50 protein-coding genes (1 of these 50 running past the window's edge) are annotated in these 57,671 nt (G+C 46.0%); 21 read left to right on the plus strand and 29 right to left on the minus strand.

Annotation, left to right across the window (positions count from 1 at the left end; translation table 11 throughout):
• Positions 1-45: 45 nt before the first annotated feature.
• A complete protein-coding gene (locus ACFQZE_RS15500; protein ID WP_379358535.1) occupies positions 46-1,080 on the plus strand; it encodes a hypothetical protein in 1,035 nt (344 codons plus the stop codon).
• A 68-nt stretch (positions 1,081-1,148) separates the two neighbouring features.
• Here the strand turns inward: ACFQZE_RS15500 and ACFQZE_RS15505 are convergent, their stop codons facing one another.
• From ACFQZE_RS15505 to rlmH, 9 genes are all read right to left on the minus strand, one after another.
• A complete protein-coding gene (locus ACFQZE_RS15505; RefSeq protein ID WP_379358537.1) occupies positions 1,149-1,787 on the minus strand; it encodes an HAD family hydrolase in 639 nt (212 codons plus the stop codon).
• A 120-nt stretch (positions 1,788-1,907) separates the two neighbouring features.
• Positions 1,908-2,525 (minus strand): NUDIX hydrolase, encoded by a 618-nt coding sequence (locus ACFQZE_RS15510; RefSeq protein ID WP_379358539.1) that lies wholly within the window; start codon positions 2,523-2,525, stop codon positions 1,908-1,910.
• Positions 2,515-3,177 (minus strand): HAD family hydrolase, encoded by a 663-nt coding sequence (locus ACFQZE_RS15515; protein ID WP_379358541.1) that lies wholly within the window; start codon positions 3,175-3,177, stop codon positions 2,515-2,517. Before ACFQZE_RS15515 ends, ACFQZE_RS15510 begins: the two co-directional genes overlap by 11 nt.
• Positions 3,178-3,873: 696 nt before the next feature.
• Positions 3,874-4,929 carry an HNH endonuclease gene (locus ACFQZE_RS15520; RefSeq protein ID WP_379358543.1) on the minus strand — a complete coding sequence of 352 codons (1,056 nt, stop codon included), beginning with the start codon at positions 4,927-4,929 and terminating at the stop codon, positions 3,874-3,876.
• The gene (locus ACFQZE_RS15525) at positions 4,929-6,662 is read right to left on the minus strand and encodes a restriction system-associated AAA family ATPase (RefSeq protein WP_379358545.1); all 1,734 of its coding nucleotides are present in this window, start codon (positions 6,660-6,662) and stop codon (positions 4,929-4,931) included. The genes ACFQZE_RS15520 and ACFQZE_RS15525 overlap by 1 nt, the downstream gene beginning before the upstream one ends.
• Positions 6,659-8,209, minus strand: a complete 1,551-nt coding sequence (locus ACFQZE_RS15530; RefSeq protein ID WP_379358547.1) for a restriction endonuclease subunit S — start codon at positions 8,207-8,209, stop codon at positions 6,659-6,661. Before ACFQZE_RS15530 ends, ACFQZE_RS15525 begins: the two co-directional genes overlap by 4 nt.
• Positions 8,206-9,777 (minus strand): type I restriction-modification system subunit M, encoded by a 1,572-nt coding sequence (locus ACFQZE_RS15535; RefSeq protein ID WP_379358549.1) that lies wholly within the window; start codon positions 9,775-9,777, stop codon positions 8,206-8,208. Before ACFQZE_RS15535 ends, ACFQZE_RS15530 begins: the two co-directional genes overlap by 4 nt.
• 1 nt (position 9,778) lies before the next feature.
• Positions 9,779-12,577 carry a type I restriction endonuclease subunit R gene (locus tag ACFQZE_RS15540; protein WP_379358551.1) on the minus strand — a complete coding sequence of 933 codons (2,799 nt, stop codon included), beginning with the start codon at positions 12,575-12,577 and terminating at the stop codon, positions 9,779-9,781.
• A gap of 225 nt (positions 12,578-12,802) precedes the next feature.
• Entirely contained in the window at positions 12,803-13,282 is a 480-nt protein-coding gene (gene rlmH / locus ACFQZE_RS15545; protein ID WP_379358553.1) for a 23S rRNA (pseudouridine(1915)-N(3))-methyltransferase RlmH, read from the minus strand.
• A 377-nt stretch (positions 13,283-13,659) separates the two neighbouring features.
• On the opposite strand from rlmH, the gene ACFQZE_RS15550 reads away from it, so the two are divergent.
• On the plus strand, positions 13,660-15,177 hold the full coding sequence (locus tag ACFQZE_RS15550; protein ID WP_379358555.1) for an alpha/beta hydrolase family protein: 1,518 nt from the start codon (positions 13,660-13,662) through the stop codon (positions 15,175-15,177).
• A 104-nt stretch (positions 15,178-15,281) separates the two neighbouring features.
• Here the strand turns inward: ACFQZE_RS15550 and ACFQZE_RS15555 are convergent, their stop codons facing one another.
• Entirely contained in the window at positions 15,282-16,106 is an 825-nt protein-coding gene (locus ACFQZE_RS15555; RefSeq protein ID WP_379358557.1) for a hypothetical protein, read from the minus strand.
• 211 nt (positions 16,107-16,317) lie between these two features.
• Here ACFQZE_RS15555 and ACFQZE_RS15560 point away from each other — a divergent pair, with 211 nt between their 5' ends.
• Positions 16,318-16,890 carry a hypothetical protein gene (locus ACFQZE_RS15560; RefSeq protein WP_379358559.1) on the plus strand — a complete coding sequence of 191 codons (573 nt, stop codon included), beginning with the start codon at positions 16,318-16,320 and terminating at the stop codon, positions 16,888-16,890.
• 52 nt (positions 16,891-16,942) lie between these two features.
• Positions 16,943-17,752: an SDR family oxidoreductase gene (locus tag ACFQZE_RS15565; RefSeq protein WP_379358561.1), complete on the plus strand. Its 810-nt coding sequence runs from the start codon at positions 16,943-16,945 to the stop codon at positions 17,750-17,752.
• A gap of 158 nt (positions 17,753-17,910) precedes the next feature.
• On the opposite strand, the gene ACFQZE_RS15570 is transcribed toward ACFQZE_RS15565, so the two are convergent.
• Positions 17,911-19,158: an MFS transporter gene (locus ACFQZE_RS15570; protein WP_379358563.1), complete on the minus strand. Its 1,248-nt coding sequence runs from the start codon at positions 19,156-19,158 to the stop codon at positions 17,911-17,913.
• A gap of 512 nt (positions 19,159-19,670) precedes the next feature.
• Between ACFQZE_RS15570 and ACFQZE_RS15575 the strand changes: the two genes are divergently transcribed.
• The gene (locus ACFQZE_RS15575) at positions 19,671-20,204 is read left to right on the plus strand and encodes a GNAT family N-acetyltransferase (protein WP_379358565.1); all 534 of its coding nucleotides are present in this window, start codon (positions 19,671-19,673) and stop codon (positions 20,202-20,204) included.
• Positions 20,205-20,304: 100 nt separating this feature from the next.
• On the opposite strand, the gene ACFQZE_RS15580 is transcribed toward ACFQZE_RS15575, so the two are convergent.
• The 6 genes from ACFQZE_RS15580 to ACFQZE_RS15605 all read right to left on the minus strand — a co-directional run bounded on the left by ACFQZE_RS15580 (position 20,305) and on the right by ACFQZE_RS15605 (position 26,961).
• Positions 20,305-21,216 (minus strand): SDR family oxidoreductase, encoded by a 912-nt coding sequence (locus ACFQZE_RS15580; protein WP_379358567.1) that lies wholly within the window; start codon positions 21,214-21,216, stop codon positions 20,305-20,307.
• A gap of 180 nt (positions 21,217-21,396) precedes the next feature.
• Positions 21,397-23,130 (minus strand): S-layer homology domain-containing protein, encoded by a 1,734-nt coding sequence (locus ACFQZE_RS15585; RefSeq protein WP_379358569.1) that lies wholly within the window; start codon positions 23,128-23,130, stop codon positions 21,397-21,399.
• A gap of 242 nt (positions 23,131-23,372) precedes the next feature.
• Positions 23,373-24,344, minus strand: coding sequence for a right-handed parallel beta-helix repeat-containing protein (locus ACFQZE_RS15590; protein WP_379358571.1), 972 nt, complete (start codon positions 24,342-24,344; stop codon positions 23,373-23,375).
• Between the two features lie 153 nt (positions 24,345-24,497).
• Positions 24,498-25,019 (minus strand): GyrI-like domain-containing protein, encoded by a 522-nt coding sequence (locus tag ACFQZE_RS15595; RefSeq protein ID WP_379358573.1) that lies wholly within the window; start codon positions 25,017-25,019, stop codon positions 24,498-24,500.
• 64 nt (positions 25,020-25,083) lie between these two features.
• Positions 25,084-26,037: a helix-turn-helix transcriptional regulator gene (locus ACFQZE_RS15600; protein WP_379358575.1), complete on the minus strand. Its 954-nt coding sequence runs from the start codon at positions 26,035-26,037 to the stop codon at positions 25,084-25,086.
• Between the two features lie 66 nt (positions 26,038-26,103).
• The gene (locus ACFQZE_RS15605; protein ID WP_379358577.1) at positions 26,104-26,961 is read right to left on the minus strand and encodes an alpha/beta hydrolase family protein; all 858 of its coding nucleotides are present in this window, start codon (positions 26,959-26,961) and stop codon (positions 26,104-26,106) included.
• Between the two features lie 198 nt (positions 26,962-27,159).
• On the opposite strand from ACFQZE_RS15605, the gene ACFQZE_RS15610 reads away from it, so the two are divergent.
• Entirely contained in the window at positions 27,160-27,933 is a 774-nt protein-coding gene (locus ACFQZE_RS15610) for a DUF817 domain-containing protein (protein ID WP_379358579.1), read from the plus strand.
• Between the two features lie 237 nt (positions 27,934-28,170).
• Here ACFQZE_RS15610 and ACFQZE_RS15615 read toward each other — a convergent pair whose 3' ends face one another.
• Positions 28,171-30,129: an ABC1 kinase family protein gene (locus ACFQZE_RS15615; RefSeq protein WP_446786389.1), complete on the minus strand. Its 1,959-nt coding sequence runs from the start codon at positions 30,127-30,129 to the stop codon at positions 28,171-28,173.
• Between the two features lie 144 nt (positions 30,130-30,273).
• Between ACFQZE_RS15615 and ACFQZE_RS15625 the strand changes: the two genes are divergently transcribed.
• Complete coding sequence (locus ACFQZE_RS15625) at positions 30,274-30,804, plus strand: cupin domain-containing protein (RefSeq protein ID WP_379358583.1); 531 nt, start codon at positions 30,274-30,276, stop codon at positions 30,802-30,804.
• 52 nt (positions 30,805-30,856) lie between these two features.
• On the opposite strand, the gene ACFQZE_RS15630 is transcribed toward ACFQZE_RS15625, so the two are convergent.
• The 4 genes from ACFQZE_RS15630 to ACFQZE_RS15645 form a co-directional block, all read right to left on the minus strand.
• Positions 30,857-32,482, minus strand: a complete 1,626-nt coding sequence (locus ACFQZE_RS15630) for an ABC transporter substrate-binding protein (protein ID WP_379358585.1) — start codon at positions 32,480-32,482, stop codon at positions 30,857-30,859.
• A 177-nt stretch (positions 32,483-32,659) separates the two neighbouring features.
• Positions 32,660-33,610 (minus strand): ABC transporter substrate-binding protein, encoded by a 951-nt coding sequence (locus tag ACFQZE_RS15635; RefSeq protein ID WP_379358587.1) that lies wholly within the window; start codon positions 33,608-33,610, stop codon positions 32,660-32,662.
• 202 nt (positions 33,611-33,812) lie between these two features.
• Entirely contained in the window at positions 33,813-34,868 is a 1,056-nt protein-coding gene (locus ACFQZE_RS15640; protein WP_379358589.1) for a FecCD family ABC transporter permease, read from the minus strand.
• On the minus strand, positions 34,869-35,960 hold the full coding sequence (locus ACFQZE_RS15645) for a FecCD family ABC transporter permease (RefSeq protein ID WP_379358591.1): 1,092 nt from the start codon (positions 35,958-35,960) through the stop codon (positions 34,869-34,871). It abuts the gene before it with no gap.
• A gap of 716 nt (positions 35,961-36,676) precedes the next feature.
• Here ACFQZE_RS15645 and ACFQZE_RS15650 point away from each other — a divergent pair.
• Together ACFQZE_RS15650 and ACFQZE_RS15655 are read left to right on the plus strand one after the other, a co-directional pair.
• Entirely contained in the window at positions 36,677-37,027 is a 351-nt protein-coding gene (locus tag ACFQZE_RS15650) for a PadR family transcriptional regulator (RefSeq protein ID WP_379358593.1), read from the plus strand.
• Complete coding sequence (locus tag ACFQZE_RS15655) at positions 37,020-37,568, plus strand: DUF2812 domain-containing protein (RefSeq protein WP_379358595.1); 549 nt, start codon at positions 37,020-37,022, stop codon at positions 37,566-37,568. Before ACFQZE_RS15650 ends, ACFQZE_RS15655 begins: the two co-directional genes overlap by 8 nt.
• 106 nt (positions 37,569-37,674) lie before the next feature.
• Here the strand turns inward: ACFQZE_RS15655 and ACFQZE_RS15660 are convergent, their stop codons facing one another.
• Positions 37,675-38,565 carry a LysR family transcriptional regulator gene (locus ACFQZE_RS15660; protein ID WP_379358597.1) on the minus strand — a complete coding sequence of 297 codons (891 nt, stop codon included), beginning with the start codon at positions 38,563-38,565 and terminating at the stop codon, positions 37,675-37,677.
• Positions 38,566-38,693: 128 nt separating this feature from the next.
• On the opposite strand from ACFQZE_RS15660, the gene ACFQZE_RS15665 reads away from it, so the two are divergent.
• The 8 genes from ACFQZE_RS15665 (at position 38,694) to ACFQZE_RS15700 (ending at position 47,157) form a co-directional block, all read left to right on the plus strand.
• Entirely contained in the window at positions 38,694-40,064 is a 1,371-nt protein-coding gene (locus ACFQZE_RS15665; protein WP_379358599.1) for an MATE family efflux transporter, read from the plus strand.
• A 120-nt stretch (positions 40,065-40,184) separates the two neighbouring features.
• On the plus strand, positions 40,185-41,276 hold the full coding sequence (locus ACFQZE_RS15670; protein ID WP_379358601.1) for an iron-siderophore ABC transporter substrate-binding protein: 1,092 nt from the start codon (positions 40,185-40,187) through the stop codon (positions 41,274-41,276).
• Positions 41,269-42,309, plus strand: a complete 1,041-nt coding sequence (locus ACFQZE_RS15675) for a FecCD family ABC transporter permease (RefSeq protein ID WP_379358603.1) — start codon at positions 41,269-41,271, stop codon at positions 42,307-42,309. The genes ACFQZE_RS15670 and ACFQZE_RS15675 overlap by 8 nt, the downstream gene beginning before the upstream one ends.
• A complete protein-coding gene (locus ACFQZE_RS15680) occupies positions 42,306-43,337 on the plus strand; it encodes a FecCD family ABC transporter permease (RefSeq protein ID WP_379358605.1) in 1,032 nt (343 codons plus the stop codon). Before ACFQZE_RS15675 ends, ACFQZE_RS15680 begins: the two co-directional genes overlap by 4 nt.
• A complete protein-coding gene (locus ACFQZE_RS15685) occupies positions 43,337-44,146 on the plus strand; it encodes an ABC transporter ATP-binding protein (protein ID WP_379359277.1) in 810 nt (269 codons plus the stop codon). Before ACFQZE_RS15680 ends, ACFQZE_RS15685 begins: the two co-directional genes overlap by 1 nt.
• Before the next feature lie 284 nt (positions 44,147-44,430).
• Entirely contained in the window at positions 44,431-45,240 is an 810-nt protein-coding gene (locus tag ACFQZE_RS15690) for an ABC transporter ATP-binding protein (protein ID WP_379358607.1), read from the plus strand.
• Positions 45,200-46,033 carry an ABC transporter permease gene (locus ACFQZE_RS15695; RefSeq protein WP_379358609.1) on the plus strand — a complete coding sequence of 278 codons (834 nt, stop codon included), beginning with the start codon at positions 45,200-45,202 and terminating at the stop codon, positions 46,031-46,033. The genes ACFQZE_RS15690 and ACFQZE_RS15695 overlap by 41 nt, the downstream gene beginning before the upstream one ends.
• Before the next feature lie 20 nt (positions 46,034-46,053).
• Positions 46,054-47,157, plus strand: a complete 1,104-nt coding sequence (locus ACFQZE_RS15700) for an ABC transporter substrate-binding protein (protein ID WP_379358611.1) — start codon at positions 46,054-46,056, stop codon at positions 47,155-47,157.
• Positions 47,158-47,275: 118 nt separating this feature from the next.
• On the opposite strand, the gene ACFQZE_RS15705 is transcribed toward ACFQZE_RS15700, so the two are convergent.
• The 6 genes from ACFQZE_RS15705 to ACFQZE_RS15730 form a co-directional block, all read right to left on the minus strand.
• A complete protein-coding gene (locus tag ACFQZE_RS15705; RefSeq protein WP_379358613.1) occupies positions 47,276-48,088 on the minus strand; it encodes a cupin domain-containing protein in 813 nt (270 codons plus the stop codon).
• A gap of 39 nt (positions 48,089-48,127) precedes the next feature.
• Positions 48,128-49,546, minus strand: coding sequence for a dihydroorotase (locus ACFQZE_RS15710; RefSeq protein WP_379358615.1), 1,419 nt, complete (start codon positions 49,544-49,546; stop codon positions 48,128-48,130).
• Positions 49,543-50,652: an acyl-CoA dehydrogenase family protein gene (locus tag ACFQZE_RS15715; RefSeq protein ID WP_379358617.1), complete on the minus strand. Its 1,110-nt coding sequence runs from the start codon at positions 50,650-50,652 to the stop codon at positions 49,543-49,545. The genes ACFQZE_RS15710 and ACFQZE_RS15715 overlap by 4 nt, the downstream gene beginning before the upstream one ends.
• A complete protein-coding gene (locus ACFQZE_RS15720) occupies positions 50,622-51,665 on the minus strand; it encodes a PrpF domain-containing protein (protein ID WP_379358619.1) in 1,044 nt (347 codons plus the stop codon). The genes ACFQZE_RS15715 and ACFQZE_RS15720 overlap by 31 nt, the downstream gene beginning before the upstream one ends.
• Before the next feature lie 5 nt (positions 51,666-51,670).
• A complete protein-coding gene (gene asnB, locus ACFQZE_RS15725; protein WP_379358621.1) occupies positions 51,671-53,485 on the minus strand; it encodes an asparagine synthase (glutamine-hydrolyzing) in 1,815 nt (604 codons plus the stop codon).
• Between the two features lie 236 nt (positions 53,486-53,721).
• Entirely contained in the window at positions 53,722-54,252 is a 531-nt protein-coding gene (locus ACFQZE_RS15730) for a cupin domain-containing protein (protein WP_379358623.1), read from the minus strand.
• A gap of 229 nt (positions 54,253-54,481) precedes the next feature.
• Here ACFQZE_RS15730 and ACFQZE_RS15735 point away from each other — a divergent pair, with 229 nt between their 5' ends.
• The 4 genes in view from ACFQZE_RS15735 to ACFQZE_RS15750 are tightly spaced (at most 39 nt apart) and all read left to right on the plus strand, a layout consistent with a single transcriptional unit that may run on beyond the window.
• Positions 54,482-55,024 carry an NADPH-dependent FMN reductase gene (locus ACFQZE_RS15735; protein WP_379358625.1) on the plus strand — a complete coding sequence of 181 codons (543 nt, stop codon included), beginning with the start codon at positions 54,482-54,484 and terminating at the stop codon, positions 55,022-55,024.
• A gap of 39 nt (positions 55,025-55,063) precedes the next feature.
• The gene (locus tag ACFQZE_RS15740; RefSeq protein ID WP_379358627.1) at positions 55,064-56,422 is read left to right on the plus strand and encodes a purine/pyrimidine permease; all 1,359 of its coding nucleotides are present in this window, start codon (positions 55,064-55,066) and stop codon (positions 56,420-56,422) included.
• On the plus strand, positions 56,394-57,044 hold the full coding sequence (locus tag ACFQZE_RS15745) for a DsbA family oxidoreductase (RefSeq protein WP_379358629.1): 651 nt from the start codon (positions 56,394-56,396) through the stop codon (positions 57,042-57,044). The genes ACFQZE_RS15740 and ACFQZE_RS15745 overlap by 29 nt, the downstream gene beginning before the upstream one ends.
• A 22-nt stretch (positions 57,045-57,066) precedes the next feature.
• A protein-coding gene (locus ACFQZE_RS15750; RefSeq protein WP_379358631.1) for a DsbA family oxidoreductase crosses the window boundary here: on the plus strand, positions 57,067-57,671 show its 5' portion. 13 nt of this gene lie beyond the right edge of the window; the window shows 605 of its 618 coding nt (coding positions 1-605); it begins with the start codon at positions 57,067-57,069; its stop codon lies off the right edge, out of view.

Here is a 57,671-nt window from a genome sequence, read left to right on the forward strand (position 1 = left end):
CTTTTCGATTTATCATGTTCGCAAGAAAAGAAGGTGATAAAGGTTATGTATCAATTTATTAAAGAATTAGAAGAGATGAAATGTCCTCCGCTTATCGTCAAAGAAAAGGAGCTTTCCGAGGATAGTTCGATAAGAAAGAAATTTGTTTTGGATGAGAGCGATATCCGTCCTGAATTCAGCAAAGAGGTGTTGGAACAGGGATATGTAGTATTTCCTGTTTATCGAGATACTCGGATATTGCCCTTACAATACGGAGCAAAGTATTGCGACTACCGGGTAGTGAATTACGGGGGAGCCTGTGAAATTATTCAGGAGTACGGAAAGATGGAGATTAATCCTCAAGACACTCGATATATGAAGCCATCTAGTGAGAATCCAAAACCGCGTTCCTTTCATTTCTACTATGACAGAAAGGAAGGGCGTTATAAACAGGAACCGAACGAAGAACGATGGCAGTTAAAAATCAACGAACTCAAGAAAATTAAATCGAGCGAACACATAAATGAGTTAGTTTGGATGTTTTACGATTTTTATCAGGGTATTTGGATCGACAGCGTTCAATGTCAAAGTCGGTTTAATCTGAACCAAAAGCCGACTCACTTGGATTATTTGGACTATCTTTACTTCATCGATTGCCAAATAGAAAATGTAAAAGCGTACACGCTGCTACTTCATATATTCGGGGAACTGAGCGAAGAGGAGTATCAAATGACAGTAAAAATGATTGAGTCACTGGAACTTCACATTGAACGCGCGCGAAAATACCTTCACAGCAAAAAACTTGAAGATAGATTCGACCCCAAAGACGATGCGGTTCATGGTAAAACAATTGAAAAGCTCCAAACTCACATAAAAGTCCTCTTAAAGCCAGGCTACTTCGTAGACCCACTTAGAGAATTAATGTTTCCAAATATCGGTGAACTTTATGATCGTTTACAACTTAGCCGAGTTTACAATAATTTTGAGACACTTCGAGAAAAGAAAGAAAATATTATAATAAAAGCTAAAAAGGCTCTTCAACTCAAAGGGAAAACAACCATAAATGTAATAACGGATTTTTTGGTATATTTCGTAAATTGAATTCATTTGCAAAGGGCTGTGACAGCCCTTTTGATTTCAACTATCGTTATCCGTTAGCGGAATGAACCCTAACGGATGTCACGTGTCGTTTCGAGTAAATTAATAATATCTTGTGGTCGTTCAAATTTGTATTTAGAATTTATTTTCTCAGGATTTTTACAGCCCCAGAGAGCTAATCCAAAATCAATACCTGCATCTCTTGCACATTCATAATCGTAAATTGTATCCCCAATGTAGATTGACCGCTCTGGTTTTGCATCAGATATTTCTAAGAACTTCAATAAAGGTTCAGGATTAGGTTTATGCTTTTTTGTATCATCTGCACATACAATATGGCTTAAGTAATTAATTAGTCCGAATGGTTCAAAATCATCCCTTAATTCTACATTTGTCTTTGAAGTTACAATACCTTGACTAATATTCCGATTCTGTAAGTCACTGACAACGTCAAAAATACCATCGAATACTTCAATTGAACTAAAGAAATCCTTCATAAAAAAATTCCAACGATCATTAGCTTCATTTATATCATCAATTCCTAATTGAGGTAATGATTTTACCCCAGGAATTCCAAGAACAAATGACAAATCTACTAGTTCGGCATGTCTGCCATAATCTATTTTTAGCATTTTTTGAAGTGAACCTAATACAGCTTTTTCTGTATCAATTAAAGTTCCATCTACATCAAAAATAATAGTATCGTACATACTTGAATATCCTCTCTAATGGATCTGTTTCTTATGTCTTTTTTAATTACTGATGTGGATTTTCATATGTTAGCAAGCTGACACAGTATTTACCTTTAAGTCGTTTTATTATTTTGTTTTTCAATCGAGAATGACTTTCTTTTCTGGATCACGTAAAAACTCAAACATTATTTTAATTTGTTTCAATGTGTTTCTTTCCAATGAAAGCTGGGGCAAAGTATGTTCGTCAAAAAAATCCACTGCACTTGTTTCTAAGCCAGTCTTAGCTTCGCCACCAACAATTTTACATTCTATAAAAAACTTGTATACATGGTAAGGTTCAGGCGGATGATCATGATTTTTTTTATCTAAAACTGCTAGAAGCCGAACAGGAGTAACCGCAAATCCCGATTCCTCCTTAATCTCCTTTACAGCAACTTCACTAGGTGAATGTCCAATATCCGCCCACCCCCCTGGTAGTGCCCAGGCTCCATCAAGTTTTTCTCTTACCAAAAGAATTTTGTTGTTTTTAAAAACAACACCACGTATATCAACCTTTGGTGTAGCATATCCCGTCTCGTTTGCAAAAGAAAGTTTAAGTTGTTGCTTTTCAATTAATGTATAGTTTGAAAGTATATCTATGCTTATTTGTCTAAGGTCCTCATATCGTTCGCTATCATAAGGATCTTTTGTATACGTCAACCCAATCTGGGCTATCGCCTGTATTTGTTTCGCCCATTCCAACCACTTAATCTCCAAAATGTATTTCCTCCGTCTCAAGAAGTTGAATAAATTCAATTGTACTTCTAAAAGTCCTGTCAGGATCGACCTCAAATACTGATGACTGGAAAGTAGATAACCACTGCACAGCAAACGTTCGAACGCCCGCTGCCTTTCCAGCCATGATATCAGCATTGCTATCGCCAAGAAATACAGCGTTATCAGCTTGTATTCCAAAAAAGTCTAATGCTTTTAATATACCTTCTGGATGCGGTTTCGGATTCACTACATCATTCCCAGTTACAACGAGATCGAAATACTTTGTTAAGCTCAGTGCTTCTGATGAAATTTTATATGATTGCTTACTTTTTCCTGTTATAACACCGATTTTTTTACCTTGCTCTTTCAGGAACTCCAATAAAGCAATAATAGAGCTAATTTCAATTGTCTCGGAGTGTCCTTGACCATATAAATCGTAGTATTCTTGAATTGCATGTTGCACAAATTCTTTATTGCGAAAATTTTTTAAAATAATATCATCTTCAGTCGGACCAAACATAGATACTAGTTCGGCATTTGTAACATCTTGTCCATCGTACTTTTTAAAAACTGTTTTAAAAGCAGAAAAAGAAGAGGGTAAAGTATCTGCTAATGTTCCATCAAAATCAAAAAGCACAAGTTCAATAGGCATATTTTTGCTCCTAACTTTTGGATTATACTTAGCATAATAAAGAAGAAGGCATCTTTACTTGCAGTAGGCAGTCTTCTCCTCATGTATATTGAGATACTGCACTTTAGCTTAAACAAGTAGCAGTTCTATCGCGGAAGCTGCGATTTGTTTTAATTAGATATCCTTTTCCTTCCATGTTACCACATTAAGTATCAAGATTGGGGGATTTTTCTTATCCAGCTGAAAAGTCGATGCTATTTCATTAATCTGCCCGTTAGCTCAACTTTTCGCTTTATAATCATGGTGGAATTTGGTGGACAACCAAAAGTTGAGGGTGATTTCCTAAAGTGAAAACAAGTGAAAAATCGCAATGAAAACTACTAAAACCCCATCAATAAAGGTTTTATAGTGCTTCCGAAGTGAACAAAAGTGGAGACGTAAACAACCATCCCTGCTTTGGGGGGGGGGGCGATCACAAAATGACCGAATAAGAATAAACTTGTTCGGTCATTTTTAGTTAAATAATCAACCAATGTCGCTCATTATTAAGTTTTATGCCGTAATATTCCAATCTTTCAGATTAACTACAAGTTCTACTCTCCGCTTTACCACTATTTGTGATACGGTTCTCCGTATCACTCTAAAGGCGAAATAAAGGATACCTACTGTAGGCATCCCTTTAACCAAAAGATGTGATAAATTACCCTCAATTTCTTCTTATGTGAACATATCTAGTGCTGCGCATGCCTCCAAAAATGGTTTACGCAAAAAATTTGTATCTGAATAAGGCGATTTTTGGGCACTTTCTAATCTGATAGATAGAAATTCCATTGGAGATTTATCTCCACATTCATCGATTATTTGATTAAACCAATATATTGCATCAGCACTGCAACACTTTGCTTTATAACGTGCTTCAATACCAAAGAGTTCGTTCCACGTTTTGAGCTCTTCCTCAATGTTTACAGGGCCAAATTTAATAGTTACATCTTGCGGAGTCAATTTTTCAATATCTGCTGAATTAAGTCTTAAATCAATCTCCATAGTATGGAGATTGGGATTAAAAGGATAAAAGGCTTTACGCCGATTTCCATTAATATCGTAAAGTGGATCTTTTGATCCCTTATTACCACTATTGCATTTATTACAAATAGGTGCTAGGTTTTTAAAACTAATTGATGAGAAAGGATATTCACTTTTAGGCAGGTAATGATCATAGGCTTCCCTGGTATGAACATACTCACTATCAATATCATATAATCCACAGAAAGGACATTTGCCTGCACGATTAATCTTTACAAACTCAGTATAATGATCATCAATCAAACCAATTTTATCTGCTAATGCTTTTAGGGAGAGTAAATCTTGCGAGTATAATCGAACAAAAAATACTTTTAGAGCGGATCCAAGATCTTTGTTCATTCGATTTATATCAGAGTATTTTGAAGGCGTAATCGCCAGATTATTCTTACATAAGTTTTCAATGTTGTTGTTTGATTGATACCACAATTTCAATTGGGAGATATCCGCTGGGCTAAGCGTTTTAAATATTGCGAATATCTCCTCCACCTTTGCATTAAAAAAATCACCACCTTGTGTGCTTGAATAGTGAAAAGCTGTCACTACTTCTTTCAACTCCGGTTTATTATCGTACAATTCTAACGAATAGTCTGTAATTGTTGGAGCTTCGCACCAAACCTCATAAAATATATAATCAATAAATTCCTGCATTTTCTCCATACTATGATTGATGTATTGATATGTAAATAGCATTATTCCCTCTCCATACTATCAAGTACTCTTTTTATAAATAATACTTTCTCAACCGAATCTCCAAGCAAGTTATTTACTTCATCAATTAATTCTTGTTTCGCTGCTCCAGCTTCGAATCGCTCTTTAATTTCATTAAGTTGCTTTTCTGCATACCCACCAATGGTTTCAGTTTTACCCAAGGACTTCATAGTAATTTTATTGATTGACGCACCAAGAGTGTTATAATCCGGCCGTGTAACTTCTATCATTTGACTCGCTAATTTGTTAAACACAAGAACATATTCCTTTTTACTATCTGATATTAAAAAGGGAGTATGGGTCGTGATCAACATTTCTCGCATTGAAGAATTCCAATCTTCGCCTTTGAAGCAATTACGAATTCCAGTGATAAACTTTGCTCTCCAGTTGGGATTGAAATGAGTTTCCGGTTCATCGAGAAGAAATAGACACTTTTTATCCTTATATAACAAACATAGCCCTAAAGAGTGGAGATATTGGTGTTCCCCATCTGACAGTGATTTGCTCAGTATATTTGTAGCAACTCCACTCTTTTGTAACCATAAATCCTTAAAACGCATTATACGTTCATCGGAGGGGAGTGTTGGAACGGTTTCATTCACGTATAAGCTTGCAGATTGGTACAGCTCCTTTTTCAACTTCTCGCTTACAGTATAAAGATTGAGAGTAAGAAGAGTCTGAAACGCCTGAAAGAGTTCGATGGCTGATTCAAAATTATGCGCAAAGGCTTCCTTGGTTTCATCATTAACCCAATAATCAAGAAATAGCTCGTCTGCTACAGAATCGTAATAACTGCAGGTAGAGCAATTTTTTAGCCTCCTGATGATTGAATTCAGGTTTTGTGTAATATCAATACGATACTGAATTTCACCATATTCGTCTTCGATAGTCTCCACGATAGTCTTTTGAAAATTAATAGTATCCTCTTGATCTTCGGTAACCTGCATTTTATCCAATTTAATATACTTTCTGATAATGATCCGAAAACTCTTTATATCCTCAACGCCTACTTCATCTTTATACGGCTTTAATAATTCAGTCTTTTGAAGAAGGAGATTGCTTAATACTATAGCCTGATTATATTCACTATTTAGAAATGTAAGCCGACCAGCAGACTTGCTGGAATAAGAACTCTGATGATTAAGATAATCTTTGTACTCATCAAAATGGATAAAGCGCATTTTGAAGAAAGACAAACTCAATATTTCATTTTCACCAGAAGAATAACCTAGCACAAAGTCTGGTAATACTTCTTTGGCTTCATTACTGGTAAGAATCTGCGGAGTTCCAACATCAAACAAATCTCTATTAATCCAATAAATATGAGGTGAATTGCCTCTTTCTTTAACGATCTTAATGTGTGCGTACTCTTTATTCCCTGCGATGTTTAATGTGGGAGGAGCGATAATGAAATATTCAATCTCGAATCCGTTAGGGGATGCAATATCGCTTCGAAAGCCTTGCGGATTTTCTATTTCATCATATTCAAATGATACTGGCCTGTAATTGAGATACATGCATTCGATATGATAAAAAATCGCGGCCAATACTTCCAACACATTAGATTTACCGCTGCCATTTGGGCCTGCCAGTATATAAGGATTAAATTCATCAACCTCAGCATAATTCCATTCGCGCAGAAAATGAACCTCAAAACCAGCTTGCAGACTTCTAAAGCCCATGGGATCTGTTATTTTTAAACGTATCAGTCTCATATATTAACCCTTAACATTATTTTATTTTCGACTTTTCCTGATTCATTTTTAACTTCGACTAAAGTTTGCGACAATAGCGGGCTTGTCCCTCCCAGCATTTCATAAATTTGATCTTTTAAATCTCCATAGTTGGGCATCACCTCAAACGAAGCTTTTTCAAGTTTTGCCATGAGAGAGTCAAAGCTAAACGCTTGACCTTTCATAGATAGAATAGTTTTCATTAACTCGGCTTCCGAGTATATTTTTGAATCAATAATTTCACTATCCAGAGGTGGTATTTTCATTCTCTCCTCTTGAAGTTCTTCGTTTTCTGTTTCCACCAGAACCTTGCTCAAATCCAATTCACCTTTAAATGCTTGTCTACTAAGCGAACCGTAGAGGTTTTCCAGTTCAATTAGACTTAGAGTATATCTTGCTTTAAGATTCTCAATCTTTTTAACAATGGAGGCGAATCTGTTTTGAAGAGTGAGGTCTGGTAAATTAAGTTGCAACTTTTTAAAATCACCCAAGGAAAATCTTTTTCGTGTACCTTTTACTGTGATTTTTTTTATTATTTTTTTCCCTAAGTCTGAATTAATGAAATTACATAAATATACTGGATTTACTATTCTATAATTTAATCTTAACCGAATTACATCTTGAGTGATTATTGCTGTTTTCATTTTTTCATCACACACTGCAGCAATTCCGGGAGGATCCCCTACTTTCGCAATTAATAAATCTCCCGGAATAATGTGACAGTTAGGCAGTGAGGATGCTTTTTGTGGAGTAACAAATACATTACTTTTCCACTCAAGATATCCATTTTTAATATCTCTAATGTAAATAACCGGAATACCATTTTCAGAGTTTAATTCTGAAGTAAGTAAATCGCTCCCAAATGGTCCATTTGAAAAGGTACCTTTTCCATCAGCTTTTAAGTCATCAAAAATATATGGCTTTCCGTGGCGGGAAATAACATCCCTAAACATTTCCACAAAGGTACTCTTCAAGAATTTATCCAACGCCTTGATGCTCTCTTTGCGTTTGGCAATAAGCCTTTCCACCCGAGTGAGAACAGTTGCAATGCGGATTTGATCTTCATATGCTGGTAAATCAAACTGGATTTTATCTAAATTACTTCTAGAGATTCTCTTTCGTGTAGTACCAGTGGTGTAGGTATTTATTCTATTTCGAAAATCAGAGTTATTAATAAGGTCTTTTAAATACTCATTGAAAATGATTTTTGAATTAGGTCTTAGTATACAAACATCGACGACTGTAACACATTGCCTTTCATCTCCGGGGAAAATACATGCTCTACCTAGAGGGTCTGGCATTCGAGCAATTAACAGATCCCCTTTTTGCAAGAAAGTACATTTAAGCTTGAGAGCCATTTTCTTTGTTAAAAATCTATTTGATTTATTTAAAAAGATGCCGTCCCCAATATCCGCCAGTTGAATAAGACGTACTTCTCCGTGTGGGTCTTGGTCTTTGCTTTCAATCCAATCACCATCAATAAATACGCCATTTTCAGCAATAATATCACTTAATGTTACACTTTTCATTTTACTCCTAACATCTCCTCAAGCTCAATCAACTCCGAATCAATTTCGCTCTCTATTGTCTTGAGCTTGGCAAGAATCAATGAAGGATTTTCATAAACGACCTCTTCAATCACATCATCTCTGTATCTACTAATAGAGAGATCATATTTCTCTTTCACGATGTCAGACTTGGGTACAAAGAAAAACTTTTCTTTGCGGTCGCTTGCCCTTTCCTGATTACGCAACTTATATTGCGTTACAATATCTTGTAGATCTCCATATCCATCAAGTTTTGTCCGCCTGTCGTCCAGGCTATAGCCATCGCTGTGCATATCGTAAAACCAGGCATTCTTGGTCTCACCGCCTTTTGTGAAAATCAAAATAGCAGTACTTACTCCTGCATATGGTTTGAATACCCCACTCGGCATGTTGATAACTGCTTTAAGTTCACATTTCTCAACAAGTATTTTCCTTGCTTCAACAAAGGCCTTACCACTACTAAACAGAACTCCCTGCGGTACAATCACCCCTGCTGTTCCACCCATTTTGAGCAGATTATAAATATTCTCCACAAATAAGAGCTCCGTCTTGGTAGTTCCCAATTTAAGGGATTCGTTGATATCTCCCTTATCAATACTACCGGTAAATGGCGGATTGGCCATAATAAACTCATACTGATTAGACTCGGTATAGCCCTTACTCAATGTATCTTTATAATCAATGTGAGGGGTGTCCACACCATGCATCATCAAGTTCATCAACCCCAACCGCACCATGGTGATATCTATATCGTAGCCATATAAGCTGTCATTCAGAATATCTCTAACTTCTTTTGTTAAGACTCCGCTCACGGAATTACGAATAAATCCATCTTCGTCTGGCTGAAGATTCTTCTTATTCTTATCAAGCTGGGTTACGATATACTGATACGCCCCAAGCAGAAAACCACCAGTTCCGCAAGCAGGGTCGGCAATGCGGTTCCCCAGTTGAGGTTCAACCAATTCGGCAACGAGCTTAATAATATGTCGTGGTGTTCTGAACTGTCCGTTTTTACCGGCTGAGGCAATTTCCGAAAGGAGCATTTCATAGACATCCCCTTGAATGTCCTGAAAAGCCTGGCCACCTTCGTCGGCATCTTTCTCAATCTCTGCAAATATTTCTTCAATGGTGGAAATTGCTTCTACTAGCAAAGCTGGCTTAGGGATAAGAAAGACCGCATTCTTCATGTGATGGGTGAATGCTGATTCATCGCCATTCAACATTTTCAAAAAAGGGAATACCTTTAACTGCACATGATTAAGCATTTCTTCGGCCGGCATTCTTCTGAAATTGCTCCAACGAAGAGTCTGCTTATCCACCTTCTGATCGGTGCCAGGGAGTGTAAATTCTCCAGCAAATTTGGAGATATACTCTTCCTCCGTAAATTCGGCATCAGATATTCGCTTCAGGTCAAGATCATCCAGTCGCTTCATAAAAAGTAGATAGGTAATTTGTTCAATGGCAGTAAGAGGATTGGATATACCGCCGCTCCAAAATTTATTCCACAGCTGATCAATTTTACTTTTTAGTACTGAGTTGTTTTGTAACAAATTATGCTGCCACCTTTTTTGTAAGTTCTATAATCTCGTTGATTTCTGCCGTGGTAAACAAGCCACGGATTCCTTGTGGGTGCAATACTGTAAAGGGAGATTCGATCAGATCACGCCTTTGCACGGTCTCTTTCTCCAATATAAATTCCTTTAGCAGATTTAGGAAATCTAGTTGACGGGAACTTAGATTCGTATGACTATGGATGAATTGATCGAAGGCCTTGGATACTGTGTCAGGGAAACTTTCCAGTATCTCTAGCCCCAAGATATGCCTAATGAACTGAATAAAGTTCGCTTTACGATTTTTGTACACGTTCTTAAGTAAATCTTCGGTAATATGTGGATGCTCATGATGCAATACTGTGGCAAGCTCCTGTGCCTCTTCCTCTGTAATCTCTATTCCTTCTTTAATCTTTCGTAGAATGTGGTTACTTTCAGTAAGCTCCATAATGAGCTCTTCCACCATTTCGCGATACTTAGTGACACTGACTGCTGAATGTTCGGGACCGAATTCCACCATTTCTTTTGTCTTGAGCGCATCGATAAAGTCATACTGAGCAAGTCTGAGAGGTTTAATATTATTATCACGATATTTCATAAGAGTAGATAACCTTATAGCAAGTTCATCAAATGTTTCGTCTGTTGCCGTTGCCCAGTAATGATTTGTTTGAGCAAGCTTAATGATAGCCTCTTCACTGGCAACAATATTAATCGATAGTGGAAGTTCGCCAATCAATTCGATGATGTTATCCTTTAATGTTTTAAATTTCTCTTGTTCGTTAGCCAAGATCGCCAGTGATGCTTCAAGTAGATCTTTCTGGAATCGCATAGCCTTAAAATCCGTTTGCGAAACCGTTCTAAATAGTGGTTTTATGGTAGTACGCAAGAATTGAATTTTGTCATGAGTTAATTTTGTCCAGAAATTATCATCCTCTATTATGTGCAAATCCGTGGCTGATTCCTGAATAACCACTGAGCTTTTTGGGAGATCCTTTATTTGTAATCGAAGCTTTTTGATCTCTTTCTCAGCAATGCCATCGTTATGCAAATCGAGTGACGTTTCAATCTTATCAAGCCTAATACCTACAAAAAGTACAGGGAGCGGAATTTGAACAGTAGGTTCTTTACCTTCTGGATTTATCTTGAAATATTCAAAATTGTCCCAGCAATCCAGAATGAGGAACCTGTCCTTTTCTGTGCACCAAGGCTTTATTTTATTTGATTCTAATAATCGAGTCCCACGGCCAATCATCTGCCAGAACTTGGTATAAGAATACACCGGTTTAGCGAATACTAGATTAACCAATTCTCTAATATCAATTCCTGTATCCAACATATCAACACTGAGGGCGATGCGAGGCATATCGTTATTGGAGAACTGGTCAAAGAGTCCGCCCTTCCCATAAACACGGGGGTCATCAGAAACAAGCACCTTAGCCAATTCACCTGCATATTCCGGGTAAAGTGAGTCAAATATTTCCTCGATCCGCCGAGCATGAGACTTAGAAGAACAGAAAAATATAGTTTTTCCAGGCAATACACCGTTAGTATCCTTGATTGATTCTTCCATGAACTCTTTCACAATGAGCGAATTGGTCCCTTTATTGATAACCGTCTTCTCCAACTCAGTGCCTTCGAAATTGATCTCTTCAACCTCTTTACCTTCAAGAATTAATCGCTTTTGATCTTCCAAGGAGATCGTCCGTTTGCTAATACCTTCATACTGAAACTTGGTTTGTATCTTCATTACTTGAAAATTACACAAATAAGGCGGAATGTTATTAACTGCCTCCTCATACGTGTAAGCGAAGGTTGGCAGACCATCGTCACAGTTGAATAGCTTGAAAGTGTTGTGGTCAATGATATCTGTTGGAGTTGCAGTTAATCCAAGGCTTATGGCCTTGAAATAATCAAGCACTTCTCCGTAAGTGTTATAAATAGAGCGATGACTTTCATCAATTACTATCAAATCGAAGAAATGAGGTGAGAGGTTATTGCCCTCTTCCCTAATAATATTGAGCATTGTAGGATAGGTTGAAATATAGATACGGCGATCTTTCGCAATTAGCTTCTCACCGACCTTTGGCCAACGAGGTTCATTAGGTAAGTGTTCCTTGAAAGCAGCTAGTCCCTGCTCTCGTAAAGCTATTCTATCCACCAGAAATAACACTCGTTCAGCATGCCCTGCACGCATTAGAGCATCCACAAGGGCAACACAGGTTCTTGTTTTCCCGGTTCCGGTGGCCATCACCAGAAGAAAACTCCGTTGTTTTTTCTCTATTCCTTCCATCACTGCACGAATCGCACGAATCTGATAATCTCTTCCGGCGATTTCAGTGTTTATTAGCTCATCAGCAAGTGGTTTTCTGTGTTCCCGGATATATTGAAATCGCTCTAAATCATCTCGACTTGGAAAGCCAACTACTTTTCTGGGTGGGTAATTCTCCAAGTCCCAGAAATGAATCTCAAGACCGTTTGTATAAAAACAGAACGGGAGTTTGCCACCATATTGTTTCTGAATGTTGTAACAATACTGTTTAGCCTGTTCCCTACCGTTCGAAGCGTCTTTGGAAGTCTTTTTAGCTTCAACAACGGCCAGCGGTCTCCCATCTCTCCCCAGCAGTACATAATCACTATAATGATGAACTTCATAAGGCATTTTCGCTTCTGCTACACCCTCATCTAGTGGCACAGAAATATCAAACTCCTGTTTAACCTGAGCAAGATTGTTTACATCCCAGCCTGCAGTGTAGAGTTTTGCATCAATTAGTTCTTTTCGAGTTTCTGCCTCAGTTTTCACGGTTTTTCTGTACCCCCATCTTGGGATTTAACTTGCCTGAAAACCTAATGAATATAGATGGTTAGCTATGATTACTTCCGATATTTGCACGTTTGAAATGATGATTAGAACAACCACACAATAAAGATACTTCACAACTTTAGTTTATCAAAACAATACACAATTCTCTACATGATTACATTTTTTTCAATTGTATCCGGCATAAGATTTCTAGGATTTTTCGCCCTACTTATGATAAGGCTCCCCCCGATTAATCTTCACCGCCCGATAAATCTGCTCCACCAACACAAGTCTCATCAGTTGGTGCGGCAATGTCATTCTTCCAAAAGAAAGCTTAGACTGTGCCCTACGCATAACAGCGGGCGACAGCCCCACCGAACCGCCAATAATAAACACAATATGGCTCGTCCCATAAGTGCCGAGCTTATCCATATGCTCCGCCAATTCCTCGCTCGACCACAACTGCCCGTTAATCGCCAGCGCCACCACATGAGCCTCCGGTTTCACATGTGCTAAAATACGCTCGCCCTCCCGCTCCTGCACCTGCAGAAGCTCAGCGTCGCTCATATTTTCTGGCGCCTTCTCGTCGGGCACCTCAATGGCCTGAAACTTCACATAAGGAGCCAGACGTTTGCTGTACTCCGCAATCCCTAGCACCAAATACTTCTCTTTCAACTTTCCTACAGTAATTAATTGAATAAGCATATTTCCCGAATCCCCATTCTGATCGTATCTATTTAAAGACAACTGCCTGCAAATCCACTATAACTCCAAATTGTCTTGCCATCACCAGCTAGTGTACCCGAACCTTCCCGACTAGTCTATGTACTCCCCCTGCCTCAGGTAGAAATTACAAAAACGTCATCCCAATGTAAGGTGAATCGATAGTTCATTTCAAGCCGACAGAGTACGATCAAAAGGAACGTTCAAGTCAGCAGAATGCACAACAGAAAACTAACACAAGTCTTCATTAAAAATATTTACAAGTACGTAACCATCAACACGCTCTCAGAAATTCGTTTCAACGCAAGCCAAACACCCACCACACACCTTATTTACAAAGGTGACAAAGGAGATCCCCAATGAGACTATTCGAATTCCTGCTTCTTCTCTCAAACGCATCCTGGCTAGCCTCCTCCATTCTGCTTCGCAACCGAGCGAAAAGGATCGCTTTAACGGCCACTAGCGTGATGAGTCTCGTGCTGCTCGTCGCCCATCTATCCGTCGAAGGCTACAGAATCCAGCTCTTTTTAGCCTACACCATCACTATCCTTACTCTAAGCGCAACCAACTACTCCTATTTCAAAAAGCCCGCTGCCCGCCAAACACCGCGATTTATAAAAGGCTTCGCCTACACCGTCACGTTTATCATGCTGGCAGCTACAGCTGGATTCATGTACGCTTTTCCTTTCTTCAAGCTGCCAGAGCCAACAGGCCCGCATCTCGTAGGCACGCAAATCTTCCACCTGACCGATTCCAGTCGGGAAGAAACATTCGATGCCGCAAAAAAAGGCAATCGCGAGCTCATGGTCCAAATTTGGTACCCTGCCCAACAAACAAAAGGTGCCCCCGCCCCTATGATCGGACAAACAGCTCTGCTTAAGGAAGAGCCGCTATCCAAAACAGTCGGCTTTCCTTCTTTTATAATGAACTACTTGAAGGACATCCCCAGCCATTCTTACGAAGGAGCCGAGGTCTCAACATCAAGCCCTACTTACCCAATTATCCTTTTAAATCACGGATACAAATCTTCGCGCATCTATCACACCTCGCAAGCTGAGCATTTAGCGAGCAATGGCTACATTGTCGTATCTATTGACCATACGTACAGCGCTTTTGCCACTGTATTTCCCGACGGTAGAATTGCCCCCATGAAAACGGATGAAAATAAAATTCGCGATACGGAATATCGGAATATGGTGGGTAAAGTGTGGACAGACGATATCTTTTTTGTACTCGATCAGTTGGAACTGTGGAATAACGGAAACGTCCCGTCTCCATTAAAAGGAACGTTCAATTTAAAAGGAAGACTCGACCTCGCAAATGTCGGCGTAATGGGCCATTCCTATGGCGGCGCTGCCTCATATGACGCTGCTTACAACGATCGAATCAAAGCGGGTATTAACTTAGACGGCGCACTCTACCGCTACCATAACCGTCAAGGAATCACCAAGCCGTTTCTATTCCTGCTCTCGGAGGGCACGTATAAGCAATTTGATGAAAGAAGCCAACATCCCGTTTACACAGATGCAGAACTTATCAACATGGGGATAAGCAGAGCAGAAGCTGAAGAAGAAGCAGTAACTGCGGAGCTTCAAGTGGAGCATTTTGCTAATGCAGCCCGCTACGGCGGCCAAGCCCTATATATAGACGGGATGGAGCATTACAATTTTGCCGATGTTCAATACATCACTCCGCTCCTTCGTTACATCGGAATGGCCGGCAGCATTAAACCGCAACGAGCCTCTTCCATCGTGAACGAATATTCGTTGGCGTTTTTTAACAAGCACCTAAAGGGAGAAGCAGACGATTCATTCACTATGCTAAATAACAATTTTCCAGAAGTGAAATTAGCTAGATTTAAAACTCACTCCCGTTGACTTGTTCTATCACAGCGAGAGCCTTCACCTTCTGCACAAAAAGTACCGTTTTATAGATAGATACCTAAACGGCATCCATCTGCTAAAACGGTACATCGTTTCATTCAGTCCAAAGTAAAGTTGTACGAAGAAAACTCCTTTTTATAAAGTTCTGACCTTTGTTTTACTACGGTTAAGGATTTAATAATCAAATTATTTTGCAGTCTAAGGTAGTCCGTATAAAGAACAAATTTGCCCCCTTCAATGTCTTCAGCAACACCCGTGTTTGCTAATATTACTTTGTATTTAATACCTTCCAAATAGGTCATTTTAGAAGCTACACATATATTGTGCAACCTCATATTTTCGAAGTATTCGGGCATGTCCTTGTCTTGAAAAGGTAAAGATTCCATTGTCATTATTTCTTCATTCATAGTTGTGCTCAACTCTTTTAAATCCGCTATAGCTTTTTCAATAGTGTCTTCGTTCATCATTTTTAAATCCTGATTAAACGAAGAAAACGGGTCTTTGATTTTCACAAGTCGTGCTTGAAGCATCTGATCGAAGTGATTCACCATCATGCTGTATTCTTTTAATTCAGCTTTTAGCTCATTAATTAATTTTTCCGAGTAGCTCGTAAGCTCAGGAACCTGTTTGTTAATATTCTCAAGTTCCTTCAACCTATCGGCAGCCGATTGAATCGAGGATATTTTTTCAATTTTAAATACGTCATCCTGTTTAATTCTAGTTAATAAAGCTTCTGCCATTGCTTGGTCTGCATTTTGTAACACGGAGTACTGCTTATTAAACTGGTCATAATGTTTGGTTTGAAATGCGTTATTCGCCAAGCTCGAAACTTTTTCAACGTTTACTTTTTTGAAGCACGAAATAGCCATTATCGCAAGAAGCACCATTAGAACACCGATCATTATGACTTTAGACTTATGCAAAAAATCCACCTCTCAAATTATGTATTTATTACCATTATTAAATAAGGATTCTATCATAAAAGGAATCATCACACAATATTCCAAACAAATGGTTCCTCTCTCTCAAAATCAACTTAATATTTACATTTCTTTAAGGCAGCTGATATGCTGCATAAACAAACGTTTCCTCGTATACATAATTGCAAAGCTAATCTTATCCCTGAGGTGAACAATGAAGAAGATCATGACACTCATAATCATTTTGTTTGCCATGGGCAGCCAACTAGGCTGCCAAAGCAACGGCCCTACCTACCGTTCAGAACGGTCTGACATTTTGGAAGCAATCGGATCCAAGAACTTTAGTCAGAAGCCGCCTACCGACTTTACCGTGACAGCAACGATTGAGCTTTCCAAAGAAGAGAATGCAGATATGATCGTATACGAGGTAACTGTTGATCAACCTAAGAAAACAATGAACAATGTCATTCTCTCCTTCTCCCTTGACCCTAAGATGCTGCCAAAGTTAAATACAAGTCATGTTTTTCAAAGCACGATCCTTAATGAAGAACCTGTTCTCTTAGCGCCAAATAGCGAATTAGAAGGGTCCGTTTTCACTAGATCATTTGCCTTAGATCCTAAATTAATTGACCAACACATGATAAACATATACAAAACCGTGTATATCAAAGTTTCCTACACCGAGAATGGGGAAAGAATATCCGAGTTTATAAAGCTAGATGCTGTACCTACTATTGAAATTGAAAACTATTTAATCTTGAGCTTGAATGAAAGAGCAACATCGTAATCATCCCCTTGTGATATAACTATCCATGAAATCTAATCAAGGGGATGAGGACATGAATCATGAGGTTAAAAATTATGATACGATAAGCCACGATGATTCGGGCAAATTGAAAGGAAAAGTCGCACTGGTAACTGGAGCTAGCCGTGGAATTGGCCGAAGCATCGCGCTGCGGCTCGCGCAAGAAGGAGCTTTAGTTGCCGTACACTATGGTAGCAGGCAAAATGAAGCCGAAGCAGTCGTTAATGAAATTGTCCAACTTGGAGGCGAAGCGTTTGCAATCGGAGCCGACCTCAGCAAAGTTAATGGCATCAATCATTTATACGAAGCATTAGATGAGGCTCTACTGAAACAAACGGGCAGCAATCGTTTTGACATTCTAGTCAATAACGCCGGAATCGGCCAAATCGTAACTCTAGAAGAGACGACGGAAGCCTCGTTTGACGAGGTCGTGAACATAAATGTAAAAGCTCCGCTTTTTGTCACTAAGCAAGCATTGCCGCGCCTCCACGACGGAGGTCGCATTATCAATCTTTCTTCTTTCGTTACACGAGTCGCTTCCCCTAGTGTATTTACCTACAGCATGTCGAAGGGAGCGGTCGACACCTTGACCCGTCTTTTGGCCAAGCAGCTTGGCAGCCGTCAAATAACAGTCAACGCCATCCAGCCTGGCATCATTAACACAGAGATGAACGCCGGGACTTTGCAAGATCCTGAGGGGCCAACCTATGCCGCAGGACTGTCCATTTTCAAAAGGTGGGGTGAACCAGGCGACATCGCGGATATTGCCGCCTTTCTCGCCTCCTCGGACAGCCGCTGGATAACCGGCCAATTGATCGATGCCAGCGGCGGTTCCAGCCTGTAAGCCTCGGCATTAAAATCAACAAAAAACACCCACAACGCCTAAAGCCATTACTCAGGCTCCCCCGTTGCGGGTGTTCTCTTTTTCAAACTATCCCCGTGTGCAAAAAAAAAGGCCGACCACTTACTCGCCAGCCTTTCCTTATCTATTAACCCCCGTACTTACTCTTGTACGGCTTCCGCAACTGTCGGCTTCCCGGCCTCAATCAATCGTTTGTTGGTCACAAAGAACGTGGCTAAAACGATGATTAACACCCCTGTGCCCATTAGTATCCATTCAATTTTAATGACATCTGCCAGCGGGCCAAAGATGAGCATTCCCATTGGCATCATCGAAGTCGAGATCATCCCGAATACGCCGAAAATCCGGCCCATGTAATTCGGGTCTACCTTCTCCTGAAGCAAGGTTGTTGTTGGCGTGTTCCCGATTGGCATCGCTACGCCGAATAGTCCCATAAACACTAAGTACGCCCAAAAGATTGGAGTGACGCCAAGCAACAATGTACAAACGCCCATAATAAAGTTAGACACGGCCATCGTATACACTTTATTGCGGAAGCCGCCCCATGAGGCAATAATAGCCCCGCCAGCCATCATCCCGACCGAAAACACAATTTCGATAGCTGTTAATCGCCAATATTCATCTCCGAAAGTCCGAGCCACTTGCAGCGGTGTCAGAAACGCAGCCGGAGCCAGCAATACAAAGAAAAAGGCGAAGAAGATAAAGAAGGGCTTCAAAAAGCTATGAGATTTGATGTAGGACAATCCTTGCTTAAAATCATCCAAATAGCTTGTTGTTTGTTGATCAGCCGCCTTTTGATGCAGCGGTATTTTAAGGAAGAAAAACAAAGTAAAGATCGCCAGCGCTGCGGTCACAACATCAATAAAGAAAATAATTTCAATCGTTGCCACAGAAAGCAGTGTCGCGCTGACAATCGGTGCAACAAACATCATCAGCGCCTGAAGCGTTCCGTTAATTCCGTTAACCTTGATCAGCTTATCCTCAGGTACAATTTGCGGTAAAATCGCTCCCACTGCAGGCGTTTGAATACCTGCCCCGAGCGCGCGGACAGCGGCGATGACAAACAGCAGCCAAGGCTCGTTATATCCTAGCAAAAAGGTAATCGCCAAAATCAATGTCACAATAGCGATCATGGCGTCTGCGATCATAATCAAGTTTTTTCGGTTAAAACGATCCGCCCATACGCCCGCAAATGGAGAAAGCAAAAACGTAGGGATAAACCCGCAAATAATAAACAGCGTCATCATAAGTCCCGATTTTGTCGTCAAAGTGACGTACCACATAATGGCGTATTGTACTAGCGCGGAACCAAACAATGAAATCGTCTGACCTGTCATAAAGAGAATAATATCTCTTTTCCAATTCTTTTTTCCTTTAATCCCTGTCATTTCTTGCACCTTTTACACCTTTCTTAAGCTAAATTTGAATAGTCGGGGCCTGTACTCCTAGAAGTGAATTACTATCAATCATTCCCAAATTCCCCCTAACTAATTCTATCATTTAAATACCATTATGGCAGAAAGAAGATCCGCCGATTTCTTATAAATTGCTGTAAAAGATGGTTGTTGTTAAATCGCTGCTGTTACCTTTAATATGTCGCTGCACGATCTGTATTCAGATTTTAAAATCGCCATTAGATATAAGGACCCAAAAGTCAGCCGCCTTTTAAGTTTACAAGTCGCAAATCTTCCAACTCTTACAATATCACTCCAATAGAATTATTGTATAGTGCAGCATCATTAACCAATAATCCAGCGATTCATTATAGCGCTTGCATCCAAAATATGAACTGAATTATGATATATGAACTGTAGAGGCATTTGTATTATCAAAGTTCCTGCATGAGAGGGAATGTTTTTTAGAATAATAATCGTAATTTTTGAGAACAGGAGGCTGAAAATTGACCATTCAAATAAGAATAGAACGAACGGACGACTATGCCGTGACGGAGACCGTTATCCAAAGCGCATTTTTGAACGAAGAATTTAGCGATCAAAAGGAACATCTGCTTGTTAGCCGACTCCGTAAATCGGATGCATTTATCCCAGAGCTGTCGCTCGTCGCGGTAGACACGAATGATGAAATTGTTGGCCATATCCTTTTATCCAAAATAAAAATTGTAGACGGTTCAAACGCTGCCGAATCTTTGGCGCTCGCACCCGTTTCCGTTTCCCCTGAACATCAGAGTCAAGGAATCGGGAGTCAATTAATTCGAGCTGCGTTACAAAAGGCAGCCGAGCTTGGGCATCGTTCGGTTATTGTTTTGGGCCACTCCGATTATTATCCTAAATTCGGCTTTAAGCCGGCCAGCCAGTGGAATATAAAAGCTCCATTCGAAGTGCCGAACGAAGCCTTTATGGCTTTAGAGCTAACGGACGGCTCACTCGAACATGTAACGGGTGTTGTTCAATATTCGCAAGCATTTTTGGATTAAATGCCGAAGTTCCCTTTAACTTAATACCGCTTAATGAGATATCGTCCACTCAAAAAAGGAGGCCATCATCCAGATGAATAGCCTCTTTTTGTTAATCTGATTAACGATACCCCGAAGCGTCCGCAGGCTTACCGGCGCCTTGCACCTCTACCATATACCGCCAAGCATCCGGCTTCGAGCCGTCAAGATCGTAAAAGCCATAAATTTTCGCAAGCTCGCCGCTCGAAAGCGATTTCCCGTTCCAGCGTGCGACCTCCGGGTCGCCTGCAAGCGCAGCAACTGCCCGCCCTACATATCGAGTCGTTTCCGAAATGATGAAATGCGGCTCCTTTTCTAAAGCATCCTGCCAGTTTTCTTCCCGAACGCCATAATGCTCCAGCATGATTTCGGAGCGCATCCAGCCCGGAGTCAAAGAGACTGCTGTGCATTGATGCGGCTCAAGCTCGCGGGCAAGCGACTGAGCCATGCGATTAACGGATGTTTTCGCCAAATCGTAGTACATCGACAGCCGATAATTGTCCTTGTTATACTCTTCAGTTCCATCCGTCATTTCCACGACAAGTCCCCCGCCGCTCTTAATCAGCAATGACAGCGCAAAATGGCTCGTAATAAGATGAGTGTCAATCGCAAGCCGCAGTATCCGAAGCCCTTTTTCCAGCGAATGCTCCCATATCGGGACGTTCCATTCTACCAAATATTCCGCTCCCCAAATATCGTTGACCAGCACATCTAACCGCCCTTGCTCACTTTCTATTCGCTGTACCAATTCTTGAACCTGAACGGGGTCCAAATGATCGACAGCAACCGCAATGCCATTGCCCCCAGCAGCCGTTACTAGCTCGGCCGTTTCTTCAATCGTTTCGGGCCGATTGTATTCGGAGCGTTGCGTTCTCGTTGTCCGTCCCGTCACATAAACGGTCGCTCCTGCCGCTCCTAGCTCAATCGCTATTCCTCGCCCGGCACCACGGGTCCCTCCTGCTACCAAAGCCACTTTTCCCTCTAATGGTTTCATGCTTCGCTTCAGCCCCTTTACTGTTATTGTTCCATTATAAAAGGCCAATAAGACAGCTTATGTCATATTAATTTCTGTAATTTAATATCTGTAACCTAATAAATCGCAGCACTAAGTAGGCATAAAAAAAAGGCCGCAACAGGCGCTTGCTTTCAGCCTGTCACAGCCCTGAACAACTGATTATGGTATTTGACTTGAACCCACTGTAATTTCACAGCTTGCCTGATTTATAGCAATGTATGAAGAGTCCATTAAAGCACCTGGTACAAAGGTTACCTTCACAATATCTCCTTGAGCCAATGTAGTGCTTTCAAACATTAACATGGCCCCAGGGCTCATCATATCCCAACCTAAAGTACCTGTACTAATATTAATCGTCACGGGAGAAGCACTATCCGGATTCACTACAATAGATTGAACAAGTCCGGAGAGGCTGGTAATACCTAAGGTCGAATGGCTTAGTGCAGTATTAAATTTCAACATAAGACCTGAAGTGTTGCCGGCATTAACATTTAAAAGCGACACTGCTGGTTGGGGTTGCGATTCTGTATAATACACCACTGCAAAACCAATTACACGATTGCTGTTATCTGCTGCAGCCAGCGCAATCCAAACTTTCCCTCCGCTTACATCAATGTCCTCCCCCGCAGTATATGCGGTGCCGATAAAAGCCGTATCGGCGGCTGGTGTGGCAGGAATGGACGTGCTCGTTTTAATGAGCCATTTTGTAGCTCCCGCTGGTAAATTATTTAGTCCAATAAACTTTGCGGTTCCCGCCGCTGAGCCCGCTACAGGACTCCCATAGTGTCTAGGATAATACAACTCAATTGGCGATGCGGCGATATGCGACGCCTCTACGGTAATATCGGCGAATTTGACAACTAGCCCGCTTGCGTTTACTTCATACAGGCCAATATGATGACCAGCCGTCACATTTTCAATGTTCATTCCAGAAACATATGAACTCAAACTTGTCGCATTATAGCCTACATGGGGCGTAGTGAATGCATTAGGCTGAACTTGAATTCGAATGCTGTTGCCGGCAGCAGGGCTATGCGAAATAGCGATCGAACCTGCTACAGTACCCGAACTCACCACATATCCCGTTATAGCAGGGGCTGGTGTCGACGTTGGTGTCGATGTCGGTGTCGACGTTGGTGTCGACGTTGGCGTTGGTGCTGGTGTCGACGTTGGCGTTGGTGCTGGTGTCGACGTTGGCGTTGGTGTTGGTGTTGGTGTTGGTGTCGGTGTTGGTGTTGGTGTCGGCGTATTCAGCTCTTTTTGTATTTGTTCATATGCCTGTTGTCCGCCATAAGCCCCTACAACAAGATCGGCTCGTGTAGCCAATTTTGTCCCGTCAGTGCCTTCAGGTAAAATCTTTTTCTGCACAGCTTCATTGAGCGCGTTTGCGTACCAGGGACTGCTTTTCAAGTCCGGTTTGCTGCCCAGTCCTCTAACTAATGCTGTAGCAAATTGACCAAATGTGACGTCACTCGAAGGCTGAAACCTCCCCTCTCCGACACCGTCTACTAATCCTGCCTTTTTGGCCGCTTCAATATATTTGATTGCCCAGCCATTGGCCGGATCATTAGCACTAACATCGCTGAAAGTGGACGTCTGTACACTGTCATCAATCTTGACGCCATAAATTAAAGTAAGCACTTTTGCGAATTGCGCCCGTGTCATGTTCTCGTCAATTCCAAATGAGTCATTGCCTGATCCTTGAAAAACCCCCTTTGCCAGCAAGGCATCAATTTTAGCTTTGAGCGCTGCGTCTATCCCCGCCAAATCTTTAAAATCGGCCGTTGTTTTTGGGGCTGCTTCGTTTGCTGCTCCAACTGGAACAACCGCTTGAAGCCAAAACACGCTTAATGCCAATGACAGAATAAACCGTTTGAAATACTTCTTATTCATTGTTCGACACTCCCTTTTCAAATAAGTCATTTAACCTATAAGTTATATCGACTTTACTTTTTGTTTTATTTAGGCAAACTTGCAATAAATGAGCTAAAAGAGCGATGTGCAGCTGAATGATCAAAACTGTACGATCGAAACAAGCTTGTCCAGCTCCTCTTAATAGAGCAAAAACGCAAAAAAAGGCCGCAACAGTTAGCCTTTCGGCATTCTGCTACAGCCCCGCTCCCCTAACCATTTCACTACTCCCACTCATTGTGAACAATATTATTGTTCGTCCCTTGATCCTTAATATTTCGCGGCTTATTGTCCTTAAATCGGTTTTCAAAAACGAAGTTTGCCGTATGCGGCGCTCGAATAAATACCCCATTGTTGCCATTACTCACGATCTGATTCTGCTGAATGTCATTGAAATCCGAAAATACCGCCAAGCCGCTCCCGCGATTGTTTTTGATCCCATTGTTGAGCGCCAAATTATAATTGAACGCGAACGTCGCCCCGTTCCCCCGATTGTTATTTAGGGTACTGTCCAAAATAAGATTGTTTGTACTCCCCGCGAGCACCCCATTTTTGCCGTTGCGATTAAGCTTGTTGTCAAAAATAAGCGTATTGTCGGATTCGCTCGTCACAATTCCATCGCTTTTATTGCCGGAAATCCGGTTTCCTACGATAGCATTATGAAGGCCTCGACTTACCACTATACCGGATATGGAATTATCCCTCAGCTTATTTCCAATCACCCAGTTACCGGGGGAGCCGATTAGTTGAATGCCGCAGCCAGGCTGGGCGGTGCCAATCCGTTTAATGTTATTTCTCAACAATAGATTGCCGGCCGATTGATTGGCAAAAACGCCAAACGGTCGCCCCTTCCCTCTGCGTCCGCTTATCCCGCTAATTTTGTTTTCCAAAATGGGGTGCGATTTCCCCTTTTCGATTCGGATGCCTCCGGAAATGTAGTTTTTTATTTTAAAACCGTCGATTTCCACTCCTGCGACGCTATTTAAGGAGATCGCCACCGTCAAAATATGTCTGCCGTCCAAAACCGCTTGTCGCTTATCCTTAGCCACGATCCGCAAGTTATTTTTGTTGCTTCCTATCCTCACCGTTTCATGATAAGTGCCCTTATGCACCAAAATAACGTCGCCTTCGTGCGCTATAGCCACAGCGTCCTGGATGGGCGTCGGGCTGCCCGGGAACACCTCGATAATCGCCACTTCGATCACTCCTGCCCATCAGAATTTACAATTTTGTAATAGTAAATTCCTTCAGATGCAATAGTGAAACGACTTGCTGACTAAAATGCCCCGCCCTTTTTGCAAAGCCTTGTCCATAAAGACGCCTCATCCTTGCTAGCCCCATAAGAAAACCTAATTACGTACAGCGATATAAATTTCAACTTGTCCATTACTCGGATCGATATGGGGAGCATAAAACTCAAAGTCGCCCGTAAACGCCCGCTCGTTGCCGGGCCTCCTCGACCATTGCCATATGCCGGCCCACGCTTGCTGAACCATCTCAATAATAGGGCCCTGCTCTGTTACAAAAACCGCATAGGTCGCGGACGGTACGGTGAATGTTTTGACCGATTCGGGATATTCCGATGCTACGGTCTGCGGCTCCTGTTTCACCTGTACGCTGACCATCACTTCGTACAACCCGGCGTCGCCATTTTCATAATCGAAATAACAACTGAATACGCCCGGCTTCTCGATACGGTCAGCCAATTGCCCTTCTATTTGACGCGAATAAAATTGTCCAAAAAGACCGCCGATTTTGCCGCTGCCGCTCAGCTCATCCGTATTCGTCGTGACGACGCTAATTCCGGCTAGCGTAAAAGCGGGAAGGGTCTCAAAGCGAGCTGGCTCAATTGGTTTATCGTTTTGTTTCATTGCAATCATTCTCCTTATGGTTGGAATGAACCTAGTATAAAACAACCAACCTGACAGCTATATGTCAAGTTGGTTGACCCGTTTTATACATATCTGCAATCCGCCTTGCACGATCGGCAATGATTTCCCGCAGATGGGACGGCTCCAGCACCTCGGCATGGTGACCGAGACTGAGGATGAAGCTGTACAGCCATTCATCTTCCCGGTAAACCTTTCGAACCAGCCATCCCCCGTCATCCATCGGCATCAGCTCCTCCACTCCAAAAAACTCCTCAGCTACAAAGCGGGAATCGGCATGGAATCGCAAAACGAACTCCGTCCCCTTGGAAGAAACCGGCAGCGTTTGTCCTGCCAAATCCTCATCACGGGGAAGCTCCCGGCGCAGAAAGATTTCCCCTTCCACAACCCTCATATCCTTCATTCTCTTGAGCTTAAATAGCCGAAACTGCTCCTTCTCCAAACAATAAGCTTGCAAGTACCAATGCTTCCCTTTCAAAATGAGTCGGTGAGGCTCGACTGTACGATGGGTGATATCTCCATTTGGACTCGAATATGCGAACTCCGCTAAACGACAGTTGTCTACTGCATCCTTTAATAAAATAAGCTTCGGCTTCAGCTTTTCATTGCCGTCCCACGGTGAAAAATCAATCAGCACGCCATTCGCTTTATGCCGGAAATGGTCAGCTTCCGAGGTCGGCACCACGCTGTTCATTTTTTCAACCAGCCCTCTAAAAGGTTCGCTGTCATATGAAGTAGAGATGCTTTGCAAAGCGGTCACAATCGCGGCCAGCTCATCGCTCGTCAGAACGTTTCGATCGAGACGGTACCCTTCGGACAATCCAATGCCGCCATTCGCTCCCTGATAGGTAACAATCGGAATGCCCGCCGCATTAATCGCATCTATATCCCGATAAATCGTCCTCACCGACACCTCAAACCGATCCGCAAGCTCCTTCGCTTGCACGATGCGCCGATTCAACAGCAAAATGATGATCGACAGCAGTCTTTCCAGCTTCATTGCTCAGCCCTCCAATTCCCAAAACGACAACCGCAAAATAACTAATCTACTCAAAAAATAAGCCGCTCACTCTGTTCCCCGATCTATCAACGTTGCGAAAAATTCTCTCGTCAAAGCAATCGCTTGCTCCAAATCGTTGGTTGTCCCGGCAAAAGGATGGACTGCGCCAAACGTATGCGTCGCATCTTCTAGCTTTTCGAAGCGATGATGGGAAGCTGCTTCCTGCAGCCGCGCAAAGCCATTTATTAGCCGCTCCGAATCTCTCATTCCTTGAATGAACAGGACAGGCGTGCGAAGCTCCGCCGCTTTCGCTACAATATCGAACCGTTCCCTATTCGCATCCAAATCCTCGAAAAACAACTTTTCGATCGGCATCCGCTGCTTAGTTCTTGCGTTTTCCACATAGCCGACTCCATCCCGCAGCACACCCTCGCGAAAAGCTTCATCGAACAAATTGACATTGGCTATCCCGTTCCATGAAGCAACACCTCGTATTTCCGAATGCTCAGCCGCAAACAGAACACTATTTCCGCCGCCTCGGCTATGTCCTACTAAATAAATTTGCTCACGGTCCAAATGTTCGGCAAAAGGGAGTTTTCCTTCCAGCAAAGCAGCCAGCACAGCCGAAAGATCCTTTTGCTCTTGCGAATAGGTGTTGCGCCCGAACTTCTCCAGCTCGTCGAAATCGCTCTCATTTACTCCATTATGCGAGAAATTAAAAGTAATGACGGCAAAGCCCTGCCCCGCAAACCGTTCGGAAACATATGGGAAAAACGCCCAATCCTTAAATCCTTTGAAGCCGTGCGCAAGAAGAAGGACAGGCCCTCGCTCATTGCCCTCCTTCACCCTCACATCCCCTTTAATCGAAATCCCCGGTTCCGGTTCCAGCGTAAATGTAAGATGTATAATGCCACTCACGCTCATAACAACCATACCCCCATATTTGTCATTAAATTCACCTTCCCGTATTCCTAGTTATTATCATCATAACATTTAAGACAACTCTAACCAGTCTCAAAAATGAGCAATTTTGATTCCGTTAATTTCTCTTTTTCTAAACCCGATCCCCCTTTATGATTAGTGAAGGCAAAAGCTACTCATTAAAAAAGGGGGGTCGGCCTTTTGAAACCAATCGTTCAACTTTTGCATTTTGGCTACCATCAGGCGATGAGCTGTATCTTTCCGGTCGCGATATTTGGAACTTTGGCTCTCTCCAGTTTGATAGATATCCCGTTCATTTATCGTTATGATCTCATCTTGCTTGTTTTGCTCGGCGTTCAATACATCATGTACCGCAGCGGCCTTGAGACTCTCGATGAAATAAAGGTCATCTGTCTGTTCCACATCATTGGACTCGCGCTCGAATTGTATAAGGTTCATATGGGGTCATGGGCATACCCGGAGCCGGGGTATACGAAGCTGTTCGGGGTCCCGCTCTACAGCGGATTTATGTATGCAAGCGTGGCTAGCTTTATGTGCCAAATATGGCGGAGATTGCAGATGGACATGACGGGCTGGCCTGGGTTGTGGCCTTCGGCATTGCTGGGCGGAGCGATCTACTTCAACTTTTTCACCCACCACTTTATTCCCGATTTCCGTTGGTGGTTGACGGCGCTCGTTTTTATCGTGTTTTGGAAAACATGGATTATTTACAGGGTACGGGACGCCACTTATCGAATGCCCTTGTCGCTCGCATTTATCATTGTCGGATTTTTTATATGGCTGGCCGAAAATATCGCTACCTTCTTCAATGCATGGAAGTACCCGGATCAACATGAGTCCTGGCAGCTCGTCAGCTTTAGCAAAATCAGCTCATGGTTTCTGCTTGTCATCATCAGCGTCATTATCGTCGCGCAGCTGAAACATGTAAAAGCCGGACGCAAAACAACCCGCTAATCCAGCCGTAAACTAGCATATGCAGCAGCAGTTTCAACTCAACCTCTTTATGGCTGCATATGCCTCTACATGTTCACATACGCATCAAAGCTGCTGCATATGCCTCTACATGTTCACATACGCATCAAAGCTGCTGCATATGCCTCTTCATGTTCACATACGCATCAAAGCTGCTGCATACGCCTAACCATGTTCATACTCGCATCAAGGCCGAGCCTTATTGTTCGTTTCCTAGCTTCAATCGTTGCCTTGCTTCAAATGACGAACCGCATGAATCGCCACCCGAATAAGCAGCACCGCACTAATCAAAATGCCGGTATACCCAAAAAGGTTTACCATATTAAATTCATCTCCCGAGGTATCCCCGCTCAAGCTGAGCAAACCGATTGAAATTCCTCCAAACGCAGTCCCAACGAATGCAAGCAAAATCTGCGAAATCCATTTGGTCACAAAAGAGGTGTTTGCCTTGTCTGAGAAAAAGCCGACTTTAACGGAAAACTCGCCTTTCTCCAGCATAGAGCCGAGATGATCGAGCCGCCTTGGTAGCCTTCGGATGACGGGGATCAACTCCAACAGCTCATTTGTCGCCGTCTCCTTCAAATCCTTGGCTGAAGTAACCGGTAGAAACTGGGCCGTATGTTGTTTGGCGAAACGCCGCGACTCCTCCATCAGGCTGAACGCCGGATTCAATTGCATCATAGTTCCTTCCAGCGTGATAAGCGAACGGAACGCTCCGGCCACATTCGGGTAAAAGGACAATTCGAACTCGCCGATCATTCGAAACAGCCCTCTAATGAAAGCATCCGAGCTTCCCGCCACATCGTAGGCCGTCTGGACGAGCAACTGGCTAATCGCTTGCTCCAGCTCCTCCTGATCGATCTCATCTCTCGACTCCACCAATTGCATAAGCGAATCCATAATCATGTACGGGCTCCGTTTCTCAAAGCCGATCAGTAGCCTTTTCAGCGCATCGAGCTGCAACGTGCCAAGTCGGCCAACCGAACCGAAGTCCAGCAATGCCGGAGTTCCGTCGTTCAAAATATAAACGTTGCCGGGATGAGGATCGGCGTGAAAAATGCCCTTAAAAAAGATTTGCTCCAGCATGCAGTCAAAAATACGCCTCTGTATGTCCAAACGATCGATGCCGCGCTCATCCAAAATAACGGTGCCATTTTTGACGCTGGCGCCTTCCATGTATTCCATAACGAGCACTTTCGAATTGCTGAGCTTCCGGTATACATGCGGGATTTTTACGCTCGACGAGCTATCCAACAAGGAGGCCGTCACTTGCGCATAATTGCGCGCTTCAATTCGAAAGTCGGTTTCTTCCTTCATCGCTGCGGAGAAGCCTTTGGCCAGATCGAGGAAACCGATGTTTTTTGCCCAGGCCGATTTTTTGGAAACCCAGGCAGCGAATCGAACCAACATATCAAGGTCGCGCTGCAGCTTTGAGGAAATATCGGGACGCAGCAGCTTAACAACCACAGGCTTGCCCCCCTCACGCAGGGTAGCGCGATGGACTTGTCCAATGGAGGCGGCGGCGAGCGGTTCCATCTCAAAGGAAAGAAACAATTCGTCCTTCGGCCTCACTAGCTCCTTCGCCAAAATATCTTCGACTTGCGCCGTCGTCAGCCGGATCACATTTTCTTGCAAATGCGACAGCTCTTCCACAATTGCCGGGGGAAGGAGATCCGAACGTGTCGAGAGCACCTGACCGAATTTAATAAAAAATCCGCCGCAAGCTTCCAGCGTCTTGCGAAGCGACACCGCCAGCCTCTCGTTCGAGGCGGGAGTTCGTTTGAGCGCCAAGTTTTTGCCTACGCCGTTCCTAAGCGCAATAAAAAACACTTGAGCATACCTACGTTGTCTGCTCCACCAGGCGGACAATCTTTTAAACGGATTTTTGGCGTCGGCAAGGCGTTCTCCCCTCTCGCCCATAGAAAGCGGATAGAACATTTCGAAAAAAAGATAGAAGAGCAAAGAAACGATGACCATGCTGAGCAGCCATAACCATCCGGCCATCCCGAACTGTTCCTCTTGATTGTATTGCAAGTATCCATACCAATAGACGGCTGATGTCACAATGACGCTAAGAAGCGAAGCCATCACTTGTTTAAAAAAGCTGATTCTAGTTCCCACCAATCGGCCTATTAAAAAAATCATAACAACAGCTAGCAAAATGAACTGATAATACACGTTCTTCACTCCTGTCCATAGAGAATTGCATCTCTATTATACTTAATTTTGGTAATAGCCACACGAATGGATAGGTTATCGCCAAATAATCTAAACGATGTTATTATAAATAAATTCAAAATAATTAAAAAAGGAATGAACCAAATGACAGCAGCTAGTCCCGACTACTGGATTTCCAATCTTGGCTTACTCCCTCATCCCGAGGGCGGGTACTATAGACGAACCTATCAAGGGGAAGAAAAGATTAGCGATCAGGAATTATCCGTTCAATTCGACGGTCACCGCATGCTTTATACCAGCATCTATTTTTTATTGCGCTCGCAGGACATCTCTCATTTCCATCGGTTGAAATCGGATGAATTGTGGTACTATCATGCCGGAAGCCCGCTGACGGTTCATGTCATTCACGAAAACGGCACTTATGAGGAAATCAAGCTGGGCAAAAACCTCGAAAACAACGAAACGATGCAATATTTGGTGCCCAAAAACTCCATTTTTGGCTCCTCCGTTCTAGAGCCGGATACTTTCTCTCTAGTTGGCTGCATGGTCGCACCCGGATTTGATTTCCAAGATTTTGAGCTATTTACGCAAAAAGAGCTGCTTGCTCTATATCCCGAGCATCATGAGGTCATTCAAAAAATGGCCTACGAACAAATTCCGGTTACCGCCTATTAAAATAAACAAGCCGCAAGTCAAGACGATGGATCGTCCAGACTTGCGGCTTATTTTATAGGCCGCGTTCCAGCAGCAAATCGGTTAGCAGCTCCAGTTGAGCTTCCAAGGAGATCGGGTCAAAATAGGAAAATCGCTCCTTATCCAGCTCGAACACGCGATGACCCTTAACCGCCGCAATCTCCTTCCAGACCTCTTTATCCTGCATACATTCGACCCCTTCGCCTTCGTTCACGACAAACAAATAATCGGAAGCCCCCGCATAGTGGGGCAGCAGCTCAATGGGCAATTGTTGCGCAATTTGCTTTCCGCTTTCGATTAGCTGACGAACCTTAATTGGCGCTTCTAGTCCGAGCCCGCGGTAAACCGCCCAGCCGCTGCGCCCGTAATTGTCGCCGAACACGGCAAAGCGGCTTCCTCCTGCTTCAATCCGAATAATGGCCGCCGTCCGCTTGTCGATTGCCATTCCGGCAGCCGCAAGCTTGGCCCGGGAAGCAGCCGCTTTCCCTCCATAGCGGGCAATAAATTGCTCCGCCGCCTGATGATGATCAATGAGCCCTCCGATCAGACGGATATCTTCATATACATTTCGTTTGCCGTCGTATGGAATGACTACAGTCGGGGCTATTTTCGAAAATTGGCCGTAATCCTTCAGATGGTTGTCATTCATCAAAATCAGGTCGGGCTCAAGCGCCGCGATTGCCTCAAGTGTCGGTTGAGCGCCTACATCGACGATCCCATTCTCCTGATGCCGCAAAAATTCGCTGCCGCCCCACCACGTCAAGTTCGCGCCTACCGGCTTAACCCCCATCGCCATCAAAATACCGGCGTAATACAGCGCCACAATTTTAAGCTCGCGCCTTCGTTTCGATATAAAATGTTTAGGAGCCATACCGACCATTTGCTTGAATCGCCTGCTAAAATAATACACATCTTGAAATCCCGCGTTTCGAGCAACCGTGCTTAAATCGTCGTTCGATACAAGAAGCTGCTTTTTCGCCTCGTCGATACGAAGCTCGGTCATGTAATCAATTGGACTTTGGCCGGTCAGTTCTTTGAACAGATATGTATATTGCCTTACGGGGATATTGGCTTTGCCCGCGAGCTGCGTGACGCTGACACTCTGTGCTAAGTTCGCATGCAGCTCGTCAATCGTCCGGCTAACCGCGCTGCGCGGATTCTGTTTGGACTGCTCACTCTTTTCGCATAAATGATAAAGAAGCTGCTGCAAACGAATATGCTGCCGGTATCCTGCCAGTCCCGCCGCATGCTCCCGATGTTCAAACATCTCGTCAAGCATAGCAAACCACTGCATTAGAGGCCCCGTATCCAGCATACCGCCCGGCAACGACGCGCTCCAACTTCCTTCCGCACCGCCACCCTGTTCGTTGGAATTTATGGTCCGCTCCATCCGAAAGGAAAGCCGGTAAAGCTCCAGCCCTTCGCTGCCCGCGCATTTCACTTCGAATAACGTTCCGGGCGGTGCCAAAAAGCTGCTCCCTCTGCCGAGACTGACGCGCTTGCCGTCAATCACTCCCGATCCGCTCCCTTTAATTACAGCAATCAGCGTATGATCATGGATGAACAGCTTAACCGGCATGCCTCCGGCCGGGAACTCTATTTGCTCCATTTTGACAAAAGTAAACAAATGAGTTTGAAAGGGCAAATCTATGTCGCACATGCAGCTTCAGCCCCTTTTAAATTGAGAATAGTTATCATTTAACTCTATCCTTATTTTAACGTTAAGGGCAAAGCCTATCAACCTAGTTTCACTGGAAAAATACAAGAAACGCCCCAGTCCGCTAACAAGCGAAGCTGAGACGTTTTCTTTTTAATAGCTTCAATGAGTCAGCCGCTATTACGAATGTTTAAGCAGCAAATCGGTGATCAGATCCATTTGAGAATCGATGGAGATCGGATCGAAGTAGAAGTATTGCTTTCCTTCCAGCTCGATTGCTTTGTTGTTTTGGACGGCAGGAATCGTCTTCCACGTTTCGCTGTTCGTGATCGCTTCCATGCCTTCTCCTTCATTCGATACTAAAATATAGTCGGCATCGGCTACATATTCCGGAAGCAGCTCAATGGCCAATTGCTGGACAAGCTGCGACTTTTGGTCCGTCAGCTCCTTCTCGATTTTTGCAGGCATCTTCAGATTAAGCCCTTTGTAAACCGGCCAGCCGGCTCTTCCATAGTTATAGCCAAAGATCGAGAATTGACTGCCTTTTCCTTCGATTCGGATGATCGCAACCTTAGCGTTTTCATCAATTTTTCCAGCAATCTTTTCTCTAGAGGCTTTAGCTTTTTCCTCAAATTTTTTCAGCAGCTCATTCCCTGCCTCCGGCTTGCCGAGCAGCTCGCCTAGCAGCTTTGCGTCGTCATAGGTGCTGTTCGCCGGATCGTATGGAAGCAGAATCGACGGGGCGATTTTGGAAAACTCCGCGTAGTCTTCGGCATTGTTGCTGTTCATAATGATCAGGTCCGGCTCCAGCTCCGCTACCTTCTCTAACGAAGGCGGGCCGCCTACATCGACGAGTCCCGACTCCAGCTCTGTCAAGAACGGGCTGCCTCCCCACCAAGTCAAGTTTGCGCCAACCGGCTTCATATCGAAAGCAAGCAGCAGGTGATGATAGTATAGAGCCACAATCCGTTTCGGTTCAGCCGGAATTTCCACATCTCCGTTAACTGTGCTTACCACGCGCGTTTCCGCTTTTTTCTCTTCTTTTGTTTCTCCGCCGCAGGCGCTGACCAAAGCGGCCACTAGCGCAAGGACGACCCCCACGACAACATATTTCATTTTGTTTGCTAGCATCTGTAACCCTCCATGTTGATAATTATTCTCATTAACAATCATTATAGGGAGTGGCTTCGGCTCAAACAATAGATTTTTAGGCTAAAATAGCCCCCTTTCCGGCCAAACGTTGTCGTTTTGTCCAAATACGCCACAGCATCAAAAAAGCCCCTCCCAGCAACTGGGAGAAGGCTTTTGGAATCGGGATTTCGTTAACCTTTCGTTACCCTTTTGTTCTCGTCATCAAATACAAGAAGTAGGGCGCTCCGATGACGGCTGTCACGATGCCCGTTGGAATTTCGTTTGGCTGCAAGAGTGAACGTCCGATTGTATCCGACACAAGAACAAGCAGCGCTCCAAGCAGCGCGGAGACGGGCAGCAGCCCTTGATGCTTAGGGCCGACAAGACGTTTCGCCAAATGCGGCGCAATAAGACCGACAAAGCCGATGCCTCCGCTGACCGCAACGCAAGAAGCGGCTAACGCCACTCCGGCGGCAAGCAGCTTAATCTGCTCCCGCGAAACATGCGCGCCAAGTCCGCGGGCCGTTATATCGCTCAAGTTCAGCACGTTTAACGTCTGCGATTTGAACATGACATAAGGGATCAGAACAATGAGCCATGGCAGCAGCGCAAGCACGAATTTCCAGTTTGTGCCCCAGATAGAGCCGGCTAGCCAAGTAGCGACAAGCTGATATTTCTCCGGGTTAAGACGCAGCGTCAGCACGATCATGGCCGCGCTAATGCCGGCCGCCACAGCAACGCCCGTCAGGATGAGCCTCGTCGGCATAATACCTTCGTGCTTTTTGTACGAAAGGACATAAATGAGCAGCGCCGTTAACATCGCCCCTCCGAAAGCCAGCATCGGCAGGAAAAAGGTAGGCACGTTTGCCATCGTCGGGAAAAACGATACGTACAGCATCACGACCAGGCCTGCCCCCGCATTTATGCCCAAAATGCCGGGATCGGCAAGCGCATTGCGCGCGATTCCTTGCATAATGCAGCCGGAAAGAGCAAGCCCGGCGCCGATCAGCATCGAAATGACGATGCGCGGCAGTCTGAACTGGAACAGAACAAGCTCTTGCTTGTCCGTCCCTTGTCCGAATAAAGTCAGAAACAGCTCACTAGGCGTCAGGGCGATTACGCCTGTATTCATGCTAATAATAAACGTCGTTAAGATCAGCAGTCCAAGAATGCTAATGACGAAAATAGAACGATTGCGCCGTTTTCGCTCGATGGAATCGATAACAGATTCAGCAGTATTCATGGTGACGGATTGCATTTACAGCTGCCTCCTTTCCTTGCGCGCCAAATACAGGAAGAACGGCACGCCTATAAGTGCAATAATCGCGCCGACCGGGGTCTCCTCCGGCGGATTGACCATACGGGCGCCGATATCGGCAAAGACCACAAGCAATGCGCCAAGTACAGCCGAGCACGGAATGATCCAGCGATAATCCACGCCAACCAGCTTCCTCGTCAAATGGGGAATTATAAGGCCGACGAAACCAACCGCGCCAACGACGGCTACAGCTGAACCGGCCAAGATGAGCACAACAACGCTGCAGGCTGCTTTTACAAGAAACGTCCGCTGTCCAAGACCGCGTGCAATATCTTCGCCAAGACTTAGCATCGTGACCGAACGTGAAAGGATAATAGCCGCAATGAGCGCCGCAGCTACCCATGGCGCCATTACTTGCAGCTGCTCCCAGCGTGTGCCGGCTACTCCGCCCGCATACCAAAACGCGAGGTCTTGCCCGATTTTAAAATACAATGCGATCCCCTCAGCAAGCGCGCTAAGCAAAGCGCTCAGCGCTGCACCAGCGAGCACGAGCCGGGCAGGCGACAGCCCCCCTTTGGCCAGCAAACCGATGCCGTAAACGAGACCGGCGCCAAGCGCCGCACCCAAAAAGGAGAACAAGATCAAAGTCATAAACGGCATAGACGGGAAAAAAGCGAAACAAACGGCCAGCATAAATCCAGCGCCGGAGTTAATGCCGAGCAGCCCGGAATCGGCCAGCGGATTGCGGGTCATCCCCTGCATAATTGCGCCTGCTACCGCGAAGCTTGCCCCTACCATCGCTCCTCCAAAAACACGCGGAAGTCGCAGCTCTTGTATAATCTGATGTTCGGTCAGCTTCGGATTAAAGTGGAAGATGGCGTCCCATACGACGCGGAATGAAATGTCCGCGGCTCCTAAATTAATGGACAGGAGCAAACCGAGCACCAGCGTGATCAGTCCACCGAATAAGACGACTGAAGCAGCCAACGGACGGCTTCTAAGCTTAACTGTCGGCGGTCGTTCTCCGGACGCTCCGGTCGCAGCCGATGAAAAATGAGATGTTTGCGATGACTTGCTTGATGTAGTCGACATGTTTTCTCCTATACCTTCTCATCAGTTAATGATATTGATTCTCAGTCACAATTACAATGAAATTATAGGTGATGTATACAAGGTTTGCAATGGTAATGCATAAATTTGCATAAACTCGTTGCAAGATTCATGCCTGGAATATCGGCTCAGCTCACTTATTCGCAACACAAAAAAGCACTCCGTCACAGGAACGATGTGCTTTCTGTTATCCCTATTATCGTCTGATACTACTCTAAGAGTCGTAATTGATGATTACGGGACATTTATTAATCTCCATGTATTTCCCTTCACATTTTTTTATCTCTTCAAATATTTTATCTTTATTTTTTTAGTATAAATTGCAATTGAATAGTCAAATGGAGCTGCTTCCTTCCCCATATTAGTGCTGCACTCAGGCAATGGTTGCTTCATGAAAAAGGCTTCTTGTTGTAATGTCGGCCTTTTTCTCATGCAAACAAACAACCGTACGGGTCCCTCCTGACTCAACCGACGTAAGAGACCCTTTTGACTCAGTCGTCATGTGAGCTTTTACCGCTTATCGCACTTGCGCCTGAGGCCTGCTCCTCCGTCTCCTTTTAGCCCCCGATTCGACCGCCATATCCCACTTTTAAAAACTTGTCGTTGACAATTCATTACAGTCATCATATTATGTATCCATAGATGATATATCCATTAATGATATATCTAAAACGGATATATTGAGAGGAGGATTCATTTTGGCCAAAAGCAGCTCATTGGACTCGGAACAACTAACAGATGCCGCCTATTATATTCTCTTGTCTTTGCTCGAACCTAGACACGGATACGGCATTATGAACTATATTGAGCAATTAACGGAAGGCGAATTTGCAATCGGACCTGCCACCGCCTATACGTTGATCAAAAAGCTGCTGGACAACGGCTGTATCGTCTTATTCGACGAGCCGGACAACGAACGCCGCAAAATGTACAGTCTAACCAGCAGAGGGAAAATATTGCTCAAGCAAGAGGTAGGACGAAGAAGCCGCATGGCTCAGCATGGACAAATCGCTTTTCAAAACGAAGAGGGGGCAACGAAAGATGTCTAAAGATATGCGCATCATTTCATCCATGGGACTTGCATTTTCCGAGCATAGAGAGATGAGGAAGCTTGAAAGATTGGCCGCCCGGGGCTGGCTGTTGGATTCGTTCGCTTTTGCGGGGTATCGCGTACGCAGAGGAAAACCTCAGCGGTTGACTTACTGCGTAGATTACAATCACGAGGCTATAAAAGATATGGACAATTATATCGAGATGTTTAGCGCGGGAGGCTGGACTAAAGTGTGCTCGACGGAGCGCATCCACATTTTTTCCGCTCCGAAGGGAACCCGCAAAATTTACACCGATGACGATACAGCCGTAGAGAAATATAGGAGCGCCATTAAGCTTATGAAGCCGGTTCTTTTCCTCCCGATTGCCACTCTGCTTTTGTTCGCTTTGTTTGCGGCACTTAAGCTGACGGACGGCAGCGAGACGCTACAACAATGGGCCAGCGCGGCAGGTGTCCTCAGCCTTATCCCAAGCTTGCCGATTGCTATGACGTACACCATGTATGCGATTAGGTTAAATAAAGCGAGCAGAAGAAAATAAGAGATTGGGGCCAAGGCCGACAGCCGTTAACAAGGGAAGCTGACCGGCCTTTTTTGTTGCCACTTATTCCGTGACTAGGGCAATATACTCCTCCTTCCGTTTCCCCTTACTCCGAGGCTAGGGTCATATACTGCTCCATCCATTGCTTAATAAAATGAAATACCTTTTTGGCCGCGGGAGATGCGGTTTCATAGGATGGGATGGCAAGACCGATCATACGGTCATACTCGCCTTCAAGCGGCCGGCGGCTTACATTGCCGGGAATTTGAGAAGCCGTCATTTCGGGAAGAATGCTTATTCCCAGGCCGTTTTGGACCATAGCCAAAATCGCTTGGTCTCCTTCTATTTCATACTTGATGAGCGGCTGAAATCGCTGCTCGGAAAAAATTCTTTGCAAGTCGGTGCTGCATCCCGCAACCGGCATAATAAATGGCTCTCCCCCCAGCTCCTCCAGTTTAATAGAGGTTTCACGCTCAAGCGGATGGCCCGCGGGAAACACGCACATCATTCTATCCTTTTTCAAAGGAACGGTATGGAAGGATTCTAAGGTAGGCAGCGTAATAAACGCTAAGTCAATCGTTCCATCAAGCAGTCCCTTTTCCATTTCGCGATGGTTGCCATCTATAAACTTGATCTCAATGCTGGCACACTTGCTATGAAACTCTTTTAAAATGAAGGGCAGCCAGTGGATGGCAACACTAGAAAACGTGCCTAGCTTCACAGTGCCGATATCGACACCTTTTAACGCACCCACCTCTTGATGCAGCTTTTCGTTCGATTGCAGCACTTGCCGGATATGCGGAATTAATCGCTCCCCGTCGGCCGTAAGACGAACGCCCGCTTTGCTCCTTTTTAGAAGATGCAATCCAAACTCAGCCTCTAGGCCAGATACGGCGTGACTGACTGCGGATTGCGTTAAATTTAACTGATCCCCCGCTTTGGTAAGGCTTTTTAGTTCCACCACTTTGCTGAAAATCAAATATTTAATGAGACTCATGTTTTGTATCCCCACTTTCACACATGAATTAAATTCATCTAAACTATTACAAACATTCAATTTTTTTATCCATATTGTACCTGTATAATCAGGCCTATGCAAAACCTAGATAGAGAGGGGATTGAAATATGCCTGCATTTTACAAAGCACTAGAGATGAATAAGACAGACGGCTTTTACCGCATGCTCCTCCAGCTTGCCTTTCCGCTTACGATGCAATTTATGTTTACCTCCTCTTTCCTGCTGGTCGACACGTTGATGGTCGCGGGTTTGGGGGAAAAAGAGATTGCTGCACTGGGCATCGCCAGTCAATTTGATATGATGCTAGGCTTGATCTTGGCCGGGGTTTTGAGCGGACCTTCCATATTTATGATGCAATATTTCGGTCAGAAGGACTACCGGGCAATTAAAGGGCTAGCGGGCCTCAGCCTGTATTGCGGTCTTGCCATTGGCATCGTCTTTTTTATAGCTCTGACGTTAGGCTCGCCCTATTCCTTTATGCCGTTTACCCGGGATACGGAGCTGCTGGAGATGACTTCTTCATTTGTTGCTATCGTGAGCTACGGATATATCGCGTCAGCTGTTGTCACTGCGTTTGCCATGAGTCTCAAAAGCATCGGCGACGTCAAAGCAGTCATGTATATGACAACGTCGTGCCTGCTCCTAAACACATTGCTAAATTATCCGCTCATTTACGGGCATTTTGGCTTCCCTGCTCTCGGTATTCAAGGTGCGGCAATCGCTACTTTAATCGGAAAAATGCTTTTGATGCTTTTGGTTGTTGCTTATGTTTATACAAAACGCAAGGAAGTCGCTGTATCCATAAGAAAGCCTGTCAAGATCGATCGCCCGCTTGTCCAAAAAGTATTCAAGCTGACGGTGCCGATCATCGCTCACGAAACGTTATGGGGACTAGGCACAGCCGTCTATATGATCGTTTTTGGCATGCTTGGCGCGACAGCTCTCGCTGTCATACAAGCCTCCAAAGTGGTGAGCATCTTTGTATTTGCGGCAGTCGCAGGTTTTGCCCAAGCGGCCGGGGTGATGGTCGGCGAGCAAATCGGTCGTCGGCAGCGGGAGCTGGCGCAAACGTATGCCAGACGGTTTACCCGAATCGGCATCCTCTTAGCTGTAGTCATTGGAGCGCTTCTATTTGCTTTGGCGCCGCAGATCGTAGACTTATTTCAATTTGATGCGCCGTTACACGTACAGGCCGTTAACATCCTCCGTATCTTCTCTTGCCTAATGGTATTCATTTTCGTCAACAACATTTGGATCGTAGGCGTGTTTCGAAGCGGCGGCGATACAAAATATTCAATGAAGCTTGTTCTAGGCTCGACTTGGCTGATTGGCTTGCCGCTTACCTTTATAGGAGCGGGAATATTGAAGTGGCCAATTGAAATGATCTATGCGCTGTATTTGGCCGAGGAAGTCATCAAGACGATCATCGGTTACTTCCGGTACAGGTCGCTGCGCTGGCAGCATAATTTAATAGAATAATCTATTTTTCATTGACATCGCTTCCCAACAGATATATATTTGTTGACGATGATAATCATTATCGTAAATGGAAGAAGCGGTGCAAGCCGCAAATACACCGAGAAAAGAAAGGATACTCCCATGAACACAAAACACAAGTTTTCATTATCCTCCATCTTTATTGCTGCATTGCTAGCGATAGCTTTGGTAGGCTGTTCCAGCCAATCCTCCAACTCCCCTGCCCCATCGCAGGAAGTGAAAGAAACGGCTACTACCGAAACAACACCGTCTGAAACTCCGGCTTCTGAAGAAGCGGTTAAATATCCGATCGTAATCAAACATGCTTTAGGCGAAGCTGTCATTGAGAAAAAGCCTGAGCGCGTCGTTACTATTCAATGGGCTAACCATGACGTAGCTCTTGCTCTTGGCGTTGTGCCTGTTGGCTTCTCGGCAGCGAATTACGGCGTTCAAGACGACAGCGGCCTTCTTCCCTGGACGGCAGCGAAGCTTAAAGAGCTTAACGTGACTACTCCGAATATTTTCCAAGATACGGACGGTCTTGACTTCGAAGCTATCTCGGATGCAAAGCCGGATGTTATTCTTGCCGCTTACTCCGGCATTACGCAAGAGGACTATGATATTCTTAGCCAAATCGCACCTGTAGTCGCTTACCAAACGAAGCCTTGGTCCACAACATGGCGCGACCAGGTCCTCTACACGGCCGAAGGCATGGGTATGAAAGCAGAAGGCGAAAAGCTTATCAAGGATACAGAAAATCTAGTTAAAGAACGCGCTGGCAAATACCCGCAACTGCAAGGCAAAACAGTCGCTTGGGTTAACTTCTCGGGAACCGATATGTCCAAGCTGCACCTCTATACGCCTGTAGACCCTCGCGGAGACTTCTTGATTGAGCTTGGCATGAGCTATCCGGAAAGCATTACAAGCCAAATTAAAGATCCCGAAAGCTTCTATTTGGAACTGAGCGCAGAGAACTCTGAAATGTTATACGATGCCGATATTATTGTTGGATATGGAGACGAGAAGCTGTATGAAGCGGTAAAAGCCGATCCTTTGCTTGGCAAAATCCCAGCTATTCAAAGAGGCTCCGTTGTATTTATTGGCGACGGCACAGCACTAGCCGCTTCCGGCAATCCAAACCCGCTTTCGATTGCTTATACAATCGACGAGTACCTTGCCCTAATCGGAGGAGCAATCGATAAGATCAATGAATAATCTATCCGCAGCGAACAACAACCGGCTAAGCACACATATCCCGAAGCGTTTCGGTCTCGTGCTGGTGGTCTGCTTGATCCTGCTTGTCCTATGCGTGGTCGCCTCGTTGGTGTTCGGCTCCAGGCCGCTCAGACTGCACGAGGTGATCGACGGATTGTTTCGTCAAGACGTGGACAGCTACGCGGCAAATGTGGCGCGCAAGCGATTGACCAGAACTATATTCAGTTTATTTAGCGGCGCGGCGCTCGGGGTTTCCGGAGCGCTTATGCAGGCGGTCACGCGCAATCCGATTGCCGATCCCAGCATACTGGGCGTTAACACGGGAGCGTCATTGTTTGTGGTATGCGGCATCGCCTTTTTAAACATAAGCACCGCAAATCAATATATATGGCTAGCTTTGGCCGGGGCTGCGATTACCGCAGTGTTCGTGTTCGGAATCGGCTCAATGGGGCGTGGCGGTGCCACGCCCATTAAGCTTGTTTTGGCCGGGGCTGCCACAAGCGCCGCCCTCACCTCTTTAGTTACCGCCATTATGATCCCGCGCTCTTCCGTGATGGATCAATTCCGATTTTGGCAAGTGGGCAGCGTCGGCTCGGGATCCTGGGAAAATATATCCACTTTTATTCCATTTCTGATAGTTGGAATAGCGATTGCCTTTATATCTGCCCCTGCACTCAATGCGCTTGCGCTGGGTGATGACGTAGCGACTGGTCTCGGAGTTCGAACGGGCACATTGCGGCTGCTCGCGGCCATTGGAGGCGTCATGTTATGCGGCGCGGCTACCGCATTGGCGGGGCCGATCGGTTTTATCGGGCTGTTGTCTACCCATCTTATGCGTCTCATTCTTGGGCCCGATCTCAGGTTTGTCATTCCGATGTCGGCACTGGCGGGAGCTATTATTTTGACGTTGGCGGACGTGGCCGGCAGGCTGATCGGCAGCCCGGGAGAGCTTGAAGTCGGTGTCGTAACAGCGTTTATAGGGGCACCAATACTAATCATAGTTGCTATGAGATCGAAAGTGCGTTCATTATGAAAAATCAAACGATCACGTTTATTAGGGCGGGCAGACAACAAAGGCGCCTCCGCTGGGTTTTTGTCACTTCTTTGCTGGCCGTACTGGCCGTTGTGCTATGCTGTGCCATGCTTATGCTCGGAAACACCATTTATCCGGTACAAGACGTCATTCGTGTGCTTACGGGCGATCAGATCAAAGGCGTTTCCTTTGCAGTCAATACGATCCGTTTGCCAAGAATGCTGGCCGGCCTGTTCGCGGGATTCGCTTTCGGCGCAGCCGGCTACGTCTTCCAGACTATGCTGCGCAACCCGCTCGCCAACCCGAATGTCATTGGCATAACGTCGGGTTCAGGTGCGGCGGCTGTTTTTTGTATCGTCATCCTTCAGACAAGCGAAGCGGTCGTTTCGCTCGCTTCGGTCGTTGCAGGGCTTGCAACAGTACTGCTCATTTATTTGCTGTCACGAGGCAAATCATTTGCAATTGGACGATTGATTCTAGTCGGTATCGGCATTCAAGCGATGCTTGACGCGTTTATCTCCTATCTATTGCTTGTTAGTGCTGAACAGGATGTACCCGCCGCAATCAGATGGCTGACAGGCAGTCTTAACGGTTCTCAAATGGACGAGCTTCCTCCTCTTATATTGACCGTTCTTATTTGCACGCCTATCGTTGCCGCGCTGGGGAAACATTTAAGCATATTGGAGCTTGGAGAACAAACGGCATCATCCCTAGGCGTCCATACAGATAAAACACGGATCGCGCTAATCGTCGGCTCCGTCTTCATGATTGCCATCGCAACCGCGACGACGGGCCCTATCGCTTTTGTGGCCTTCCTGGCCGGACCGATAGCCAATCGATTGGTCGGAATCGGCTTTTCGAACGTCATTCCTGCAGGTCTAGTCGGCCTCAACTTGGTTCTTGCGTCGGATCTAATCGGACAATTTGCATTTACGTACAGATTCCCAGTAGGCATCATTACCGGATTGCTCGGAGCGCCTTATCTCATCTTCTTGTTAATCCGAATGAATCGAAAGGGAGAATTATGATGAAACCGACACATCACTTTAAAGCCGAAGGATTAGTCGCAGGCTATGAAAATAAAACGGTCATCCACGGCGTGGATCTATCCATCCCAAGCCATCAAATAAGCGTCATCATCGGCTCCAACGGCTGCGGCAAATCTACCCTTCTCAAAACGCTGGCTAAACTGATTAAGCCTGAAGCCGGAACGATTACGCTGGACGGAAAACCGCTAAGCAAAATTCCGCCCAAGCAATTGGCGCGCGTAGTCGGGCTGCTGCCGCAATCCCCAATTGTTCCTGAAGGGATTTCCGTAGCGGATTTAGTTGGACGGGGAAGATTTCCTCATCAATCCTTGTTTGGCACATGGTCGAAAAGGGACTACGAGGCCGTTGCCGAAGCGATGGACACGATGGATATAACCGAATTCGCCAACCATAATATTGACGAGCTTTCCGGCGGCCAAAGACAACGGGTATGGATCGCTATGGCTTTGGCGCAAGAGACCGACATCTTGTTTCTGGATGAGCCGACAACCTTCCTTGATATTACCTATCAAGTCGAAATTCTCGATTTGCTCACCGACCTTAACCGTAAGTATGGCACCACGATTGTAATGGTCCTTCATGACATTAACTTGTCCGCTCGTTATGCCGACCATATTATTGCGCTCCATCAAGGAAACCTTGTCGCTGAGGGTTCTCCGTCCGAAGTCATCACAAGCACACTCGTAAAAGATATTTTTGGGTTGGACTGTACCGTCATTAACGACCCTGTCTCAGGTTCGCCTTTGGTAGTGCCGATTGGCCGCCATCATGTCAAATCAAACAGTTGAAGCAATAAAACAGAGCAGCAGAGATTCAATCTCCGCTGCTCTGTTTTTTTATTATTTGCAGTTTAGTTGCCTCGTCATTACTGAAGCTTATTCATTTCCGCAATGAGAGTGTCGACCGCTTTATGAACGAAAACTATCGTCGATAATTATGATTGCACACGAGCTATCATTCTGATAGCTCATTTTGTATTGGATTGCTTGATTTCAGGCTGTTACATTTATGAGGATATACAATATATCTTAGCGGAATAGTGTGAATTATGAGCGAAGAGGTGATGACACAATTGTCTACGAACATTCCCGTCCTTTCTTTTACCGATGTTACCGTCTCCTATCAGGAACCCGACCGTTCTGGCAGCAGGCTTGTATTAAACCGGCTTAACCTCACGATTGAAGCGGGACAATTTATTTGCTTGCTCGGTCCAAGCGGCTGCGGTAAAACGACCTTGCTGAATTGTATAGCCGGGTTCCAGCCCTATGAAGGCACAATCTCCTTTAACGAGTCCCGGATTCACAAACCTGGCAAAGAACGCGGCGTCGTCTTTCAAGAGTATGCCTTGTTTCCGTGGTTTACGGTGAAGCAAAATGTAGAGTTTGGCCTGCGGGTAAACGGCATCCCCCCGGCTGATCGAGAGAAGCGTGCCCGCCATTATATTGAAATGGTCGGCTTAACCGGATTTGAAAATCATTACCCGAGCAAGCTGTCCGGAGGCATGAAGCAGCGGGCCGGACTTGCACGGGTGCTCGCTAACGAGCCCGAAGTGCTGCTTATGGACGAGCCGTTTGCCGCTCTCGATGAGCAAACCCGCGAAAAGCTGCAAATGGAGCTGCTGAGCATTTGGGAGAAGCAGCGCAAAACTTGCCTGTTTATTACACACAGCATTCAGGAAGCCGTCTATTTGGCCGATCGTGTCATCGTTCTTCAGCCCAATCCGGCTCGAATTGCTCTCGATTTGTCTATCGACTTGCCCAAGCTGCGAAATCGGCATGATGAAAAGTTGCTTCGCTATCAAAGCATAATCAGCGAAATTTTGCGTGAAGGAGAACGCTCATATGGCTCGTATGGAGAACACCGTTCAGTCATTACCGCGTAAAAAAGTTCACTCCTCCGCCAAAAAGAGCTTTTTCCCGCTGCAAGCCAGAACGTGGACCAGATGGTTGACGAAACTGTCCGGAATATGTGCGTTGCTGCTTATTTGGACCCTTATTACCGAATTGGGAGTGGCGTCTCCCGCCCAGCTGCCAAGCCCTGCCGCTACGCTGCAATTGATGGTACATATGTTGAACGACGGCTCCCTCCTCTTGCATGCGCTGTCGAGCTTGAGGCGTGTTTTCGCCGGATTCGGCATTGCCTTTGCAGTTGCCCTTCCAATAGGGCTTTTACTAGGCTCCTCTCGTTTTCTGAGAGATGCAATCAATCCAGTTATCGAGCTGTTTCGGCCGATTCCGCCGCTCGCTTTTATTTCCTTGGCTATTCTATGGCTTGGCATCGGCGAGTGGTCCAAGGTTTCTATCATTATTTATGGAGCCTTCTTCCCGCTCCTGCTTAACATTACAGGCGGGATTAGCCAAGCTGATCCCGTTCATATCAAAGCGGCTCAATCGCTTGGCGCGAGCAAAGCTCATATTTTTTATTACGTCACGCTTCGAGCAGCTCTGCCGAACATAATGATCGGCATCCGCTCCGGCATGGGGATGGCCTTTATTTGCCTTGTCGGCTCCGAGCTGATTGCCGCTAATGAAGGGTTGGGCTTTCTCATTCAAGAGGGCAGGTACATGTTCAGAACCGATCAAGTGCTTGTTGGGATGCTGACGATAGGAATCATCGGTTTCTTTATTAATGCGCTGCTTACTTTGCTCGAAAAGACGCTTCTGCGCTGGAAATAACTTTTATGGAGGATAACCTAATGACAACGAAACGCAACTTGCTCGCACTACCTCTTTTACTAATCGCAATTATGACGGTTCTCATCGCCTGCGGAGAAACAAACAACAAGCCGTCCAATTCGGCCCCCTCCAAGCCTCCGGCTTCCGCCGCAACATCGTCCGAATCACCCGTGACAGCAGCAACTGCGGCGCCGCTTGAGAAAACAAGTCTTTCCATCGGAACAGCCCGCGATACGCAATTGTCTCCGCTTATTATCGTTGCGCAGGAAGAAGGCTATTTTCAGGAGGAAGGATTGGATGTCAAAATAGAGCTGTTCGCCGCAGGGCCTGATATTGTAGCTGCCTTAGGCTCAAAAAGCATTCAATTAGGAGCTTCCGGCGATATACCGCCTATTATTGCGAAAGATTCTGGCCTGCCTATTGGAATTATTGCTCAGCAAGCCGATATTTCCGGCGTCCAGACGCTGGTCGTCAATCAGGAGCTCATCAAAACGCCCGCCGATTTAAAAGGGAAAAGAGTCGCCTACGTCCCTGGAACGGTATCTGAAGCTTTATTTTTACGCATAGTCGAAAAGTATGGGCTGGACTCAAAGTCGATCAAACCGTTCAAAATCGGCCCTACCGAAATATTGCCCGCCTTTAAAAGCGGCAACATTGACGCCTTTGTCATCTGGCAGCCGGTTGCACTAAACGGAGTCAAACAAGGCGGCGTTGCTCTGCTAACGGGCAAACAGTCCTATGTTCCCGGCGAAGAAGGGCCTCAACAGCTCATAAGTCCGTATTCCATTTTAGTTGGACATAGCGATTTCTTGAAGGAGAACCCAGAAACGACTAAAGCGGTACTTCGCGCGTTAAACAAATCCGTCGCCTTTATCTCAGCGAATCCAGACGCTGCCGCTGGTCATATTGGCAAAACGTTGGAGCAAGATGCCGAGGATATCAAAACGGTTCTGAAGCTCAACCATTACGCCCTCAATCTCACGCCGGAACTTGTCGGTTCTTTGGAAAGCATCTCTCAATTTCTAGTAGACAATAAAAAAATTAAAGCGATACCCGACTATAAAACGTTTATTGATTCTTCCTATTTAAAAGCGGTAGACCCCGCTCTTGTTACGATCCCCTAGCCGTTTGGCCAAGGGCGCTTATCCTCGTTAATGATCAACCATTTAAACAAAATAAAAGAACCTGTCCTCCTGCTGCCAAGCAATAGAGGGACAGGTTCTTCTTCATTTTCATAACCAATTAAGATGGATTGCGTACTTCCGGAGACACTCCTGCAAACGTATAGAAGCTGGCATCGAACGGTGTTGGTCCCCCGGTCGTCACGAATCTGGCGGCGCCTTCCCCGGTGTACAAATTGCGAGTGCCGTGGAAAATCCCTTGCGGAACATACAGCAAATCGCCCGCTTCAAAAGGATGCCACTCCCCATCCAAATAAATTTCGCCTTTGCCTTCTATGCCAATAAACAATTCGCTGGAATGCGGATGTTGATGAACGGCAAAGCTTTGCCCCGGCTCTTGAATGCCGCAATGGAGCGAAAGTCTAGCACTGCCGCTGCCCGGCCAGAACAGAAAATTCATGTTGGCTGGGTTTTCAATCTTTTGCGAAGGATCGTTTCCGGTAAACCCTTTTAACTGAATTTCGGAGTTGTATAGATGATTGAACAAACGAGGATTGGATGCTGCCGCCGATCCTTCAGGCAAAACCGACTGCCAAATATAAAGTGTAATTTCTTCCCCTTGATCGGCCGTTACTTCATAATCGACGCCGGATGGAGCGTAAAGCGCGGATGAAGGCTCCAAGCCGCTCGTTTCGGTACCGACGCGAGCGCTTCCCCTCCCCTTCCAAATGACGCCTACCACTTCTTGAGCTTTTCCCTTTTCGCAGCTTGTCCAAATGCCGCCGGGTTTAATTCGCACAACTAGCCCTTTGACCAGCGTCGCTCCCCTCTCTTCGCTAACCGGAATAGCGACTAACAATTGGCCGCGATCCTCAAAGTTCAATTCCGACCATGTGATGACTGCTCCCGATGTTAGTTGTTTTGTTGCTGTCATTCCTCTCATCCTTCCTTACTTTTAATATGAATCCACGAATTAAGCCAATACGGAGTACGGACTCGCCGCCGTATGCTGGAAAGACGGTTCTGCTTTCTTCAACAGCTCCAATGGCTTGCCTACCTCGTCTCCAAATTGGCCTTGGTTATATACGATTTCCCCTCGAACAATGGTCAGAAGCACTCGACCTTCCAGCTCTACACCTTCATAAGGCGACCATCCGCTCCCAGAAAAAAGCTGCTCCTCCGACACAACCCATTTCTGCTCATCATCTAAAATGACAAGGTCAGCATCAAGCCCCGCTTCAATGCTGCCCTTCAAATGGTCGAGGCCAAAGCGGGCCGCTGGACCTGACGCCAGCAGTTTCGCGACGGCAAGCAGCCGTTCCTTGCGCGACAACGAAGGAACATAGGTTTTCAGTCCCGTCAGCAAAACGGGCAGAAGCTCCTGTACGCCCGGAAGACCCGGGGGGGCGTCGTGGAAGTCCAAACTTTTTTCCGCTTTTGAATGCGGCGCATGATCGCTTCCGACCGAAGCCAATGTGCCTCGTTTAACGGATTCCCACAATCGTGCACGGTCGCGAGGCTCTCGAATGGCCGGGCTAAGCTTCGCTCTTGTTCCTTGCGGCAACGCACTGGCATGATCAAACCAGAGCTGATGCGCCGTCGTCTCATACGTGACGGGATAGCCAGCTTTGGCCGCTGCGTCCAGCAAATCCGCTTCTTCCGCTGTCGAGACATGCAGCACATGCACGCTCGTGCCGTGCTTGCGTACAAATCTGAGCGCACGGGCGACCGCCGTAATGGCAGCGCTGCGAGAATAAACGGCCTCATATTCGGTCAGATTCGACGGCTCATCGCTTACCCCTCTGAATAGCCGGAGCACAAAGTCGTCCTCCGCATGAAGCGTTAATGGAATGTCCTTGCGGGCCGCAAGCTGGAAAATATAATCGAGCTCCGCTTCATCGTCAATAATATGTTTGGCCGTTCTGTGTCCCGTCAGAAACAGCTTGATGCTCGCCGCTTCCCCTCTCTCCAATCGTTCAAGCGCATCCGCCTTGCCCGGCACAACACCGATATGAAAGCCGTAATCGACGTACGATTGCCCGGAAACCAAAGCGGACTTTTGCCGTAACCGATCCACCGAATCGGTATAGGGGTTCGTATTCGGCATATCCAGCACGGTTGTAATTCCGCCTGCTGCGGCCGCCTTCGATGCGGAATGCCAATTTTCCTTATGCTCATATCCCGGCGTCCGGAAGTGAACATGCGAGTCAATGAGACCCGGCAGGACATAACGTCCTGCCGCATCGATCGTTTGATCCGCTTCGGCATATTCATCCTCTGATAGAATTGCAGCGATCTTGCCATTGTGTACGGCAACTTTGCCTACGATGACACGATCTCGATAGACGATATGCGCATTGTTCACAACCAGATCAAATTTTTGCCCGCTCATGAGATCAGTTCCCTTCCGATAATTTCACGGGCCAGACGGTTCACGGGTCCCATGAGGGAGACCGCTCTCGCATCGCGAATGAGCCGCTCGATTTTTTTGCCGCGCACATAGCTTGCGCCGCCGATAATTTGCCCAGCGTCACGAGCGATTTTTTCGCTCATTTCCGAGGCGAAAATTTTCGCTTGGTAAGCGATTTGCTTCAGCCCGTCTCCCCCCTGCCTGGCTCCCACCTTCTCCACTAAAGAGCGCACGGCTTCCAAATTCATATGCAGCTCCGTGAGCGCGCCTTGCAAAATCGGATTGGCTTGCAGCCCTCTGTCGCGAACATGCGCAAGCGCCAAGCTGTACGCCGCTTCGCTAATGCCGAGCGACACCGAACCCAGCGTCAGTCCGCAATCGCGAATCCCGTTGATGACATACGGCGCCCCACCAAGCGGGCCAATGATTCCGTCGCTATCGACCTCGCACTGATTCAGCCGGATAAATCCCGTCGACGACCCCCTCATTCCAGACAAGTTAGTGTCCGAATCAGCCGTTATTCCTTGCGAGGTTTCAATGAGGAAAAACGATTGGCCTGAATTGCCATAGATGGCATTAGTATCGCTGGCACCCGTTTGAACGAGTACAAAATAAAGGTCGGCAAGCCCTGCTCCCGTCGTAAATGACTTTACGCCGTTAATGATCCAGTTTCCGTCCGATGTGCGGTCAGCCGTTGTCGAAATTTTCTGTTTATTTTCTCCAGCACCAGTCTCCGACCAAGCGGATGCAGCCAACCATTGCCCGCTCGCAAGCTTAGGCAAATATTCATTTCTTTGTTTCGTGCTTCCCCATTCCAATATTCGGGATATAACCGAGAAATGTTGAAACGCAATAATGGCGATGGACGGGTCCACGGTCGCTATGGAGGCAATAAATCTCCCTACAAGCAAAGAGTCGTGACCAAGCCCACCATATTCCGTCGGTACGAGGCTGCCGAGCAGCCCGGACTCTTTCAGCGCATCAAGCGATTGCTGTGGAGTACGGCCGCTCTCATCCGCCAACGCCGCGTTTTCCTCCAGTTGTTCCAATAAAGAGGTTAAGCGTACAACTTGCGATGCAACTCCCATTCGTAGGTTGCTCCTTCCTTAAATGGCAATGCTCCCAGCAGGCGAACATTTTTTTCCGATATGCTGTTGTACAGCAATTCATCCGTCAGCTTGCCTCCTGTAGTAGCTGTAGAAATGACTGTACTGCCGCCTTTGGTCAACACTTTTAACCGGTATCCCGTACTTTGGGTTTGCTGTACAATCCGGTGGACAACCGTTCCCTCAATCGCTGAGGCAGCGCCAATGCAAGCCGCTCCGGTCAGAGCAATCGTGGGATGCCAAGAAGGAATGGACAAAGCTCTAAATACCATCGTATCCGGCTCATAACTGGCAATAGCCGCTACTTTAGGAAATACTCCTTCCGGATTCCAGCCCAGCTCAGTGGCTGCCGCCCGCTTAATCGCCTGCAGCTTGTCCACCGCTTCGCATCCGGCTTCGAACAGCTCTTCTTGCGAATAAATGCCAAGATCGGCGGCATCAACGAAAACATAAGGATTGCCAGAGGAAACCATCGATACCTCATATTGGCCGTATTCCGTTTGGAGCTGGTTCAGCAAAGTGCCTGAAGGCAGCAAGCTTCCTAGTGTCGTACCCGCATTGACAATAAAATGAGCGGTGCAATTCATCCCCGACCGAACAGCATGATCGATTTCGCATACAAGCGAATCGCCCACATTTTCCACATAAACGCGAACTCGAAGCCCTGGACTGGCGCTTGCGACCCAGCCCCATTTCATCGCTACTTGGATTGCCGCCAGAATGGAATGCCCGCAGCTTCCGGAATAATCGAAGGTGACGGGGTTGCCCGGCACAAGCTGAAAAAATCGGTAGCTCAAATCGTACATAGGGTGAGTGGACGGACGAATAACTACAAATTTGGATATTAAGCCGTACGAATGCTTGTCATGATCCAAATCGGCGTTAAGGGCGCTTAATACAGGAACAATCTCGTTCGGCGAAGAAGACAGCTCCGTTCCATCAATAATGATAGATGAAGACACACTTCCTTCGGCGAGCGCCAAATGTGTGAGCATTCAAATCACCCCTCAAATTGATATTGTTTGGAAGCTCCGATTGCAACTTTATATTGATTGATCCACAGTTGAAAAATGACCAGCGACCATAGCGCAAGCGCCGTCTTTCCATCCGGCTGAGTCGCCTGCTTCCGCAGAAGCTTCTCTACCGCAGCGCCGCTGAACAAGTTGTGCCTGCGCAAAGTTTCTGGGTCGAGTATCCGCTCGACAGCTGTATAAAGCGGCAAGCCCTTTCTCATCATGGCGTCAATCGGCAATGTAAACGGTTGCTTTTTCCTAGTCAAAATCGAGTCCGGTAACTGATTCTCTGCCGCACTGTACAGCAAACGCTTCACTTTACCTTCGCTGATGCGCCAATCGTCAGGCAGCTTGCCCGCCAAATCCAAAATACGCGGCTGACAAAACGGAACCCTCACCTCAACAGAATGTGCCATGCTTAGATGATCGACACGTCTTAAATGATAGGAAGGCAGCCGATACTCTCTTTCAAAATCCAAAATAGCGTCCAATCTTCCCTTTTGATGATGAGCGGTGCGCAGACTTTGCGCGATTTGGTCGCCGATGGAGCCGTTGTCATGGATAAAAGCGCGATAGTCGTCGCTGTACAACTCCTTGCGCAGCTCTGGCGAAGCCACGCCCAGCGCTCCCACATAAGGCTTGATCCAGTTGTCGCTGGCTTCGGCCGCTTCCAGGAAACGGTCATATCCCGCGAACATTTCATCCGCGCCATCGCCGGAAATCGTCACTTTGAAGCCCTCTTTGTGAATAGCCTCGAACAACGCATAGCTGCTCAGCGTAATAGGATCGGCATTCGGCTGACCGAGCCGTTCGGCTACCAAAGGCAGCAGCTTCTCGAAATCCCGCGGATCGACCAGCACTTCATGATGGGTGGTGCCGTATCTCTCTGATACTTGTCTCGCATATTGCTTTTCATCAAGCGGCCAGTCGCCTACATAAGAAAGATTAAACGAATGAATTCCCTTTTGCCTTTGGCTTGCAAGAGCGGTAACTAAACTTGAATCCAATCCTCCGCTATTAATGGTGGATACGGGAACATCTGCAAGAAGCAGAGCTTGCACTTCCCTATCCAGTTGCTCGCGCAGCGACCATGCGGCGGAATCCCGATCCCCGCCAAGCGGGGCTGACTTCAGAAGCGTACTGTAGCGGCGAATAGAGGGACGCGAGCCAAGCCTCGCTTGCAGAAGTGCCGAGGGAGGCAGTGCATATACGTTGTCAAAAAGCGTCCTTTCGCCGAAAACAACCTTTGTTGTCAAATAGAAATCGACTCCCGGCAGCCAAAGCGATGACGGGACTTTGCCAAAAGCGAGCAAGGAAGGAAGTTCCGAGGAAAAGTAGAAGGTCTCATTGGACTCGTCCCAGTAATAGTACAAGGACTTAATGCCGGCAGGGTCGGTTACAAGCGTCAACGTCGTTTCTTCCCTTGAATCAATAACGGCGATTGCAAACATGCCGTCCAAGTACCGCACGAAGTCAAGGCCGTATTCCACATATAAAGCCGGAAGAATCGTTCCATCGCAATGATCCTTAAATACATACCCTTTTGCTTCTAGCTTGCTTCTTAATTCACGATGGTTGTAAATCTCACCGTTTAACACAATTCGTATCGAGTCTCCTAAGCTGTAAGGCTGTTCGCCTCCGTCCAGTCCAACGATAGCCAGCCTATTGTTGCCTATAGCCCAATTTCGCTCCGCCAGTACAGATTGCTGATCGGGCCCGCCTGCCAATTGCAGGTCAGAAACAGCCTTCAGCCTCCCAGGGTCTACATCATCTCTGCCAAGGTATCCAAAAATACGGCACATTCAAACCCACTCCCTATTATCTTGTATCTGACGAACTACCACTCTAATCTGCCGACAACTGCCGACATCGGTATTACAATTCGTCAATCTCCCTCCTTTGCATGGAAAGTATTGTAAATAACAAGTAAATCAACACAAATACTAGCGTTTACACTTTGACTGTACTCTTCAATGAATAAGTAGTCCAATACTTATTACTGAATCAATTCTAGTTCTCTTAAGCTATCGTTTCGACCTTATTTGACAGCAAAAGACAGATCATCGACCGGATAAGTAATAGACGACGCTTCGCCTTCAAACAAACGGACGACAATAAATTGGGGCTGATCGGAAAGTCTAAAGGCATGCGGCCTTTGGGCGGGGATGACGACGACATCGCCCGGTGAGGCTTTCAGCTCAAAGGTACGGTTGGCTTCTTCCTCCTTTATCGTAAAAATGCCTGCCCCGCCTAACACGACTCTCACTTCATCCTCTAGATGATAATGCGCCGAACCAAATTTGATCAGCATGTCTGGCGTTTGCTCCGACAAGATGACAATATCCCATTTGGTGTAGCCTTTGCGCGCTGCAAAATCTGCAATTGAATTCTGATACAAGTGAAGCAGCTCCGACTTCTCCGCATCGGACAAGGCTAGCTTTTGCTCAAAATAGCTGGTCTTGTGCTGCACCTCCCAACGCTCGTAATACACACCTCGTGCATCTAAAAATAGCTCAAGGCTCTCCCCCGCTTCAACCCCAACATACCCGCTGCCCAGTAATTCCGCCATATAATTCCCTCTTTTCCAATTGAATTTATCGACTATCATAATTGCGGGTATTGTCGACTGTCAATTTATTATTAAATCAATTGGCTCTATCCAATATGTAAATAGTTGAAAAGCTATATAACCTATTGTGATTTTGGTATTGGAACTCTCCTTTGTCCACTGGCTATAATCTAATCGGAATAGATGGAATTAACGATCTTAATAACCAATGATGCGGAGTGTGTGAACCATGAGCCAAAATGTACTGTTCGTAAGCGGAAGTCCTCGTGCGCAAGCCAACACAAAGGCAGTCACAAATGTCGTATACCGGCTGCTGCGGGATAAGCAAGGCAACTCTCAACTGCTCGATCTTCATCGCCATGTGCTGCCGCTCTTTAATGGCGATGCCTCGCAAAACGAGCTCGACTCCGTTATTCAGCTTCGGAAGCTTGCAGAGGAAGCCGACGCTTTCTTTATCGTTACGCCTGAGTATCACAACGGAATTAGCGGCACTCTCAAAAATGCTTTGGACTATTTGAACGCCAGCCACTTTCAAGGCAAGCCCGTTGCGATCGCAGCAGCAGCCGGCGGCGGCAAAGGCGGCATTAACGCTCTGAACAACTTGCGCCTCGTTCTTCGCGGTGTTCACGCTAATGTATTGCCTTCGCAATTCGTAGCCGACCCTAATCAAATTGATGCGCATGGCATCTTTACCGACGAGGCTGGCGTCGAAGCGCTGCAAGCTTTAGTTCAAGACTTGATTTCCGCCCTCCAAGTGAAAGCAAGCGTATGACCCGTTTTGCGGAGTGTCGCATAAAGGAGAAAATCGCCCATGAGAACGCTGCTTGACTCGCTTCAATGGGCTTTCTTTTTATTGACTGGCGGACTAGTCGCCCCGATTGTTGTCGCGGCGGCTTTCCATTTATCCGATGCGGAGACGATCACCTTGCTGCAAAGAACGTTGACCGTCATCGGCATTTCTTCTCTGCTGCAAATCACTCTTGGACATAAGCTGCCGATTTTGGAAGGTCCCGCCGGCGTATGGTGGGGAGTATTCATCTTGCTGGCAAGCAATTTGACAACAGCTGAATCAGACGCGGAGCTATTGCGCCAAATGGAGATGGGACTGTTGCTGAGCGGCGCCGTTATTTTGCTCCTCAGTGCTTTTCGCATTATCGGTCATTTAAGGAAGCTGTTCACTCCCGTCGTCACTGGCACTTATTTGCTGCTGCTTATTTTTCAATTCAGCTCCCCCATTGTGAAGGGGATTCTCGGCGTCGGCTATAGGGATGGCTTCATTCATGCCAGTATCGCCATACCCGCGCTTGCAACCTTGTTGTTAACCTTCATTTGCGGACGAAGCAAAAAAGCGCTGCTCCGCAACTACTCCGCCCTAATCGGGATCGCTGTCGGCTACGGGTTATTTCTGCTTAACGGGCTTATTCCCGCTTTGCCCAAGCTTCCAGATTCGGCCATTCTTATTCCGGAAATTTTTGCTTGGGGAGCCCCGTTGTTTGATACGGGCATTTCATTAACTACCTTAGTTATTGTTTTGCCGCTTCTTATTAATATGATTGCCGCTGTCGTCATAATGGAGAAAACAATCGGGCAAGAGCCGCAGGACCGCTTCCGCCGTTCGGGCATCGTCATGGGAATTAACCAAATGTTGTCCGGGGCCTTCTCCGCCGTCGGCTGCGTCTCTAACTCGCATACAGCAGGCTTTGTCGCTTCCACAAGAATGACAAAGAAGCTACCGTTTATTATCGGCTGCCTGCTGCTCATCGTTGCCGGGTTTATTCCTCTATTGACCGCAGCTTTAGCATCGGTTCCCGTTCCTGTTGCCTTCGCCGTTATCTTTTATTCGTTTGCTCATCTGTTGTCAGCCGGATTGAAAGAGCTAGCTTCCATTCTTCATGACGAGAAAAAACTGACCGTTGTCGCCATTTCCCTTTTCGCCGGAGTCGGCAGCATGTTCATTCCCGCATCCAGCCTTGCTCAAGTTCCCGATGTGCTCAAACCGATTTTGAATAACGGGCTCGTCGTCGGCGTCCTGACTTCAATCGTGTTCGAGCAAGCGTGGAAATGGAGGGATTCCCTATCCTCCGGAAGCGGCTCCGGCCTTTGGGGACGAAAGCCGCAGCTTAGCGAAAGGAGCCACGTTCATGGCGTTAACGATCAAAGTGTACTCTGATTATGTCTGTCCGTTCTGTTTGCTGGCCGAAGGACAGTTAAAAGCGGCGGCAGCCGAAAGGGATGTTGAAATCATTCATTTGCCGTTTGAGCTTCGCCCCTATCCGACTCCTACGCTTAAGCCCGAGGACGCTTACATGCAAACAAGCTGGAAGGAAAAAGTGTACCCCATTGCGGAACAGCTTGGCGTCCCCATCCGAATGCCGTCCGTATCGCCTCAGCCGCATACCCATTTGGCCTTTGAAGGGTATCAGTTTGCGAAAGAGGCCGGTATTGGCGAGGCTTATCACTCACGGATGTACAAAGCTTTTTTTCAAGACGGCCTCAATATCGGCGACATAGACGTTTTGACCGGGCTTGCGGAGGAACTGGGACTGGACGGCATCGCTTACCGCGAGGCGCTGGAATCCGGCACCTACCGCGAAGCTCATAAACGGGCGCTGCACCATGCGCTGTACGAAGCCAATATTACCGCAGCTCCCACTTACGTCATCGGCAATACGGCGGTCAAATGGCTGCTATATAAGGAGCAATTTCTAGAGGCAATCGATGCCGAACTAAAAAAACAGCGGCTTGAGCAGTGGAGCACCGGCATAAGCTGCTCCATTGACGGTTGTTCTTAATAGAAGGAGAGGAGTTTTTTTCATGACATTAAAAGTACAAGTCTATTCCGATTTTGTATGCCCGTATTGCATTTTGGCTGAAGGGGAGCTAGAGTCCGCGGCTGCGGAGAAAGGAATCGAAGTCGAATATTTGCCGTTTGAGCTTCGTCCGTATCCGACTCCTACTTTGCGCCCCGAAGGTGAATATATTACAAAAGATTGGCGCGAGCGCGTCTATCCGATCGCCGCTGAACTGGGGATTCCGATTGTGAAGCCGCCCTTCTCTCCCCAGCCGTACACCCATCTGGCATTCGAAGGATATCAGTTCGCCATCGAGCATGGCAAAGCTAAAGAATACAATAAGCGAATGTACGAGGCCTTTTTCCTGGAGAGCAAAAACATTGGAGACATCGATGTGCTGACCACGCTCGCCGGAGAGGTCGGTCTGGATGAGGCCGCTTACCGCGAGGCGCTGGTGAACCGGACTTACCGCGACAAGCATCGTGAAGCTTTAAACTACGCTTATCATGTTGCAAACATTAATTCCGCCCCTACCTTTATCATCGGCGAGACGGTTATTAAAGGAATGGCATTCAAACATCAATTTCTGGATGCCATTAACCGCGAGCTAGAGCGTGCCGGGAAATC

It is taken from the genome of Paenibacillus sp. GCM10027627 (assembly GCF_042675505.1).
GTDB lineage: Bacteria > Bacillota > Bacilli > Paenibacillales > Paenibacillaceae > Pristimantibacillus.

Coding starts and splice junctions, on each gene's coding strand:
- ACFQZE_RS15500 (WP_379358535.1), top strand. CDS start 46: ATGTATCAATTTATTAAAGAATTAGAAGAGATGAAATGTCCTCCGCTT.
- ACFQZE_RS15505 (WP_379358537.1), bottom strand. CDS start 1,787: ATGTACGATACTATTATTTTTGATGTAGATGGAACTTTAATTGATACA.
- ACFQZE_RS15515 (WP_379358541.1), bottom strand. CDS start 3,177: ATGCCTATTGAACTTGTGCTTTTTGATTTTGATGGAACATTAGCAGAT.
- ACFQZE_RS15520 (WP_379358543.1), bottom strand. CDS start 4,929: ATGCTATTTACATATCAATACATCAATCATAGTATGGAGAAAATGCAG.
- ACFQZE_RS15525 (WP_379358545.1), bottom strand. CDS start 6,662: ATGAGACTGATACGTTTAAAAATAACAGATCCCATGGGCTTTAGAAGT.
- ACFQZE_RS15530 (WP_379358547.1), bottom strand. CDS start 8,209: ATGAAAAGTGTAACATTAAGTGATATTATTGCTGAAAATGGCGTATTT.
- rlmH (WP_379358553.1), bottom strand. CDS start 13,282: ATGCTTATTCAATTAATTACTGTAGGAAAGTTGAAAGAGAAGTATTTG.
- ACFQZE_RS15550 (WP_379358555.1), top strand. CDS start 13,660: ATGAGACTATTCGAATTCCTGCTTCTTCTCTCAAACGCATCCTGGCTA.
- ACFQZE_RS15560 (WP_379358559.1), top strand. CDS start 16,318: ATGAAGAAGATCATGACACTCATAATCATTTTGTTTGCCATGGGCAGC.
- ACFQZE_RS15565 (WP_379358561.1), top strand. CDS start 16,943: ATGAATCATGAGGTTAAAAATTATGATACGATAAGCCACGATGATTCG.
- ACFQZE_RS15570 (WP_379358563.1), bottom strand. CDS start 19,158: ATGACAGGGATTAAAGGAAAAAAGAATTGGAAAAGAGATATTATTCTC.
- ACFQZE_RS15580 (WP_379358567.1), bottom strand. CDS start 21,216: ATGAAACCATTAGAGGGAAAAGTGGCTTTGGTAGCAGGAGGGACCCGT.
- ACFQZE_RS15585 (WP_379358569.1), bottom strand. CDS start 23,130: ATGAATAAGAAGTATTTCAAACGGTTTATTCTGTCATTGGCATTAAGC.
- ACFQZE_RS15595 (WP_379358573.1), bottom strand. CDS start 25,019: ATGAAACAAAACGATAAACCAATTGAGCCAGCTCGCTTTGAGACCCTT.
- ACFQZE_RS15600 (WP_379358575.1), bottom strand. CDS start 26,037: ATGAAGCTGGAAAGACTGCTGTCGATCATCATTTTGCTGTTGAATCGG.
- ACFQZE_RS15605 (WP_379358577.1), bottom strand. CDS start 26,961: ATGAGCGTGAGTGGCATTATACATCTTACATTTACGCTGGAACCGGAA.
- ACFQZE_RS15625 (WP_379358583.1), top strand. CDS start 30,274: ATGACAGCAGCTAGTCCCGACTACTGGATTTCCAATCTTGGCTTACTC.
- ACFQZE_RS15630 (WP_379358585.1), bottom strand. CDS start 32,482: ATGTGCGACATAGATTTGCCCTTTCAAACTCATTTGTTTACTTTTGTC.
- ACFQZE_RS15635 (WP_379358587.1), bottom strand. CDS start 33,610: ATGCTAGCAAACAAAATGAAATATGTTGTCGTGGGGGTCGTCCTTGCG.
- ACFQZE_RS15640 (WP_379358589.1), bottom strand. CDS start 34,868: ATGCAATCCGTCACCATGAATACTGCTGAATCTGTTATCGATTCCATC.
- ACFQZE_RS15645 (WP_379358591.1), bottom strand. CDS start 35,960: ATGTCGACTACATCAAGCAAGTCATCGCAAACATCTCATTTTTCATCG.
- ACFQZE_RS15655 (WP_379358595.1), top strand. CDS start 37,020: ATGTCTAAAGATATGCGCATCATTTCATCCATGGGACTTGCATTTTCC.
- ACFQZE_RS15660 (WP_379358597.1), bottom strand. CDS start 38,565: ATGAGTCTCATTAAATATTTGATTTTCAGCAAAGTGGTGGAACTAAAA.
- ACFQZE_RS15665 (WP_379358599.1), top strand. CDS start 38,694: ATGCCTGCATTTTACAAAGCACTAGAGATGAATAAGACAGACGGCTTT.
- ACFQZE_RS15670 (WP_379358601.1), top strand. CDS start 40,185: ATGAACACAAAACACAAGTTTTCATTATCCTCCATCTTTATTGCTGCA.
- ACFQZE_RS15675 (WP_379358603.1), top strand. CDS start 41,269: ATGAATAATCTATCCGCAGCGAACAACAACCGGCTAAGCACACATATC.
- ACFQZE_RS15680 (WP_379358605.1), top strand. CDS start 42,306: ATGAAAAATCAAACGATCACGTTTATTAGGGCGGGCAGACAACAAAGG.
- ACFQZE_RS15685 (WP_379359277.1), top strand. CDS start 43,337: ATGAAACCGACACATCACTTTAAAGCCGAAGGATTAGTCGCAGGCTAT.
- ACFQZE_RS15695 (WP_379358609.1), top strand. CDS start 45,200: ATGGCTCGTATGGAGAACACCGTTCAGTCATTACCGCGTAAAAAAGTT.
- ACFQZE_RS15700 (WP_379358611.1), top strand. CDS start 46,054: ATGACAACGAAACGCAACTTGCTCGCACTACCTCTTTTACTAATCGCA.
- ACFQZE_RS15705 (WP_379358613.1), bottom strand. CDS start 48,088: ATGACAGCAACAAAACAACTAACATCGGGAGCAGTCATCACATGGTCG.
- ACFQZE_RS15710 (WP_379358615.1), bottom strand. CDS start 49,546: ATGAGCGGGCAAAAATTTGATCTGGTTGTGAACAATGCGCATATCGTC.
- ACFQZE_RS15715 (WP_379358617.1), bottom strand. CDS start 50,652: ATGGGAGTTGCATCGCAAGTTGTACGCTTAACCTCTTTATTGGAACAA.
- ACFQZE_RS15720 (WP_379358619.1), bottom strand. CDS start 51,665: ATGCTCACACATTTGGCGCTCGCCGAAGGAAGTGTGTCTTCATCTATC.
- asnB (WP_379358621.1), bottom strand. CDS start 53,485: ATGTGCCGTATTTTTGGATACCTTGGCAGAGATGATGTAGACCCTGGG.
- ACFQZE_RS15730 (WP_379358623.1), bottom strand. CDS start 54,252: ATGGCGGAATTACTGGGCAGCGGGTATGTTGGGGTTGAAGCGGGGGAG.
- ACFQZE_RS15735 (WP_379358625.1), top strand. CDS start 54,482: ATGAGCCAAAATGTACTGTTCGTAAGCGGAAGTCCTCGTGCGCAAGCC.
- ACFQZE_RS15740 (WP_379358627.1), top strand. CDS start 55,064: ATGAGAACGCTGCTTGACTCGCTTCAATGGGCTTTCTTTTTATTGACT.
- ACFQZE_RS15745 (WP_379358629.1), top strand. CDS start 56,394: ATGGCGTTAACGATCAAAGTGTACTCTGATTATGTCTGTCCGTTCTGT.